Source organism: Microvirga splendida, assembly GCF_016427565.1.
GTDB classification, from domain to species: domain Bacteria; phylum Pseudomonadota; class Alphaproteobacteria; order Rhizobiales; family Beijerinckiaceae; genus Microvirga; species Microvirga splendida.
Window position 1 is genome coordinate 1 of the sequence record NZ_JAELXT010000021.1, and the last position, 57,671, is coordinate 57,671.

49 protein-coding genes (1 of these 49 running past the window's edge) are annotated in these 57,671 nt (G+C 63.1%); 31 read left to right on the forward strand and 18 right to left on the reverse strand.

Going from position 1 to position 57,671, the window contains the following annotated elements; translation table 11 throughout:
* Positions 1–213 precede the first annotated feature (213 nt).
* From JAO75_RS17255 to JAO75_RS17270, 4 genes are all read left to right on the forward strand, one after another.
* The gene (locus tag JAO75_RS17255) at positions 214–1,368 is read left to right on the forward strand and encodes an aminotransferase (RefSeq protein ID WP_199050381.1); all 1,155 of its coding nucleotides are present in this window, start codon (positions 214–216) and stop codon (positions 1,366–1,368) included.
* A 5-nt stretch (positions 1,369–1,373) separates the two neighbouring features.
* Positions 1,374–1,937 (forward strand): hypothetical protein, encoded by a 564-nt coding sequence (locus tag JAO75_RS17260; protein ID WP_199050382.1) that lies wholly within the window; start codon positions 1,374–1,376, stop codon positions 1,935–1,937.
* Between the two features lie 78 nt (positions 1,938–2,015).
* Complete coding sequence (locus tag JAO75_RS17265) at positions 2,016–3,104, forward strand: polyamine ABC transporter substrate-binding protein (protein WP_199050383.1); 1,089 nt, start codon at positions 2,016–2,018, stop codon at positions 3,102–3,104.
* Positions 3,105–3,307: 203 nt separating this feature from the next.
* The gene (locus tag JAO75_RS17270; protein ID WP_199050384.1) at positions 3,308–4,027 is read left to right on the forward strand and encodes an SIMPL domain-containing protein; all 720 of its coding nucleotides are present in this window, start codon (positions 3,308–3,310) and stop codon (positions 4,025–4,027) included.
* A gap of 20 nt (positions 4,028–4,047) precedes the next feature.
* On the opposite strand, the gene JAO75_RS17275 is transcribed toward JAO75_RS17270, so the two are convergent.
* The 12 genes from JAO75_RS17275 to JAO75_RS17330 all read right to left on the reverse strand — a co-directional run bounded on the left by JAO75_RS17275 (position 4,048) and on the right by JAO75_RS17330 (position 17,000).
* Positions 4,048–6,039, reverse strand: coding sequence for a methyl-accepting chemotaxis protein (locus JAO75_RS17275; protein WP_199050385.1), 1,992 nt, complete (start codon positions 6,037–6,039; stop codon positions 4,048–4,050).
* A 93-nt stretch (positions 6,040–6,132) separates the two neighbouring features.
* On the reverse strand, positions 6,133–6,591 hold the full coding sequence (ptsN, locus tag JAO75_RS17280) for a PTS IIA-like nitrogen regulatory protein PtsN (protein WP_199050386.1): 459 nt from the start codon (positions 6,589–6,591) through the stop codon (positions 6,133–6,135).
* Positions 6,592–6,674: 83 nt separating this feature from the next.
* On the reverse strand, positions 6,675–7,247 hold the full coding sequence (hpf, locus tag JAO75_RS17285; RefSeq protein ID WP_199050387.1) for a ribosome hibernation-promoting factor, HPF/YfiA family: 573 nt from the start codon (positions 7,245–7,247) through the stop codon (positions 6,675–6,677).
* Between the two features lie 128 nt (positions 7,248–7,375).
* Entirely contained in the window at positions 7,376–8,788 is a 1,413-nt protein-coding gene (gene rpoN, locus JAO75_RS17290) for an RNA polymerase factor sigma-54 (protein ID WP_199050388.1), read from the reverse strand.
* Positions 8,789–8,870: 82 nt separating this feature from the next.
* A complete protein-coding gene (lptB, locus tag JAO75_RS17295; RefSeq protein ID WP_199050446.1) occupies positions 8,871–9,734 on the reverse strand; it encodes an LPS export ABC transporter ATP-binding protein in 864 nt (287 codons plus the stop codon).
* Between the two features lie 31 nt (positions 9,735–9,765).
* Entirely contained in the window at positions 9,766–10,410 is a 645-nt protein-coding gene (locus JAO75_RS17300; protein ID WP_199050389.1) for an LptA/OstA family protein, read from the reverse strand.
* The gene (gene lptC, locus JAO75_RS17305) at positions 10,407–11,159 is read right to left on the reverse strand and encodes an LPS export ABC transporter periplasmic protein LptC (protein ID WP_199050390.1); all 753 of its coding nucleotides are present in this window, start codon (positions 11,157–11,159) and stop codon (positions 10,407–10,409) included. The genes JAO75_RS17300 and lptC overlap by 4 nt, the downstream gene beginning before the upstream one ends.
* A gap of 102 nt (positions 11,160–11,261) precedes the next feature.
* Positions 11,262–11,876, reverse strand: coding sequence for a ribonuclease D (locus JAO75_RS17310; RefSeq protein WP_199050391.1), 615 nt, complete (start codon positions 11,874–11,876; stop codon positions 11,262–11,264).
* A 152-nt stretch (positions 11,877–12,028) separates the two neighbouring features.
* Positions 12,029–12,934: a YihY/virulence factor BrkB family protein gene (locus JAO75_RS17315; RefSeq protein WP_199050392.1), complete on the reverse strand. Its 906-nt coding sequence runs from the start codon at positions 12,932–12,934 to the stop codon at positions 12,029–12,031.
* 124 nt (positions 12,935–13,058) lie between these two features.
* On the reverse strand, positions 13,059–13,814 hold the full coding sequence (locus JAO75_RS17320) for a HugZ family pyridoxamine 5'-phosphate oxidase (protein ID WP_199050393.1): 756 nt from the start codon (positions 13,812–13,814) through the stop codon (positions 13,059–13,061).
* 553 nt (positions 13,815–14,367) lie between these two features.
* Positions 14,368–15,924, reverse strand: a complete 1,557-nt coding sequence (locus tag JAO75_RS17325) for a hydantoinase/oxoprolinase N-terminal domain-containing protein (RefSeq protein ID WP_199050394.1) — start codon at positions 15,922–15,924, stop codon at positions 14,368–14,370.
* On the reverse strand, positions 15,921–17,000 hold the full coding sequence (locus JAO75_RS17330; RefSeq protein WP_199050395.1) for an S-methyl thiohydantoin desulfurase family protein: 1,080 nt from the start codon (positions 16,998–17,000) through the stop codon (positions 15,921–15,923). The genes JAO75_RS17325 and JAO75_RS17330 overlap by 4 nt, the downstream gene beginning before the upstream one ends.
* A 165-nt stretch (positions 17,001–17,165) precedes the next feature.
* Here JAO75_RS17330 and JAO75_RS17335 point away from each other — a divergent pair, with 165 nt between their 5' ends.
* The 7 genes from JAO75_RS17335 (at position 17,166) to JAO75_RS17365 (ending at position 24,275) form a co-directional block, all read left to right on the forward strand.
* The gene (locus JAO75_RS17335; protein ID WP_199050396.1) at positions 17,166–18,125 is read left to right on the forward strand and encodes an AroM family protein; all 960 of its coding nucleotides are present in this window, start codon (positions 17,166–17,168) and stop codon (positions 18,123–18,125) included.
* A gap of 107 nt (positions 18,126–18,232) precedes the next feature.
* Positions 18,233–18,898, forward strand: a complete 666-nt coding sequence (locus tag JAO75_RS17340; RefSeq protein ID WP_199050397.1) for an AroM family protein — start codon at positions 18,233–18,235, stop codon at positions 18,896–18,898.
* Positions 18,899–18,936: 38 nt separating this feature from the next.
* Positions 18,937–20,526 (forward strand): ABC transporter substrate-binding protein, encoded by a 1,590-nt coding sequence (locus tag JAO75_RS17345; protein ID WP_199050398.1) that lies wholly within the window; start codon positions 18,937–18,939, stop codon positions 20,524–20,526.
* 48 nt (positions 20,527–20,574) lie between these two features.
* The gene (locus JAO75_RS17350) at positions 20,575–21,585 is read left to right on the forward strand and encodes an ABC transporter permease (protein WP_199050399.1); all 1,011 of its coding nucleotides are present in this window, start codon (positions 20,575–20,577) and stop codon (positions 21,583–21,585) included.
* Positions 21,582–22,502, forward strand: a complete 921-nt coding sequence (locus JAO75_RS17355) for an ABC transporter permease (RefSeq protein WP_199050400.1) — start codon at positions 21,582–21,584, stop codon at positions 22,500–22,502. The genes JAO75_RS17350 and JAO75_RS17355 overlap by 4 nt, the downstream gene beginning before the upstream one ends.
* Positions 22,499–23,482, forward strand: a complete 984-nt coding sequence (locus tag JAO75_RS17360) for an ABC transporter ATP-binding protein (RefSeq protein ID WP_199050401.1) — start codon at positions 22,499–22,501, stop codon at positions 23,480–23,482. Before JAO75_RS17355 ends, JAO75_RS17360 begins: the two co-directional genes overlap by 4 nt.
* Positions 23,451–24,275 carry an ATP-binding cassette domain-containing protein gene (locus JAO75_RS17365; RefSeq protein WP_199050402.1) on the forward strand — a complete coding sequence of 275 codons (825 nt, stop codon included), beginning with the start codon at positions 23,451–23,453 and terminating at the stop codon, positions 24,273–24,275. Before JAO75_RS17360 ends, JAO75_RS17365 begins: the two co-directional genes overlap by 32 nt.
* A gap of 145 nt (positions 24,276–24,420) precedes the next feature.
* Here JAO75_RS17365 and JAO75_RS17370 read toward each other — a convergent pair whose 3' ends face one another.
* The 5 genes from JAO75_RS17370 to JAO75_RS17390 form a co-directional block, all read right to left on the reverse strand.
* A complete protein-coding gene (locus JAO75_RS17370) occupies positions 24,421–25,845 on the reverse strand; it encodes a M20 family metallopeptidase (RefSeq protein WP_199050403.1) in 1,425 nt (474 codons plus the stop codon).
* 64 nt (positions 25,846–25,909) lie between these two features.
* Positions 25,910–26,587: an AroM family protein gene (locus tag JAO75_RS17375; protein WP_199050404.1), complete on the reverse strand. Its 678-nt coding sequence runs from the start codon at positions 26,585–26,587 to the stop codon at positions 25,910–25,912.
* Positions 26,588–26,648: 61 nt separating this feature from the next.
* The gene (locus JAO75_RS17380; RefSeq protein WP_199050405.1) at positions 26,649–28,280 is read right to left on the reverse strand and encodes an OPT/YSL family transporter; all 1,632 of its coding nucleotides are present in this window, start codon (positions 28,278–28,280) and stop codon (positions 26,649–26,651) included.
* 78 nt (positions 28,281–28,358) lie between these two features.
* A complete protein-coding gene (locus JAO75_RS17385; RefSeq protein WP_199050406.1) occupies positions 28,359–32,186 on the reverse strand; it encodes a hydantoinase B/oxoprolinase family protein in 3,828 nt (1,275 codons plus the stop codon).
* A gap of 114 nt (positions 32,187–32,300) precedes the next feature.
* Positions 32,301–33,311 carry an AroM family protein gene (locus JAO75_RS17390; protein WP_199050407.1) on the reverse strand — a complete coding sequence of 337 codons (1,011 nt, stop codon included), beginning with the start codon at positions 33,309–33,311 and terminating at the stop codon, positions 32,301–32,303.
* A gap of 149 nt (positions 33,312–33,460) precedes the next feature.
* Here JAO75_RS17390 and JAO75_RS17395 point away from each other — a divergent pair, with 149 nt between their 5' ends.
* Positions 33,461–34,492 carry an NAD(P)H-quinone oxidoreductase gene (locus JAO75_RS17395; protein WP_199050408.1) on the forward strand — a complete coding sequence of 344 codons (1,032 nt, stop codon included), beginning with the start codon at positions 33,461–33,463 and terminating at the stop codon, positions 34,490–34,492.
* 462 nt (positions 34,493–34,954) lie between these two features.
* Here JAO75_RS17395 and JAO75_RS25490 read toward each other — a convergent pair whose 3' ends face one another.
* Positions 34,955–35,266, reverse strand: a complete 312-nt coding sequence (locus JAO75_RS25490) for a helix-turn-helix domain-containing protein (RefSeq protein WP_199050409.1) — start codon at positions 35,264–35,266, stop codon at positions 34,955–34,957.
* 215 nt (positions 35,267–35,481) lie between these two features.
* Here JAO75_RS25490 and JAO75_RS17405 point away from each other — a divergent pair, with 215 nt between their 5' ends.
* The 19 genes from JAO75_RS17405 to JAO75_RS17495 form a co-directional block, all read left to right on the forward strand.
* Positions 35,482–38,001: an ATP-binding protein gene (locus tag JAO75_RS17405; RefSeq protein WP_199050410.1), complete on the forward strand. Its 2,520-nt coding sequence runs from the start codon at positions 35,482–35,484 to the stop codon at positions 37,999–38,001.
* 7 nt (positions 38,002–38,008) lie between these two features.
* Complete coding sequence (locus tag JAO75_RS17410; protein WP_199050411.1) at positions 38,009–38,605, forward strand: Pvc16 family protein; 597 nt, start codon at positions 38,009–38,011, stop codon at positions 38,603–38,605.
* Entirely contained in the window at positions 38,595–39,281 is a 687-nt protein-coding gene (locus JAO75_RS17415; RefSeq protein WP_199050412.1) for a hypothetical protein, read from the forward strand. Before JAO75_RS17410 ends, JAO75_RS17415 begins: the two co-directional genes overlap by 11 nt.
* Positions 39,282–39,295: 14 nt before the next feature.
* On the forward strand, positions 39,296–40,369 hold the full coding sequence (locus JAO75_RS17420) for a hypothetical protein (protein ID WP_199050413.1): 1,074 nt from the start codon (positions 39,296–39,298) through the stop codon (positions 40,367–40,369).
* Between the two features lie 29 nt (positions 40,370–40,398).
* Positions 40,399–41,961 carry a phage tail sheath family protein gene (locus tag JAO75_RS17425; protein ID WP_199050414.1) on the forward strand — a complete coding sequence of 521 codons (1,563 nt, stop codon included), beginning with the start codon at positions 40,399–40,401 and terminating at the stop codon, positions 41,959–41,961.
* Positions 41,962–41,972: 11 nt separating this feature from the next.
* Positions 41,973–42,407, forward strand: a complete 435-nt coding sequence (locus JAO75_RS17430; protein ID WP_199050415.1) for a phage tail protein — start codon at positions 41,973–41,975, stop codon at positions 42,405–42,407.
* Between the two features lie 33 nt (positions 42,408–42,440).
* Positions 42,441–42,824, forward strand: coding sequence for a hypothetical protein (locus JAO75_RS17435; protein ID WP_199050416.1), 384 nt, complete (start codon positions 42,441–42,443; stop codon positions 42,822–42,824).
* A gap of 17 nt (positions 42,825–42,841) precedes the next feature.
* The gene (locus JAO75_RS17440) at positions 42,842–43,000 is read left to right on the forward strand and encodes a DUF6760 family protein (RefSeq protein ID WP_343234647.1); all 159 of its coding nucleotides are present in this window, start codon (positions 42,842–42,844) and stop codon (positions 42,998–43,000) included.
* A 3-nt stretch (positions 43,001–43,003) separates the two neighbouring features.
* Positions 43,004–43,429, forward strand: coding sequence for a phage tail protein (locus JAO75_RS17445; protein ID WP_199050417.1), 426 nt, complete (start codon positions 43,004–43,006; stop codon positions 43,427–43,429).
* A gap of 580 nt (positions 43,430–44,009) precedes the next feature.
* The gene (locus JAO75_RS17450; RefSeq protein WP_199050418.1) at positions 44,010–44,798 is read left to right on the forward strand and encodes a hypothetical protein; all 789 of its coding nucleotides are present in this window, start codon (positions 44,010–44,012) and stop codon (positions 44,796–44,798) included.
* Between the two features lie 7 nt (positions 44,799–44,805).
* Entirely contained in the window at positions 44,806–45,477 is a 672-nt protein-coding gene (locus tag JAO75_RS17455; RefSeq protein WP_199050419.1) for a CIS tube protein, read from the forward strand.
* Complete coding sequence (locus tag JAO75_RS17460; protein WP_199050420.1) at positions 45,455–46,558, forward strand: phage late control D family protein; 1,104 nt, start codon at positions 45,455–45,457, stop codon at positions 46,556–46,558. The genes JAO75_RS17455 and JAO75_RS17460 overlap by 23 nt, the downstream gene beginning before the upstream one ends.
* Positions 46,555–47,193, forward strand: coding sequence for a phage baseplate assembly protein V (locus JAO75_RS17465; protein WP_199050421.1), 639 nt, complete (start codon positions 46,555–46,557; stop codon positions 47,191–47,193). Before JAO75_RS17460 ends, JAO75_RS17465 begins: the two co-directional genes overlap by 4 nt.
* A 10-nt stretch (positions 47,194–47,203) precedes the next feature.
* A complete protein-coding gene (locus tag JAO75_RS17470) occupies positions 47,204–47,500 on the forward strand; it encodes a PAAR domain-containing protein (protein WP_199050422.1) in 297 nt (98 codons plus the stop codon).
* A 4-nt stretch (positions 47,501–47,504) separates the two neighbouring features.
* Positions 47,505–47,933 carry a GPW/gp25 family protein gene (locus tag JAO75_RS17475; protein ID WP_199050423.1) on the forward strand — a complete coding sequence of 143 codons (429 nt, stop codon included), beginning with the start codon at positions 47,505–47,507 and terminating at the stop codon, positions 47,931–47,933.
* Positions 47,930–52,900: a baseplate J/gp47 family protein gene (locus tag JAO75_RS17480; protein ID WP_199050424.1), complete on the forward strand. Its 4,971-nt coding sequence runs from the start codon at positions 47,930–47,932 to the stop codon at positions 52,898–52,900. The genes JAO75_RS17475 and JAO75_RS17480 overlap by 4 nt, the downstream gene beginning before the upstream one ends.
* Entirely contained in the window at positions 52,900–54,783 is a 1,884-nt protein-coding gene (locus JAO75_RS17485; protein ID WP_199050425.1) for a baseplate J/gp47 family protein, read from the forward strand. Before JAO75_RS17480 ends, JAO75_RS17485 begins: the two co-directional genes overlap by 1 nt.
* Entirely contained in the window at positions 54,780–56,957 is a 2,178-nt protein-coding gene (locus JAO75_RS17490) for a phage tail protein (RefSeq protein ID WP_199050426.1), read from the forward strand. Before JAO75_RS17485 ends, JAO75_RS17490 begins: the two co-directional genes overlap by 4 nt.
* A gap of 23 nt (positions 56,958–56,980) precedes the next feature.
* Positions 56,981–57,671, forward strand: the start of a protein-coding gene (locus JAO75_RS17495) for a hypothetical protein (protein ID WP_199050427.1). The gene runs 797 nt beyond the window's last position; the window shows 691 of its 1,488 coding nt (coding positions 1–691); its start codon is at positions 56,981–56,983; its stop codon lies off the right edge, out of view.

Below are 57,671 nucleotides of genomic sequence, written 5' to 3' on the forward strand. Positions count from 1 at the left end.
AACCGCGCGTGACGAGCAGTCTGGCTCTCACTTACCAACACCACATCGAGCCGGGCTGCCCGACGCGCCACCCTCGACTGACCTTCAGGCTCGCAGCACCCGCTGCGGGCCACAGGGCGCTGGTCTTTTTGAGAGGAATCCCGGTTCGATCTGCCGCGGCTCCATGATACGAAGCAGATCGGCACACCAGAAACCCCCGATTGAGAGAGCGGCATGAACAATCTGTTCGCCAACTTGCCCACCACCGTTTTTGAGGTCATGTCGAGCCTTGCCCGGGAGACCGGCGCGATCAATCTCGGCCAGGGCTTTCCGGACGATCCCGGACCGGAGGACGTCAGGCGGGCGGCGGCGGACGCGGTGCTCAACGGCTACAACCAGTACCCGTCGATGATGGGCATCCCGGAGCTGCGCTCGGCCATCGCCACGCACTACAAGCACTGGCAGGGCGTCGATCTCGATCCGAACACGGAAGTGATGGTCACGTCGGGAGCCACGGAGGCGCTCGCGGGCGCGATCCTCGGCATCGTGGAGCCGGGCGACGAGGTCGTTTTGTTCGAGCCCATGTACGACGCCTATCTGCCCCTCGTGCGGCTCGCCGGCGGCGTGCCGAAATTCGTCACCCTGCAGCCGCCGCATTTCCGCCTGACGGAAGAAGCGCTGGCGCAGGCCTTCTCGCCGAAGACCAAGGCGGTTCTGTTCAACAACCCGCTCAATCCGACCGCCACGACCTTCTCGGACGAGGACCTCAACCTGCTGGCGGATTTCTGCCGCCGCTTCGACGCCATCGCGATCTCGGACGAGGTCTGGGAGCACGTGGTGTTCGACGGCCGGCAGCACCGGCCGATCCTGGCGCTCGACGGCCTGCGCGAGCGCTCGGTGAAGATCGGCTCGGCAGGCAAGATCTTCAGCCTCACGGGCTGGAAGGTCGGCTTCGTGTGCGCCGCGCCGCACATCATGAAGGTGCTGGCGAAATCCCACCAGTTCCTCACCTTCACCACGGCGCCGAACCTTCAAGCCGCGGTGGCCTACGGGCTTGCCAAGGACGATGCCTACTTCGAGGATATGCGCAAGAATTTCGCCCGCAGCCGCGACCGCTTCACGGATGGCTTGAGGACGCTGGGCTTCGACGTGATCCCGAGCCAGGGCACCTATTTCGTCAACATCGACATCGCGCCCCTGGATGAGACCGACGACGTCGCCTTCTGCCGCCGGCTCGTCATGGAGCACGGGGTCGCGGCGATCCCGGTCTCGGCCTTCTACGCGCAGGGCGCGGTGAAGAACGTGGTGCGCTTCTGCTTCGCCAAGAAGGATGCGACGCTCGATGCCGGCCTGGAGCGGCTGGCCGATGCGGTCAGGAAAGCGCGCTGAGAACCATGACCGGACGCGGATGCGCGATGCAGCTCATCAGGCTCCTGTCGGTTTTTCTATCGCTCGGCCCGGCAGCGGCTCGGGCCGAGCCCCTGACGACCAATGACCTGACGGGCATCTATCGCGTTCCCGTCACGGTCGATTTCCCCAACCCCAGCCGCCCGTTCAGGACCGAGCATGTCCTCGAGATCGTTCCCCATGGGCAGGGACGCTTCTACATCAACGCGCAGATCAACGGCCACCACGCCTGCACGCTCTCCGGCATCGCGGAAGCCGAAGGTTCCCGGCTGGTCTACCGCAGCGTTCCGGGCGAGGACGACCCCTGGCCGGCCTGTACGTTCTCCGTGCGGCTCCAGGGCGGCAGCATCGTTTTCGACGATGCCGAGGGAGCCTGCCGGAGATTGTATTGCGGGGCGAATGCGGGCTTCGATGGCGTGAGCTTCAACGCGAAGCTGCGCCGCCCCGTCGGCGACCTGAGCAGGATCCGCGGCTCGGCAGGCTACGAGGAAGCCGTTTCGGCTTACGAGCGCCTCCTGCAATGGCGCGCGGCCCAGCCCAAACAGCCTTGACGCGCGGGGCAATAGGATTTCAATTGAGCGCGTGGCCGCTCATGGCTTTTCTCTCATCTCGAGGAGTTCCACCCCCTGATGTTCCGTTTTCTCGCTTCGGTTGCTCTGGGCCTCGGCCTTGTCACCGCCGCCGCCGCCCAGGAGCGTGTGGTCAACGTCTACAACTGGTCGGACTACGTGGACCCGAAGGCGCTGGATGAGTTCACGAAACAGACCGGCATCAAGGTGGTCTACGACACCTACGACAACAACGAGATCGTCGAGACCAAGCTGCTCGCCGGCAAGTCGGGCTACGACATCGTCGTGCCGTCGGGGCCCTTCGTGCAGCGCCTGATCGGCGCCAAGGTGTTCCAGAAGCTCGACAAGTCCAAGCTGCCGAACCTCGCCAACCAATGGCCGGAGGTGACGCAGCGTCTGGCCGTGTTCGATCCCGGCAATCAATATGCCGTCAACTACATGTGGGGCACCACCGGCATCGGCGTGAACGTCAAGAAGGTCAGGGAAATCCTTGGGCCCGACATGCCGCTCAACACCTGGGACCTGGTGATGAAGCCGGAGATTTCCGCCAAGCTCAAGAGCTGCGGCATCTACATGCTGGACTCACCCGAGGATCTCTTTCCCGGCGTGCTCGCCTATCTCGGCCTCAATCCGGATTCCAAGCGCATCGAGGATCTGAACAGGGCGGGCGACGCCCTGTTCCGCATCCGCGGCAACGTGCAGAAGTTCCACTCCTCCGAGTACATCAACGCGCTCGCCAACGGCGACATCTGCGTGGCGGTGGGCTATTCGGGCGACATGATCCAGGCCAAGAGCCGGGCCGAGGAGGCCAAGAACGGCGTCGAGGTCGGCTACGTCATTCCGCGCGAGGGCGCGCTGATGTGGTTCGACAGCTTCGTGATTCCGGCGGACGCCAAGAACGTGGCCGAGGCGCACGAGTTCATCAACTTCATGCTCCGTCCCGAGATCGCCGCCATGAACACGAACTTCGTGTCCTACGCGTCCGGCAACCTCGCCGCGAAGCAGCACATCGACAAGGAGATCCTCGACAATCCCGGCATCTATCCGGACGAGGCCACCATGAAGCGGCTCTTCACCAACACGGCCTATGACGAGCGCGCCCAGCGCACCGTCACACGGCTCTGGACCAAGGTGAAGACCGGCCGTTAATCCGGCGCTCAGCTTCGGTTGCGCACAGTCTGCGCGCCCGCCAAGCCTCGCCCAAGCGCATCGTGCGGAAAAGTGGACTCGGTTTTCCGCGCGAGCGATGCGCTCTTTGAGAATGAAGCATCGGAGTAGGCCCAAAAGTGGAAGCCACTTTTGGGTCCGATGCTTTAGGCGAGGCTTTTCTTTTCGGAAAAGGACATTTCGTCATGCGTTCCGTAGCCGTCGTATTCCTCGCCATGAGCCTCGCCTTTCCGGCCATGGCTCAAGCCCCCGCGCCGCGCCAGCCCACGATCAGCGTGATGGGCACCGGCGAGGCGGAGCTGAAGCCCGATTTCGCGCGCATCCATGTGACGGTGGAAACACAGGCCGACACGGTGGCGCAGGCGAGCGCCGCCAACAGCACCGCGACGGAGCGGGTGCTCGCCCGCATCCAGGGTCTCGGCATCAAGCGGGAGGACATCCGGACCGCCAATTTCCAGGTCTTCCAGACGCCCCAGCAGGTCGGCCCCGACGGCAAGGAGATCAAGACGCCGAAGTTTTCCGCCCATCATCAGCTGCGGATCACCACCCGCGATCTCGACGGCGTCGGGCGTCTCGCGGGCGAGATCCTGGCGAGCGGCGACATGACGTTCCAGTCGGTCTCCTTCGGCCTCGACCGGCAGGAGGAGGGCGCGGACAAGGCGCGCGAAGCCGCCGTGCGGGACGCCCGGCGACAGGCCGAAGTCTACGCCACTGCGGCGGGCGTCTCGCTCGGCCGCCTGCTGGAAATCCGGGACGGCTCCGCCCAGCCCTTCGAGCCGCAGCCCGACATGCGCATGTCCATGGCGATGTCCAAGGGGTCTGAGTCGGTGCCGATCGTGCCGCCGGCGACGATCCGCTACACGGCCAATGTCCAGCTCGTCTGGGAGATGGCCGGGCAGCCTTGAAGCCCGGCCGATAGAGTTCACTAAGCGGCCTTCACGCTGTTGAGGAACTGGTGGATCTCGGCGCCAAGGCGTTGCGCCTGATGCTCCAGAGCCACCGAGAGATCCGCGACGGTCCGGGCAGCGTCGAGAGACTGCAGGGCCACGCCCTGGGTGGTCTCGATCGCGGAGGTGCCGGCCTGCGCCTCCGTGGACACCTGGGCCACCGAATGGGCGATCTCCGACACGGCCGCCGTCTGCTGGCTCACGGTGCCGGCCACGGTGGACACGACCCCCGCCAGATCCTCGACGGAAGCCTGCACGGTGCCCAGCGCCACCAGGGTCTCCCGCGAGGCGGCCTGCACCGCCTCGATCTGCCGGGCGATTTCCTCTGTGGCCTTGGCGGTCTGGCCCGCCAGATCCTTCACCTCGTTGGCCACGACGGCAAAGCCCTTGCCGGCCTCGCCGGCGCGGGCGGCCTCGATGGTCGCATTCAGCGCGAGCAGGTTGGTCTGCGCCGCGATGGAGCGGATGAGGCCTGCCACTTCGCCGATCTGCGAGGTGGCCGACGAGAGAACCGACATGCTGCCCGAAGCGCCGCGAGCCTCCGCCACGGCGCGCTCGGAGGCCTTAGCCGAAGCGTTCGTCTGGGCCGCGACCTCGGAGAGGGACGCATCAAGCTCCTCGGCGGCGCTCGCCACCGCCGACATGTTCTGGGCGGTGCGCTGGGAGGCGGAGCCGGCGATCTGCGCCTGCTGCGTCACGTGGTTCGCCGAGCCCTCCAGCTGGCCGGAGGCCTTGGCGAGGTCGCCCGTGACGTCCCGGACCTCGGCCAGGATCTGCTCGACCGTGGCGTCGAACGCCATGATGGCGTTGGAGATCGCATGGGCGCGCTCCGCATCGACAGCCGCCATGCCCTCGCGTTCCCGGGTGAGCCGCTCGCGCTCGCGGGCATTGTCGCGGAAGACCAGCACGGTGCGGGCCATGGCACCGATCTCGTCGGTCCCCTTGGTGGAGGGAATCTCGACCGAGGCGTCGCCGTCGGCGAGCCGCCGCATCGCCTGCTGGAGGCGGGTGAGCGGCAGGGAGATCGAGCGTCCTACGATGAAGTTCAGGATCAGGCCGAAGAGAAGCGTCGCGCCCATGGCCCAGAGGATCAGGGCGAAGGTGCGCTGCTGCGAGGCGGTGAGCTGCGCCTCGGTCTTGTGCGCCTCGGTGCGCACTTTGGCGAGCAGCTGATCGAGCACCGGCACCAGCAGGTCGAATTGCCCCATCAACTTCTCGCTCTGGCCGGCCACCTCCCGCTCCAGCTCGCCCCAGGCATGGAAAGCCTCCTGGTACGAAACGCTGGCGCTCTCGACGGCAGCCTTCTCCTTGGCCAGCTCACCGGAAAGCTGGGCGAGGGCACGGGTGAAGCGCCCCTGCTCGACCTCGAAGGCGCCAAGAATGCTCTCCTCGAGCAGGATCCGAGCACGGGCCTCCTGGTTGAACATGCCGAGCATAGCCGCCCACAGGCGCCAGGCGATGGTCTCGCCGCTGCCCGTCAGGGGCCGCACCAGCTTCTCGAGGTTGGCTTCGGCCTTGAGAAGGCGGCCCTGGGCTCCCTCGTCGGGCTTGGTGCCGATGCCGGTATAGAGCTTGTCGAGGGCCTTGCCCTGGCTGAGCAGGGCGGAGGCATGCTGCTTCAGGGCGTCAATCTCGGGCGCGATCAGGATGGCGCCCGGTGCCGCGCTCATCTCGTCGAGCTGGGCAGTCAGAGCCTTGTGCTGATCCAGGAAGGCCTGGCCATGGTGGCTGAGCCGGCTCGTGGTCCATTCGCCGGCCGCCACCTTCAGGCCGTCGGCCCGGCCGCGGAACCCGTTGGCCTTCTCGGCGAGCGCCGAATAGGTCTGCTGCGCCAGAAGGGCCTGCTCCACCTCGGAGCGACCCGTCTGGAACACCGCACCGATGACCGCAAAGCCAAGCACCATCACGCCACTCAACGTCGCGACGCGCATCCGCACCGACGGTTGCTTCAACCGAGCCAAGAACGCCATTGCCCCCGAATCCCCTCTTAACGTTGCGGCAAGATTGCGGGGGACGTCTTAAAGATATCTTTACGTTAGGTTAGAAGCGGAAACCTGCCGGTTTCAGGCGGCCTTCGGCATTTCGGTCATGATGGCGTAGAGGGCTTCGGCGTCCCGGGTGGCACGCACCCGCTCGATCAGGCCGGGCTCGCGCAGGACACGGGCGACCCGCGCCAGGGCCTTCAGGTGATCCGCGCCGGCGCCCTCCGGGGCCAGGAGCAGGAAGAGCACGTCCACCGGCTGGCTGTCGAGAGCCTCGAAATTCACCGGCTTGTCGAGCCGCGCCACGAGGCCGAAAATCCGGGCCAAGTTCGGCAGCTTGCCATGGGGAATGGCGATCCCCTCGCCGATTCCGGTGGAGCCGAGGCGCTCCCGCTGCAGGAGGGCCTCGTAGATGGCACCTTCGGAAACGCCCGTAAGCCGGGCCGCATGGGAGGCCAGTTCCTGAAGAGCCTGCTTCTTGCCGCTGACGCGCAAGGCGGGCAGGACGGCCTGAGGGTCTAGAAAATCCAGCAAGGGCATCGATCACGCTGCATTTGGATGTGAAGCCTGGAAGGCCTCTCACCGTTCCACGCAAGAACTGGGCCAAAAAGGGGTAGTGTCCTTCAAGCCTGTGCAAGCGGCGGATCGACCCAACCGATCGCCCCGTCGCCGCGGCGATATACGACGTTCACGCGCCCGGTGCTAGCGTGGATGAACACAAGAGCGGCCGCTCCCGTGAGATCGAGCTGCATCACAGCGTCGCTGACGGAGAAGGCGTGAAGGGGCTTCGTGGTCTCGGCTACGACGATAGGATGATAGCTCTCTTCCTCGAGCGTCTCGTCGCTCGGCGCCTCGAAAACCGCATAGGGCACCTCCATGCCGCCGGTGCGCTGGCCTATCCCGGACTTGTCCTTGAGTCGCTGCTTGTAGCGGCGCAGGCGGTTCTCGATTCGGGCGGCGGTCTGATCGAAGCTGGCATAGGCGTCGCTGGAGGCGCCGGAGGCTTCGAGCGTCATGCCGGAGGTGAGGTGAAGCACGCAATCGGTGCGGAATCCGCTGCCGTCGCGGGTCACGGTCACATGGCCGGAATAGCCGCCGTCGAAATACTTCGCCAGGGCGCCGGCCATCCGGGCCTGGACCTGGGACCTGAGAGCTTCGCCGATATCGAGATTCTTCCCCGACACTCTCAATGTCATCGTATTCTCCTCATCTTGGCGCTCTCACGTGGGCACCTTTGCTTGGCTGCAACCCTTCAGGGATGACGCTTGGAGATGATGATCCGAATGGGGGGCAATGCAAGTCTTGAAATCTCAGGCCTGACCGGTCAAGCTTCGCGACCGTGCCGCCTGCGACGCTGGGACGAGGACGGGATCCTCAGAGCTTCCCGGTATTTCGCCACCGTGCGGCGGGCGACCTGAATCCCCTCCCGTTTCAATTTCTGGGCAATTGCCTCATCGGAGAGCACAGCCTCGGGCTTCTCGGCCCCGATCAGCTGACCGATGCGGTGACGGACGGCCTTGGCGGCATGCTCGCCCTCTCCCGTGGCGGCGCTGAAGAAGAACTTCATGGGATAGGTGCCGCGCTCGGTCCCAATGGCCTTGTTCGCCGCCGCCCGGGAGATGGTGGATTCGTGCATGCCGATGGCCTCCGCCACGCTTTTCAGCGTCATCGGGCGCAACCCGGCAATGCCCTCGCGGAAGAATTCCTCCTGCTGGCGGGCGAGCTCGGCGGCGACCTTCAGGATGGTCCTGGCGCGCTGCTCAAGGCTGCGGGTGAGCCAGTTCGCCGTCTGGAGGCAATCGGACAGGAAGGACTTGTCTTCGTCCTTGTGCAGAACCTTGGCGACCTGTGCGTAGTAGGTGCGGTTGAGCAGGATGCGGGGCATGGTCTCGGGATTGAGCTCGACCGCCAAGCCGCCGTCGGGCGTAGGCCGGACCAGCACGTCCGGCACGAGCAGGTCGATTCTGGCGGGCGTGAAGGCGAGACCGGGCTTGGGCTCCAGGCGGCGGATCTCGGCCAGCATGCCGGCGAGATCCTGCCCGTCGACGCCGCACGCCTTCCGCAGGGCGGCAAAATCCTGCCGGGCGACAAGATGGAGATTCTCCAGCAGGGTCTGCATGGCCGGATCGAGCCGATCACGCTCCTTGAGCTGAATCGCGAGGCACTCGGCGAGGTGGCGTGCGCCGACGCCGGAGGGCTCGAAGGTCTGGATCAGCCGCAGCGCCGCCTCTACACCGGCGGGCGTCACCTCCAGGCGAAAGGCGATCTCCGCGAGATCCTCCCTGAGGTAGCCGGCCTCGTCGAGGCTGTGGATCAGGTGCTCGCCGATCCTGCGCAGGCGGGGATCGGACGTGGCGAGATCGAGCTGCGCCTCCAGGTGCTCGGTCAGGCTGCCCGTGCGGGCCAGCGTCTCCTCCAGCTCGGGACCGATCTCGCCATGGGCCGGGCCAGATGTGCCCGAAGCGGCCTTGTCCCGCGACGGTGATGGACCGGGAACGATCCGGTAGCCTTGAGCTTGCGCCTTCTCCTTGGCGCGCAGGAAGTCCGCGAGGCCCAGGCTCGGCGCGTCGGTGCGGGTCTCGCCCTCCTGCAGGAGGGGATTGCGCTCGAGCTCGGCCGCCACATAGGCGGCGAGCTCCGCGTGGGAGAGCTGAAGCAGCTTGATGGATTGAACGAGCTGGGGCGTCATGGTCAGGGACTGGCCCTGGCGCAGCTCCAGCCGTTGCATCGCACTCATGAGCGCACCCGAAAAGGCATGCTTCCTGCATGCCCCATAGGTTTACGTCGGTCACTCGCCCAACGTCAAAAGCGGAATGGTCCTAGAGACGGAAATCCTCGCCCAGATACAGGCGGCGCACGTCCTCGTTCGCCACGATAGCGTCGGGCGTGCCCTCGGTGAGCACGCGGCCGGAATGGATGATGTAGGCGCGGTCGATGAGGCCCAGGGTCTCGCGCACGTTGTGGTCGGTGATGAGCACGCCGATGCCGCGGCGGGTCAGGTGCCGCACGAGGTTCTGGATGTCGCCGACGGCGATCGGGTCGATGCCCGCGAAGGGCTCGTCGAGGAGCATGAAGGTCGGCTCGCCCGCAAGCGCGCGGGCAATTTCGCAGCGCCGCCGCTCGCCACCCGAAAGGGCGATGGAGGGTGACTTGCGCAGGCGCGTGATGTTGAACTCGTCGAGGAGCGCATCGAGCTTGCGCTCGCGCTCCTTGCGGCTGGGCTCCACGATCTCAAGCACGGCGCGGATGTTGTCCTCCACGTTGAGGCCGCGGAAGATCGAGGCCTCCTGGGGAAGATAGCCGATGCCGAGGCGCGCGCGGCGGTACATGGGCAGGCCGGTCACATCGTGGCCGTCGAGGCTGATGACGCCGCGGTCCGCCGCGACGAGGCCCGTGATCATGTAGAAGATCGTAGTCTTGCCGGCGCCGTTGGGGCCCAGCAGGCCGACGGCCTCGCCGGCGCGCACCTGCAGTCCCGCGTCCTGCACCACGGTGCGGCCGCGATAGCTCTTCTGCAGCCCCTTCACGGCCAGGATGCCGGCGCCGCCGAAGACGCCCTCGTCCTCGCTCCGGGAGAAGCCATGGGAAACCGTCCCGGCCGCATGGGGCTCGAGGAGGCTCACGTCCGAGGGACCGGGTTGGGAACGGTTGAAAAGCGGTTTCACAGGATCGTCGCTGATGATGAAAGGAAGAAGCGGGAGGAACCCTCCCGCCTTAGTTGGTGGCCGGCTTCTGCGCGGGCTTCGGCTTGGCGTTGCCCTGGGCGGCTCCGCCGGCTCCCGTGGGGGCCGGGCCGCCGTTGCCGGGCACGAACAACGCCCTCACCCGGCCGCCGGGGGTGGTCTCGATATTGGCCACGCCGGTGTTGATATCGTAGAGCACCCGCTCGCCCTTGGTGACGTTCGGCCCGTCGCTCAGGGTGGCGTTGCCGGTGAGCAGGATCTTGTTGGAGCCGCGGTCGAAGGTGGCGTTCTCGCCCGTGGCGACCTGGGTCCGGGACACGATGGTGACCGGGCCCTTGCAGTCGATCTTCTTGATCGCGCTGTCGTCGGCGCCCTGCGCGGCAGGAGCAGGCACCGCCTGCCCGCCGTTCTGGTCCCGCTGCTCGTAGAACACGGTCATGACGGTGCATTTCATAGTGCTCTCGCCCTGGACCGCCACCACGTCGCCGGTGAAGACGGCGCGGCCCTCCTTGTCGAAGACGTCGAGCTTGTTGGCGTCGATCTTGATCGGCTCCTTGCTGGAGCCAAAATTGCCGAAGCCGACGGCGCGCTCCTTGCCGGCCTGGGCCCAGGCGGCCTGCATCGGAACGGAGGCGAGAAGCGCGACGGCGAGGGCTGCGCGTGAAAAACTCATCATGGACGGGTACTTGTCTGTTGGGGCGCGGTGACTGATGCGGGCGTCGTGGAGCCTGTGCCGGCGGCGTCCTTGGACGATGGAGCGGAGCGGGACGGCTCGATGACGGTGCGCACGCGGCCCTCGAAGCTCATGACCTTGCCGTTGTCCTTCACCCTGAGCTTGTCGGCTTCAATAGAGCCGTTGCCGAAGGAAACGGTGACGGGTTCGTTGGACGTCACGTTGCCGGACTTGAACTGGACGAAGGCCGACTGGAGCTTGACCTCGTGGCCCGCATCCGTGGTCACCACGATGTTGTCGCGCAGCCGCATCTGCTCCTTCTTGGTGTCCAGGACACCTCTTGCAGCCTGGAGCAATGCGACGCTGCCGCGATCATCGGTGACGACGCGAGCCTTGAGATCCTTGAGCTGCACCAGGTCGGGCTTGCGCACGTCCTGCGTGGCCTCGCTGGCGGTCACCTCATAGGGGCGGTTGTCGTTCTTGAAGCCGGTCAGCTTCGGGCTCGCCATGGTGACGTTGGTGCCGCTCACCCCGATGGAGCCGAAGCTCAGGTTCTCGATGTTCCGGAACGGATCGTAATAGGCCACGAAGAGGACCGCGCCCATGCCGATCAGGGACCCGAGGGGAATAGCGACCTTGGCGAAGCTCACCCAGCGGGAATGGCGGCGGGCCTTGGCATAGGCGCGCGTCGACCGGGCGGCCGGCCTCAAGGCCGGGCCGTCACGCATCGTGGTGCCCTGGATTACCGCCACTGCCAAACCCCTTCCGCCTCACAATCGGACCCGCGCCATGCCGGACGGACGTGGCGATGTTATGACGGACAGGGGTTTTATGGGGTAAAGTTTAAGTGCGCGTCAAGAATGGGCGAAAATATCCGTCTCCGGCCAGCCGAGGAGGTCGAGCTGCGCCCGGGTCGGCAGGAAGCTGAAGCATTGATGGGCAATGCCGAGACGGTTCTCCCGCTCCAGCAGGCGGTCGAGCTTCTCCTTGAGGGCATGCAGGTGCAGCACGTCGGAGGCCGCATAATCGAGCTGGGCGGGGGTGAGCGTGTCGGCGCCCCAATCGGAGGATTGCTGCTGCTTCGACAGCTCCACGCCGAGCTGCTCGCGCGCCAGATCCTTCAGGCCGTGGCGGTCGGTGTAGGTGCGCACGAGCCGCGAGGCGACCTTGGTGCAGTAGACCGGGCGCGGCATGATTCCGAAGGTGTGGAAGAGCACCGCGAGATCGAAGCGCGCATAATGGAAGATCTTGAGCACGCTCTCGTCGGACAGCACGCGGATCAGGTTCTCCGGCAGAGGGCCGTCCTTGAGGATCTGCACCACGTCCGCCGTGCCGTCCCCGGTGGAGATCTGCACCACGCAGAGCCTATCCCGATGCGGGTTGAGGCCCAGGGTCTCGGTGTCGATGGCGATGGCGGAGCCCGGGTCGTATTGCGCAGGCAGATCGCCGCGATGGAAGCGTACGGTCATGGAACATCCAGAAAGTGATGAGACAGGCTGTACCGCGTCTGGGCAGCGGCTTCAACGGATCCCTGACCGGGGCGGCTTGGGTGCAAGGCCAAGGGGCCTCCGCAGCAGAGTCCGAAACGGGATTGCGAGAGGAAGCAGGACGAGGGCGTGAGCTAGACTTGCGGGACGGAAACGGGCGCCGCTTCCACGATTGCTGAAGCCCGATCGTCGGCCGGATCCCGCCGCCGGCGCAGGGCAGCGTTGAGCTCGGCGCCGAAGATGAAGATCGCCGCCGAGATCTGCAGGAAGATGAGCGCCGTCAGGATTCCCGCAAGGCCCGCATAGGTGGCCTTCAGATGGGTCATGTTCGCCAGGAACTCGCCGTAGAGGCTGGCGCCGAGAAGCCACAGGATCAAGGTCGCGGCGATGCCGGGCAGCACGTTCCACGCATGGGGCCGGGTATCCGGCAGCCAGAGATGGGTGGCCACGAGGCCGGCCACCAGGACTGTCGAGGCCAGCCCGTAGCGCACCACGTTGTAGGTCAGTCCCAGGGTCTTCAGGTCCGGCATGGAGAGTACGGCGGCGCGCCAGAAGGACGGCCACAGCACCACGAGGACCGCGCAGGCCACCAGGGCTCCCGCGCCGATCAGCACGAAGCCCACGCCGATGAGCCGGGCCTGCCACCAGGGCCGGAAGCGCTCGACGCCATAAGCCCGGCACAGGGCGATGCGCAGGCTCTCGACACCGTTCGTGGCCACGAGCAGGGTCAGCACGATGCTGATCGTCAGCACGTTCCTGCGGGGGATGAGAACCTTGTCGGCCTCCCGCGCCAGCGGGCCTGCGACTCCCTCGGGCCAGAAATCGAACAGCAGGTGAATGATATGAGTCGAGATCCGCCCGGCGCCGAGGAGCGCCGCCAGGGCCGCAACGCAGATCAGGAAGGGAAACAGCGCGATCACCAGGGAGAGCGCCACGTGGCTTGCCATGGCAAGGCCGTCGTTGCGCGAAAACCGCGTGCCCGCATCGGCAATGGCCGCGAGGATCGAGCGGATGGATGGAGGAAGAAGGGTGGGGCGCATCGTGGACTTATGGGATTCCTGGAGCGGCAGACCGGGCGGATTCTGTTGCGCGATCCGATCCCTTGATGCGGCTCCCACACGCTCAAGGCAAGGCCCATTCTGCCACAGGGCTGCGGCGCTTTCCTTAAGAAGCCCGGCTTCGCGCCTCGTTCGCCAGCCGGATGAGCATCGGCCGCACCTCGTGCGGGCCGGCGAGCGCCCTGGGGAAGGTCAGCCGCAGGATCTCGTCCCCGAGCGCCATCTGCACGCCCTCCGGGTCGATGCCGATCAGGCGCCAGGCGCCCTCGCGGGCGCTGCAGAGCCGGGTCGCATAGAGCGCCACAGCCTCAGCATGATCCTCGTTCATGTGCGCGACCGCATCGGCTTCGAAATCGTAGAAGTCGAAGAACCCGGAGAGATCCGCCAGCAGGTCTTCTTGGCCCATGCGATAGGCGCGGCCGAAGCCGCCATTGAGGCTGCCCGACATGACTTCCAGGCGCCAGAAGGCAAAGTCGGGAAAGTCCACGTAGAGTTCGGCCTTCGGATGCTGCCGGAGGTAGCGCCGGCGGATGTGCCGCGCCGCGTCGGTCTCCCGCTCAAGCCTGTGCGCCTGCGCCAGCAGGGTCAGGCGCGGATGGGCCAGCGGGTCGCCCTTGCCGAGGGAGGACAGGAGCAGCGAGCAGCGCGGATCGGCCTCGAGCAGCCGGGTATGAACCGACAGCTGTGAGGTGAGAATGACCGGCGAGCCGTCGAGATCCGTGCCCACCTGCACGAGGCTCGCAAACGGCACGCCTGTTTCAGCGTCGTTGGTGGCGAGAGCCCCGGAGCGCACAGTGCGCAACAGCGCCTTCGCCAGCCCGCGGGCCTCGCCGTCGACAGGAAGGAACGGATCTTTCGCCATCTGTCTTTATGCTCCCCAGGCCGGATCGCTGCCTCCGCCCGAGATCCACACCGGGCGGGCGCGCGAACCAAATGCGGCGCCTCCAGGGACTAGATGGCTCGAAACCGATCCCTCTCAAGGCCCTCTTGGGCGATAGCCAGAGCGTGAGCACGCGGCGAGAGCACAATGCATTCGCATTGGCTCGGATCGAATGAGTTGGGGATTTTACATCAACCCCTTAGAAAAGGGTTGGTGCCCAGGAGAGGATTGTACCTTTGCACCTGGTACCTCAGCAAAATCAAAGACTTAGCATGCCCTTGAATTACTCGTGTGTACCACCGCTGTGTACTCATGTCCAGCCATCGTGAGGCATGGTGCGACCTCTCCCATATATCCCATTTCCGCCGAGCTGCCCTACAAAGAAGGCCTCGGAGAATTCCGAGGCCTTGTCATCTTCACAGTAAATAGGCTTGGAAGACCTATGCGCTGGCTGGAGCAGCGTCATGCCCCGGCGTCTCAACGGCTATAGTCTCGTTGTCTCAGACGGATCTAGTACGTCGTCTGATCGCAGAAACTAAGCGACGAGCCGCACCCGTGGCGTGCTGATGGTTCCGACAACACGGGCTCGAACGCGGCGTGCGTCTCCCGGAAGATACGCAATTGGGATGTCTTCCGCGTCAACCAAGCTGATCGACTTCGGATCAGCGCCGGCCTCCACTGCTCGGCTAGTTGCGATCTCTTGAGCTGCGGCGATAGCAGCATCCCGCGTCAGTCCGGAGAAGACTTGATCAACCTCGCCAGAGACTTGAGCCATGGCAGCCCCAAGGGCATTTGCAACGCCTGCATGCGGCACGCGAATGACCTCACTGACACCTTCAAGCTGATCCGGAACAAGGAAGGCGCCCCCGCCGACCACGATAACCGGAGTGTCGCCAGCCGATGTCTTCATCCGATCGACGCCATCCTCGATCATGGCATGGATGCCGGCGAGGTGCTTGGCGACGAGCGCACGGTCCAGGTGGCGGACTCTGTCCTTATCGCCGATCTCGACCAAACCGGCCGCAACCGCGATATCGGTCGTCGTGAGCGTGCTGCCCCCGAAGACGAGCGCCTCTTCGGTAATACGGTAGCCGACACTCCGGGGGCCGATCTTGCCGGTATCCGGATCAATGATGGTGCCACCTCCGAGGCCCATCGGCAGCAAATCGGGCATGCGGAACAGCGTACGCACACCGCCAACTTCGACGATGTTATTGGCCTCACGCGGGAATCCGTTGACCAGATAGCCGATGTCACTGGTCGTTCCACCGACATCGATCACCATTCCCTCGTCCCGGCCGGAAAGGAAGGCCGCGCCGCGCATGGAATTGGTTGGGCCCGAGGCGAAGCTGTAGACCGGGTTTGCGGCCGCGACCTCAGCCAGAACCACCGTCCCATCATTCTGGGTCAGATAGAACGGAGCTCGGATGCCGACGCTCGCGAGCGCACTACGAAAGGCGTCGACGGTTTTCGTCCCGAGGCTCTGGAGTGAAGCGTTGAGCAGCGTAACGTTCTCGCGTTCCAGCAGGCCTATGCGACCGAGCCGATGCGAGAGTGTAATGCGAGCCTCCGGCAGAACCGAAGTGACGATCTCCGCCGCCTCAATCTCGCACTCCGCGGTAAGTGGCGAGAAGAGAGCTGTGATACCGACCGCTGTAATTCCGGCATCCCGGATCCGCATGGCAGCGTCCCGAATGGCATCCTTGTCCAGTGGCACGAGTGGGCGCCCATCATACTCATGTCCGCCTTCGACCATGAACTTGAGCGGGTTCACGGCCTCACGTAGGTCGGCTGGCCAATCGACCATAGGAGGCAGCGAGGCCGATGCCGGCATGGCGATCCGGATCGCGGCCACTCGGTCAAGGCGGGCACGCTCGACTACCGCATTGGTGAAATGCGTCGTACCGATCATGACGGCGTCGAGGTCATGGACCGCATCAGCATGGCTCTGAACCAATTGCTCAATGCTTTTCACCACGCCGGACAACACGTCCGCCGTAGTGGGTGATTTCACAGCTCCGAGAACTGTCGTGGAGTCGATCAGGACGGCATCCGTATTGGTGCCGCCGACATCAATGCCGATGCGTTTCATGCTGCGAATACCGATTTGAACTCAAGGTCATAGCCGAAGGCCCGGGGACCGACATGGTCGAGGCCCTTGGGTGTGAGCAGGATCTCTGGAGCCGGGAGGGCAATAACCGTCACTCGCTGGCCGTAGCGCAGCGTCTCTGTGCCGATCGCCTCCCCAGAGACCGTGTCGAGCACGCAGATGAGATCAGGCGTCATCACCACCGGCTCACCGTCCCGGAACCCGACCGCCCACTCATTCTGGAACGCAAGCTCCATTTTGCTACCGCGATCGGTATCAAGCCCTTCAAGCTTGGCTGCGCCACGCAAGAAGCCGCCGGTCGTGCGACGGTCAACATCGGCCACCTTGCCCTTGAACACGATTTTTCCGCCCTCGTGCGCGAGCACGGCGGCAATCGGATCCTCGTGGGCTGCACGGGCCTTCAGGACGGCCTGCCCAAGGCGGGTTGCCTTGGTGACAGTGTGGAGAACCCCCCACTCCTTGACCTCCTTGCCGGTACGGGGAGCCTTGCAGGTGGCTGAGGTCGAGCCGACCTCGGTGCAGACCTTGCGCGAGATCCGCTCCATCCACTTCCACGACGCGGCGCGGGTGACCACCACCTCGTTATCCCGGCAATCGACCAGGCTCAAAGGATACATCTGCAGATCGCCGATGGCGAAACTGGTCATCTGGGCCTCGGGATAGGCCCGGCCCATCGCATCCGCATCCACCACAGGACGATCAAGGACTGCCCCGGCAAGGAATGGCGAGATCGCGTTGCCGCCGCCAATTTCCACGCTCATGATCGCGCGGAACTGCTTGCCGATGTAATCTTCCATCACCAGCACAGAGCGGGCGAGATGGGCGGGATCGACTAGGCGTTCTTGGCCGACGAGCGGCGCACCCATCTTGGAGACGACGGCGACGTAATCGTCATCCTCGAGTGCGAGCGGATCAATCAGGCGGCAAGTCTTTCCGTCAGCATAAAGTTGCTTCAGGTTGAGCTGGGCAAGATAAGGACTCCCACCACCTCCGGTGCCTAAAATCCAGGCGCCGATAGCGAGCGGATCAATCTCTTCCGCTGCGAATTCGCGGATCATTCTGTCACCTCCGGTTAGGCTGGTGACGATACCGGGCTGGTGAAGGCCCCGAAATAAGGGTGTGCACCTAATCCGTTTGGCCTTAGATTGGCATCCTCCGCCCCGAAGTGGCTTGTTTCGGCGCGCCGCTATGGGATAAATTCTGTAAGATCAGGAATAGGTTAGGTGCTCGACCACGGCGCAATGATAGTGAGTTCAGCCGAGAAGTCGCATTTGTTGCGTGTAGCCTTCTTGAGTGTCGGGCAAACGCCGCGCATGGATGTTGTCCCCGAAATCCTAGCGCAGCTCGACCTGCCCATCGCTGCCACGGAATTCGGAGCCTTGAATGGCCTCTCTGACCGTGAGATCGTCGAGCTGGCGCCGTCTCCGTCGGAGCATTCCCTAGCCACCCGCCTTTCGGATGGGAGCAACGTGGTTGTTTCCAAGCCCCGCGTTGCAGAACGCCTGGCGGGTATTCTCGCCCAATTTGGGCCGAGCGATTTTGATCTTGTGGTGATTCTGTCCACCGGATTGTTTCGAGATTTCGAAAGCCGGTGTCCAACGGTCAATGCACAGCGCGCCATCGAGGCCGGTATTCTTGCCCTCGCGGCCCATGGGGACGCGATCGGGATCGTACAGCCTCTGGCCCAGCAGGTGCAGGAGGTTAGCATTCCTGCCTTGGCATCCTACCGTGTCCTTGTAAGCCACGCGTCACCAGGCGATCGGGATGCTCTGGCGCGGGCACTGGTTGATCTGGCAGAAAGCGAAATCATCGTGCTGAATTCTGTCGGTTTCAGCGAGGCTGATCGGACCATGGTGGCGCGGGCGAGTGGGAAGCCGGTAGTTCTCGCCCGCCGATTGGTGGCCGGTGCCATGCGCCTGCTTCTCGACGGCCGTAAGGACGTAGCACGAACCTACGATACAGCGCCGATCTTGGCCGAAAGATTGCAGCGGCTGACCCCTCGCGAGCGGCAAGTGCTCTCGCTCGCGGCCGAAGGGCTGTCCAACAAGGCGATCGGTCGCCAACTCGGCATTAGCCCCAAGACTGTTGAAATCCACCGCTCTAAGGTCATGAGCAAGATGGAGGTTGCCTCCACGAGCGCCCTCATTAGGCTCATCGTTTCGGCAGAACACCCAGGATTGTGAGGCAGATTGCCTAGTTCTTTAGCATGCTACAAATAGGGGCAATCCCCTATAGCTGACTACCGAATTCAGAAGCTAGCCTCTGTTGTCTCGAAATACAGAGCTGGATCATGACGAAGAAGCTGCGACTAGCATTCGTAACCATCGGCCAGAGTCCTCGAAGTGACATCGTCCCCGAGATGCTGGCGGACATCGGAGGAGACGTCGAGGCTCACGAGTTCGGTGCACTCGACGACGTTCCCGAAAACGAGATCCGGGCCCTCGTGCCTGCACCTGGCGAAACCTCCTTCGCAACCCGCCTTCGGAACGGGCATGAGGTCACCATTTCCAAAGAACGGGTTGAGATCCGCCTTGAGGAACTCCTAGAGCGCATAGACCAGCAAGGCTTCGACGCAATTGTGTTGCTCTGCACAGGCACGCATGTAAAGCCCCTACGCCAGACATTCATGATCGAGTCGCAGCGTGTCGTTGACTCCATGGTGGAGGCTTTGGCCGCTTCGTCCCAGCGTTTGGGCGTGATCCTGCCGCTTGCACGTCAGGTTGAGGAGTTTCCCGAGCGACACGTGTTCTCTCGCACTCCCAAGCTGGTCGCCGCCTCTCCCTACGCGGGCGACGACATCGCCGAGAGAGCTGCGGCTCTGGCCGATTGCGACCTCGTGGTCATGCACTGCATGGGATACTCGGAGGCGATGCGCGCCGCTGCGCGGCAATCGATTTCGGCTCCTGTGCTTCTCTCACGCCGCATTGTGTCCGGAGCAGTCCGGCAGATCATCTGAAGCTAGTCCATAACCAAAAGGGAACAGGAGTGAAGAGGATGCGCAACTGGATTTACGGAGTCGCAGCAGCAAGCCTGATGGTAGGCATGCTTCAGGCTGGTCCGGCCGAGGCCTTTGAACGGGTCGAGGGCCGAAAGGTCGTGGTATTCGGCGGGCGCCAGGCGATCCCCGTCCTTGATCCCCATGTGCGCTACGACTGGTCGACGCGCATGATGCAGCAGGCGGTCTATGACGCCCTAGTGAAATACGAGGGCAATCCGGCGGAGATTAAGCCGTGGTTGGCCGAGCGGTGGGAGACAAGCGAGGACGGTAAGACCTGGACTTTCCATCTCACCGGCAACGCCAAGTTCCACAACGGCGACCCGGTTGATGCAGAGGCCATCCGTTACTCATTCGAGCGCGGGCTCAAGCTCAACAAGGGCGTGGCCTGGATGCTCAAGGATTTTCTGACCCCTGAGAACATCGAGGTGGTGGATGCGCGTACGATCCGCTTCAAGCTGAACTCGCCCTACTCTGCGTTCCTGTCGTTCCTGCCATGGTGGTATGTCGTCAATCCCAAGGAAGTGAAGGCGAACGAGGTCGACGGTGATTACGGCCAGAAGTGGCTGACTGACCATGCCGCAGGCTCCGGCCCGTTCAAGCTCAAGCGGTGGGAACCAAACGTTCTCTATGAGGTCGAGGCGGTCGCTGACTACTGGAAGGGATGGCCGCAGGGCGAAGCCAACCGGCCGGGTGGCGTGATCTACCGCATCATCCGCGAGCCGGCCGCCCAGAAGGCGTCGCTCCAGCGTGGCGAGGCGGACATCGTCGAAGGACTCACGCCAGACGACTACGTGCAGATGGCCCGCCAGCGCGGCGTCACGATCCAGGACTATCCTGGCATGACGACCTTCAGCATCAAATTTAACACCCAGCAGGGTCCCACTGCTGACAAGAACCTGCGCAAGGCCATTGCCCATGCGCTCGACTACGATGGCCTTGTTCAGATTTACAACGGAGCGGCCAAGCTCCAAACGAGCCCGTTCCCGGATGCAATCCGCGGCCACATCAGCGTTCCGTCTGTTCCCCGCAAGGACCTCGCTAAGGCCAAGGAGTTTCTTGCCAAGTCACAGCACCCCCAAGGTGGTGTGACACTGGAATACTATCATGTCGCGGGCCTTGAGGAGGCTCGCCGCATTGGCCTGCTTCTGCTCGACAACCTGGCCCCCCTCAATATTAAGGTGGACCTGCGGCCGGAACAGTGGCCAAACATGGTGGCTAAGGGAGCAAAGGTGGAAACATCACCGGCGATGACCTCGGTCTTTGTGACGCCGATCTCCACTGACCCAGATGCAGTGGCATATCAGTACCACCCGAATTCGCACGGCCAGTATTTCGCTATGTCGTTCTACAATAACCCGGACGTTACAGCGAAGATCGACACTGCCCGGCGCACGAGCGACTGGAATGAGCGCGCGAAGCTCTATGCGGAGATCCAGACCCAGATCGTCGAGGATCAGCCCGAGGTCTTCGGGATGCTGCAGAACCGGCGCTGGGCTCACCGGGACTATCTGAAGGGCTTCGTCTTCAGCCCAGTTCGCTTTACCGGCGAGGTCGATCTCTACCCGCTTTGGATTGACGCAAAGTAATGAGGGCTTGGCCGGTCATGGCAATCCCTATGGAATGCGAGTAACGCGATGGTTCTGTTTACCTTGCGCAAGGTCGCGGTTCTGATTGGGACCATGCTGGGCCTGGCTGCACTGACCTTCATCATCACCAATGTCGCGCCGGGAGACCCGGCGCGCCTCGTCGCCGGCCCTGACGCCACCAACGATATGGTGGAGACCATCCGGCGCGAATACGGCCTCGATCGTCCACTGGTCGAGCAATTCGTCATCTATATGGGCGACTTGCTGACTGGCGACTTGGGCCGCTCGATCGTGTCCACCCGCTCTGTTATGGAAGAGCTCGCGCGCTATGTGCCCGCAACACTGGAGCTTGTACTCGTCGCGATGACGCTCGGCATTCTTATCGGTGTACCGTTTGGAATGCTGTCTGCGGTCTATAAGGATCGCTTTATCGACCAGGTGACACGCATTCTCTCGATTTCAGGTGTCGCGCTGCCCGCCTTTTGGTTCGGCATCCTGCTGCAACTGTTCTTCGCGGTGCGTCTTGAACTCCTGCCCGTTTCTGGGCGACTGCCGCTGACTGCGCTCGCTCCGGAGCCGATTACTCACTTGCTGCTCGTCGACACTCTTCTCAGAGGCGACTTCGAGACGTTCCGGGAGGCGCTCTCGCATATCATTCTGCCTGCCATTGTTCTCTCCTTCCCGTGCCTGGCTTCGATTCTGCGGGTCAACCGGGCCGAGATGATCGAGGTGCTACAGTCCGATTACATCGTCGCTGCTCGGGCGCACGGCATCGACTCTCGCCGGATCGTCATGCTTTACGCCCTGAAAAACGCACTTCTCCCGACCATCGCCATGATCGGACTGCGCTTCGGCTGGATGCTTGGGTCGACCGTGCTTGTAGAGACTGTGTTCGATTGGCCTGGGATCGGGCTCTATGCTGTCTCGTCCGCCTTGGCATCAGACTTCAAGCCGGTGGTGGGTGTAACCCTCGTGATTGGCTTCTTGTTCATGATCACCAATATGCTTGTCGATCTGGCCTATGCCTGGATCGATCCTCGCCTGAGGAGCGCACGATGACGTCAGCCGATCTCCCGGTCACGGCGCCGGAAATTCCGTCCTTCCGTGAGCGTCACGCAAGCACGATCCGGCAATGGCGTCTCTATGCCCATCTCTTTGCCGGCAGCTTCTCGTCGATGCTCGGCCTTGCGCTCGTGGTGCTGTTTTTGATCCTCGCCATCTTCGGACCGGTGCTTGCACCCTACCCGGAGGACACCACAGGCGCCGTCAATCTCAGTCAGCGCCTGCTCTCGCCAAGTCTTGCCCATCCATTCGGCACAGACGAGATGGGTGCAGATATCCTCTCCCGCATCATCGTGGGTGCCCGTACCTCTCTCTGGATTGGGCTCATCATCACCGGAGTCGGTGCTGGTATCGGCGTGCCGCTTGGCATCATCGCGGGCTATCATGGTGGCGTTACCCGCGCGGTGATTATGAGGGTGACGGACCTGTTCCTCTCCGTTCCTGGCCTTGCGCTCGCGCTCACGATTGTGGCGGCGCTCGGCCCAGGCATCACCAATTGCGTGATTGCTCTCTCTCTCGTTTGGTGGCCGGGTTACGTGCGTCTCGTGGAATCCAAAACACTTTCCGTCAAAGAGGAGCTCTACGTTGAGTCTGCACGGGCCCTCGGCGCGAGCACCCCATGGATTTTGCGGCGACACATTCTGCCGAACTGCCTGACGCCAATCATCGTCAAGGCCAGCATGGACATGGGCATGGCGATCCTCTCGGCTGCCAGTCTTGGCTTCATCGGCCTTGGTGCCAAACCGCCCCTTCCCGAGTGGGGCTCGATGATCTCCGTGGCCCGCACCTACATGCCTGATTGGTGGTGGTATTCCCTCTTTCCGGGCCTTGCCATCTTCCTGACGGTTCTAGGCTTCAACCTTCTCGGCGACGGGCTGCGTGATATTCTCGACCCAAGGAGCCGCAGCCGATGACTGCTTTGCTCAGCATCGAGAACTATCACCTCGATATTCCCACCTTTGACGGCACCTTGAAGGTGCTGGATGGCATCAACCTGTCCCTTGCCCAGGGCGAGACGCTCGGCATCGTCGGCGAGAGCGGCTGCGGTAAGACTGTTCTGGCTCGTTCTATTCTCGGTATCGGTCCACAGCGAGCCCGGCGAACCAATGGTCGGATGACTTTCGACTCTATGCCCCTCGACGAGCTCGATGAGGCGGAGTGGCGCCGGATCCGTGGCGTGAAGATCTCAATGATCTTCCAGGATCCGATGACCTACCTCAACCCACTTCTCACGGTCGGGCGCCAGTTATCCGATGTCCTGGTGGCGCACGCTCGTGCCTTGGGCAGGCCTGCCCTCTCGCGCCAAGAGCGCCGCCGCCGTTGCAACGAGCTTCTGGAGCAGGTGCAAATCCGCGATCCGGAACGGGTGGAGGCCAGCTACCCGCATCAGCTCTCGGGCGGCATGCGCCAGCGCATCCTCATCGCCATGGCACTCGCTGGTGAGCCCAAGCTTCTGATTGCTGACGAGCCCACGACGGCCCTGGACGTGACGATCCAGGCCCAGATTCTCGATCTCCTGCGCGATCTCGTCGACCGCCTCGGCCTCACGGTTGTGATGATCAGCCACGATGTGGGCGCGATCGCTGCCATCGCTCAGCGAGTCGCCGTGATGTATGCGGGTGTCGTGGTCGAGCAGGGAGCAACGAATGACATTCTGACGCGCCCGCGCCATCCCTACACCCAAGGGCTATTGGCTGCTCTTCCTGACATTGAGGGCGATCACCAGAGTCTCGAAGCAATTCCGGGTACGATCCCAAACCTGATCCACCCCCCTTCGGGCTGTCGCTTTCATCCGCGCTGTCCCCGCGCGACGACGATCTGTACGAGCGAGAAGCCCGCAATGACAAGCATCGGAGCCGACCATGTCGTCGCCTGTCACCACGCCCTCGACTAAGCCCAATACCATCGGCGACCCGATTCTCTCGGCCACCGGACTCACGAAGGTTTTCGTCTCGGGCGGCAAAGAGTTCCGCGCTGTCGATGACGTTTCGCTCAGCGTCAACGCCGGTGATGTCCTCGGCATCGTAGGCGAGTCAGGGTCAGGCAAGTCGACTGTCGCACGCCTCGTCATGAGACTAATCGAGCCAACAGCCGGGCGCATCATGTTTGAGGGCGGGGACTTGACGGCCAAGTCCGGCGAGGAGCTTCGTCGTATGCGCCGTCACATGCAGATCGTGTTCCAAAACCCGCATTCAGCCCTTGATCCGCGTCATACTATCCACAGTGCCCTTGCTGAGCCTTTTTTGATCCAGTCGAAGCTGCGGGGCATCGAACTCGAACGGGGGATCGACGCTCTTCTCGATATCGTGAGCTTGCCGAAAGCCTTCAAATACCGCTATCCGCACGAACTTTCCGGCGGTCAGAAGCAGCGTATCTGCATCGCCCGTGCCGTAGCACTTGAGCCCCGTCTGCTTGTGCTCGACGAGCCAACCTCAGCGCTCGACGTCTCCGTGCAGGCTCAGATCATCACCTTCTTGCAGGAGCTTAGGCAGAGACTGAATCTCACCTACCTGTTCATTTCCCACAATCTTGCCGTCGTTCGCCATATCTGTGACCACGTAATTGTTATGAACCAAGGCAAAGTGCTCGAACACGGGACAACCGAAGCGGTATTCGCTCATCCGCAGAATGATTACACGCGTCAGCTCATCGACAGCGTGCCACGCCTGCCGCGACTTGCGGGTTAGTCGAGCTCGGTCAGCCCAGCGGCTCATCGTATGCTCGGATCGACTTCCGGCGATAGCCAGGTTATTGGAGTGGCATCGACGGAAACTTGGGTGTTTGACGGATACTGCATTCCGGCCACGGCTGCCGTCGCATAATAGCAAGCTACTAGACTTTGCCCGTGCTCATCCACAGCGGCGGCTCGATGCCGGCTGGAATCGGACACGTGTAGGGCTGCTCCTGCAACCGCATGGCATGTTCTTGCTTTGCCTCTTCTAATAGGGTCTCGTCCGTAATCAGGGCCGCCGCGGTCGCCGCCATAGTTTTAGCGGCGTGCACCATGCCCTTATGAGCGGCCGGCGCCTTACCTTGCGCCACAAGTTGCCAAGAATGGAACGGCGTTCCAACCGCAGAGACGGCGCAGTGAGCCTGAACTGTAGGAGTCACCCAGCTCACGTCACCCACATCAGTTGAGCCGGGTGATAGCTCGTGAGGTGAGTCAAGCGGTACAATACGATCGCTGAGAGAGGTGTTCGTGCGAGGCAGACCAACGACGCGATAGGCCGAGAGGATATCTTCCTCCGACAGGGTCGCTTGGATCTCATCTGCGAAGTTCAAATCCGCCGTATCGAAGTCGGGCACCCCAAGCGTCTGCATGACCTTGAACATCGCCCGCTCAAGGGGTCGATTGGGCAGGAGATTAGAGACCGCACTGATGATGGTCATCTCCATTCGAGTTTCGGTCATCAAGGCCGCGCCCTCGGCAATCTTGCGCACGCGCTCAAGCAACTCCCGCATCCCACGAAGATCGCGTGCCCGCACCGAATAGCGCACTCGTGCATGGGCCTGCACGACGTTGGGGGCAATGCCTCCGGTATCGAGGACGGCATAATGGACCCGCGCGTCGCTCGGCATATGCTCGCGCATGTAGTTCACACCAACGTTCATCAACTCGACAGCATCAAGCGCGCTGCGCCCGAGATGTGGCGCCGCGGCCGCGTGAGAGGCTCGGCCAATGAAGGTGAAATCCACCCGCGTATTCGCCAAGGCCACCGGGGGCATGACCTCGGTAAAGGCGTAAGGATGCCACGAGATCGCCGCGTCGACATCCGCGAAGACGCCGGCGCGAACCATGAATGTCTTGGCTGCCCCGCCTTCTTCAGCCGGGCAGCCATAGTAGCGCACGCGACCGGGAATGCCGTTTTCGGTGAGCCAATCCCTCAGAGCCACCGCGGCGAGCATCGCGGCCGAGCCGAGGAGGTTGTGACCGCACCCATGCCCATTGCCGCCGGGCACGATCGGTTGCTGCTCCGCCACACCTGCCTCTTGGCTCAACCCGGGAAGCGCATCGTACTCGCCCAATATCGCGATTATAGGCCCGCCCTCGCCAGCCTCGCCCGTAAGAGCCGTCGGGATTCCGGCGACATTGCGACTGACGCGGAACCCATGCCGTTCGAGTTGCGTGGCATGCTCCGCTGAGGATCTGACTTCGGTGTAGCACACCTCCGGCATGCTCCAGATCCGGTCACTGAGTGCGATGAAGTCTTGCCGCTTCTCATCGACTAACCGCCAAACGTCCGAGCTGTGTTTCATGCAAGCTGCCTTCCGCGGCGTCCGCCGGCGCTCATTGGTTCAAGGGAAGATCGCATCAGTCCCCTCACAGGAGCTCCGATACGAGCTTGGCGACCAGAGCATTTGATAAGATCACGGGAAGCTGGCTTGCTTCCACTGCCATGTCCTTGTGAGCATGTGTAAAGCCCATGCAGTCCATCAGCAGGACCTCCGCTCCCTGCGCGCGCAGGGCCTGGGCTGCCCTGGGTACGGCGGTGCGGTCATCGCTATAGGGGGAGCCCGCTGCATAGATCGGTGAGCGCTCCAGATGAGCCCACTTTCCGCTCTCGCTTTCTATCTGCTCGGGCAACGGCACAATAATTCCAAGCTGACGATCACCAACCAGGGCTGCCACTGATCGTGGGAGCAGCCGCTCCGGCTCAAGAAGCCAAGCGCTTTTAGTCTTCAGCTTGTGGAACGTGCCGGTGCACAGCATCAGGATAGCGGTACAACCCTGCGCCTCCAGAGAAGCAACCTTCTCCTCTGCCCCTGCCTCAGTCGCATCATGATCGATTACAACGGACGTGCCGTCGAGGAGGCGAGTGATCAGGAGCTGTGACTTGTCCCCTGGCCCAAAGCGAGCCGCAATCTCATCCCTAGTCAGCCCGTCAAGCACGCCAGCGTGAATACGCGGAACGTCGGGGCGAAGGACCGCATCGAGAATCGGCGTCATGTCTGCCCGCGGCGCTTGGCCGATAGTGAGGGTACCCAGCTTTGCAGTCATAACTCTGTTCCCGTGACATTAATCCTGATAGACGCGCCAGCTGATAGGGCCGGCGTGGCGATTAGCGGAAGTAGCGCTTTCCGACGGAATCGAAGAAGCTGTAGATGGCGTCACCCGCGATTAGACCCGCCGCAAAGACTTGCATGTCGCCCTCAGCCGTCTCGCCGGCTGCCCGTTTCCAGATGAGACGCGCCACAATACCGGCAAGAACTGCCCATCCGGCCATCGGGAAGTTGATCAGCAGGCCTGTCGCAAAGAGCACACCGATCTGTCGCTGAGGACCACCGATATATTGCAGAATCGCACCTGGGATTGCCCAGATGAAGAGTGACCAGGCCACTCCGGGTGCAACGCCGGCATTGATCGTGGCGGCATAAACTCGGTCGACCGGCGGGAACAAATTCTGCGCGAAGTAGGAGGGATACGCCCAAAGGACCACTATGGCCGCGATGAAGAACGCCAACATGGCGGCCATGAGCTGCTGCCGGCGGCCCTCCCGCTCAAACTCAGGATCGGCGCCATTGCCGCGCAGGATGTAGCCTGCCTTGAGGTCGTAGCCCATATCTGCAAAGGCAGGGCCAGTTGCCGCCGAGAAGCCTGTCAGCAAGGCGAGAGCCGGCATCGGGAAACCGATGAGGAGGCCGATGATGAGCGTGATAAGCGCTACTGCAAAGGCTGGAAACCAGCCGGAGTGCATGGCAGAAATGCCGACGATCAATTCGTGAGCATAGGCTGCGAAGGCAGCGTAAATCACGAACAGGATGAGCATGCCAATGGACATCTCGGAGAAGAGGCCGCCGATCACCGCCAATAGCACTGCAATGGCAATGTATCCCAATGAGCCGAAGCCGAGGGTGCGCCGGACCTCCTCGTCGGTGCGACCGGCGGCCAGTGTCGGCTTCTTGTCGCTCCGCTGCAGGATCAGCATACCGACCTGCACGAGGGCAACCAGACCCGCACCGATCATGAAGCCATGTGGGACATAACCCTTCATCAGATCTCCGCCAGGGGCAATGGACGCGAAGGCCGGACTGGCAAACAGCGAGGTCGAGTAGCCGCGCACCAGGAGCGCGATACCGAACATAGACAAGGCCCAGATGTTCCCGATGAAGGCCACGCCCAGAGCCGACATCGGAATCTTAAAGAATGAACCTACAATCCCGACTGCAAAACCAATCCCCATCAGGGCCGCCTTGCGGCCACCCTCGTCGCCCGCCTTGATCGCTTCGGCAGCTGCCACACCCGGCGGCCAAGCGCCGCTTGCTGGGAACACGCGAGAGTCAAACATCCGGTAGAGCAGGTAGGCGTCCAGGAGGAGGGCGAAGAACACGCCGACAAACATCGGCAGAACAAGATCCTGCCGGCCGAGGAGAAACGGAATACCGATCGGCAGGAGGAGGCTATTGGCAGCCCCGAAGGTGGCGGAGGAGATGGCACTCTGCGCGAGGTTTTGCACGTGCACAGAACGGTAACGCATGAAGGCCATCACCGGCACGCGGGCCAGTGCTATAGCGGCAAGTGCCCCGATGAGGGAGGTATTGGGCGTCACGCCGAGAGAGACGAGGAGCTGCAGGCCGATGATTGCTCCAAAGACGCAGAGTACTGATAGCAATAGGAACGTTGCCGGTTCAAAGATCGTCGGATGCGCTTTCGCAGGTTCAGCCTGCGTCACAGTCGCTTGCACTACCGTCATGGCTCACCCCCAAAGGTCCTGGTTGAGATCAACACTGCACGCACTTCACCACTCGCATTTGGTCTGCGACTACAGCCGTCAGGCCACCTTACTTGCCGCGTCGGCCGCCAGCCGACCCGTCCGTCCGTACTCGGACGCAGCCGCGGCGGGGGTCACGAAACCGAAGGCAACGTCCTGCTCAACCAAGGCCCGATCGCGTTCGTGCGGATCGCCGTAACCGGCCCCGCCTGCCAGAACGACTTCGACGATCTCATCCGGGTGCGTTACCTTCACGAGCTCGCCCGCGCCGCAATCACGAACGAGATTCCCGCTGGGATCGCGCAAACCGCCCCGTGCGGCGCCTCCGGGTTTACCGCCGAACAGGCCAGGATTGAGCACATCGAAGCCCTCCGGATAGACAGAGATGAGCGTCGGCCGTTCATCCGCGCTGAGCTTGCGCAGGCGTACGCGCTGTCCAAGCCCTCCACGGTACCGGCCAGGTCCACCCGAATCCGCGACGTATCCCTTCTCGAGGATGAGCACCGGCACGCGCGCCTCAAGCAGCTCAATCGAGGTATTAGCGGCCGACGTTGGATAGAGAATTCCTGACTTGCCATCCCTGTGCGCAGAGGCTCCCTGGCCACCTCCCATGAAGAGCATGTCGGCATAGGTGCGGCCCGAAGCATCGCGCCCATAAATGTTCGCCGCTGTCGGCAGGCCAGTGAAGGCTTGCACCTGCTGCGGCGCAGCACTGCTCAGGACGCGGAAGATGTTCGGCGCGAGATACCAGCCTGTACGCGTGCGCATGGCGACCGAGGCGGGACGAGTGCAGTTGAGCACTGAGCCCTCCGGAGCCTTGACCGTGAAGGCACGATAGCAGCCCGCGTTGCCGCGCACGTTGGGCGTCAGCATACATTTCAATGGATAGGTGGCGTGCGCCATGGTGTAATTGAGGGTGCAGTTCAATCCACCTTGATCGAGCTGTGGCGGGGCACCCTCGAAATCAAGCTCGATTCGGTCTCCTGCCACGGTTAGCTTCAGCGGATACGTCATCCGCTCGCCCAAGGGATTGTTGCTGATCGACCCCTGATAGATTCCGTCAGGAAGGGCCGAGATGGCGTCTCGCATCGCCTTTTCGGAGCGGTTCTGCACGACCGCGGCTAGGGCGCGCAGATCATGCATGCCATACTCGTCCATGAAGGATTTCAGACGCTCGGCGCCGATAGCGTTAGCGGCTACGAGCGAATGAATGTCGCCCAGAACTTGGTCAGAGCCGCGGATATTCTCGCCCATGAGGCGCACGAGCGTCTCATTAACGCGCCCCGCCTCATACAATTTCATGGGTGGGATCTGCAGGCCTTCCTCGTAGATCTCGCGCGCTTTGAGCGAATCGCGCGTGCCTCCGATATCGCCGACGTGACCAACTGTTCCCATCATGGCGACAACGCGCCCATCGCGGAAGACGGGTGTGACCACTGCGACGTCGAACAGGTGGCCCGCGCAAAGCCAGGGATCGTTGGTGATGAGGACGTCACCCGGCCGCAAGGTCTCGGCCGGATAGCGCTCAAGCAAGGCCTTCACTGCGCGCGGCAGCGTGAGGTTGAAAACGGGCATCGCCCGTGGGCTGTGCGCAAGGGTTTCCCCGTCAGGATCGAGAAGTTCCGTCGCAAAATCCTGCGCCTCCGAGATCACGAGCGAAAACGCCGTGCGACAGACGGTGAGCCACATTTCCTCAACGACGTTGATGAGGCGGCTCCACATGATCTCAAGTGAAATGGGGTCCGCTTCGATGCGTCGGATTGCTTCCTCGACCGGCATCTCTGGGGTAATGGCGACCTCGGCCTCATCGGCCAGCCCAACGAGGATGCGTAGATTGAGATTCTCGTCGACGCTGAGCCGGTCGCCGAGGGCGATGACCGTTGTCGCCTCGCGCTCCTCAATAATGGCTGGGCCGACTATCTTGTCCCCGGGGCGCAGAGCGTAACGGTCGTAAACGACAGCCTCGCTCCAATCCTTGTCGAACCAGGCGCGGCGGGTCCCCTTGATCTTCTGGCCGGCGATCCCGCTCGCAGCACCTGTCACCGAGAGAGTCGGGGTCGGACCAAAGCAGCGGACGCGGAAATTGATAGCTTCGATGCGCGCACCTTCGTAGACGGAAGTATAGCGCTGTGCATAGGCCTTTGTGAAGGCCTCGCGGATCGTGCTGAGGCTGTCGCTCCCGACGGGGCCATTGGGCAACGGCACAGCAAGGTCGTGCATCTGGCCGACGAGGCGCATGTCGGCGCTGCGCTCGACGCCGATCCCGGCCAGATCGACGCCTGCCTCTATGAGGTGCCGGCGGCCTTCCGTTTCCATTTCGTCAAGCAGAGCGTTCACGCTCTTGGCATCGAAATCATCCGAGAATTCGATCGGCAGGGAACGCACGAGATCAAAGGAAAGCGGAGCCGCGAGGAAGCCGAGGGCGGAGGCGGCACCGGAGGCGGGCGGAACAATCACCTCGCCAATACCGAGGACCCGAGCGATAGCCGCTGCGTGGGCTGGGCCGGCGCCGCCGAAGCCCACCATGGCGTAGCGGCGGGGGTCCTTGCCACGCTCCACAAGATGCACCCGTGTGGCCGCCGCCATGCTCTCGACGACCACTTTGTGGATGCCCCAGGCAGCCTCTTCGACGGTAAGGCCGAGCGGAGCGGCGACGCTCTCGACCGCACTTGCCGCCGCCCGCGCGTCGAGCGTCATCCGCCCACCAAGAAAGAAGCTTGGATCGTAATAACCCAACACGAGATTGGCATCAGTTACCGTTGGCTTTGTACCACCCCTGCTGTAGCAGGCTGGACCTGGGTCGGATCCTGCCGAATGCGGGCCGACTTTGAGCAGGCCAACCTCGTCGATCTCCGCGATGGAGCCGCCACCTGCGCCGATCTCGATCATCTCAATGACCGGTGCCTTGATCGGGAGACCTGAGCCTCGTGCAAAGCGCCGCACGCGCGCCGCTTCAAGCATGGGCGCCACCTCGACCCGCCCGTCCTCGACAAGGCAGGCCTTGGCTGTCGTGCCGCCCATGTCGAAGGAAATCACGTCCTTCTTGCCGGCGAGCGCCCCGAACAGGACCGTCGCCAGCCCTCCCCCGGCCGGGCCACTCTCGAGCAAGCGGATCGGGTAAGCGCGTGCCGTCTCGGGCGACACCATGCCCCCAGCTGAGTGCATCAGCCGCAGCGTTCCGCGAAAGGAGCGCCTCCGAAGATCGGACTCCAGGCGCGCCAGGTAGCGGTCCATGAGGGGCTGGACGAAGGCGTTTGCGCAGGTGGTGACGAAGCGCTGGTATTCCCACATTTCGGCAACAACTTCGCTCGAGAGCGAGATCGACAGATCCGGGAAGGCCTCTTTGAGAATGGCCCCGGCGGCGCGCTCGTGCGCCGGGTTGCGGTAACTGTTGAGGAAGCAGATGGCGGCCGCCTCGCAACCGGCCTCGACGAGTTCGCGGCCGGCGGACAAAACCGCTGCCTCATCGAGGGGCTCGACAATTCTGCCGTCGCGATCAATGCGCTCGCCAACTTCGAGTCGCAGGTCGCGCCCGACGAGTGGCTCTGGGAAAGTGAGAAAGAGATCGTAGATGTCGTAGCGCTGTTCCGTTCCCATCTCGATGATGTCACGGAAGCCCCGCGTGGTCAGGAGACCGAGCTTGGCCCCTTTGCGCTCGATAATGGCGTTCGTGACAAGGGTCGTGCCATGCACGATTTCGTCTACCGCATCTAGTCCGATCCCGGCGCCTTGGACGAGTTCCTCAAGCCCAGTAAGTGCCGCGATGGAGGGGTCCTGCGGCGTTGTCAGATTCTTGTGCAGCCGCACAGTATGGCCATCAGCATCGTACAACACAAAGTCCGTGAAGGTGCCACCAATATCGACACCAATGCGAAAACGTGACGGCATTCAGCCTGCCTCCCATGACACTCAGCGTGTGGGCGCACCGCGAAATCGCCGCGGCATCGCTATTCACGTGGAGGGTAAGCGAGGAGGCCTCGCCAGAACTATAGGCGTTTGCACCTAGTGCGTTGGGTTCTCACTTGGATTGCCAAGCTTGTTGAAATGGCTGAGCGCCAAGTGGATCAAGGCGCTCGTCGAGGTCACCCCTGTCTTCGACAGGACCTTTGTGCGATGGATCCCGATCGTGCGCGGGCTCACGCCGAGCCGACGGGCAATGGCTTTCGTAGACAAGCCCTCAACCATCTGCCACATGACCTCCCGCTCACGGGGAGTTAGGCTCATAAGGCGCGTCTCCAGAGCCGGATCGACTATCGTGACGGAGTGGGGCCCCGCCACGGTGCCGGCCACATCGAGGAGCATGCGCGCGGCACCGGCGATCACCCGGCGCGGCAGAATCACGGGCTTGCTGGTTAGTTCGCCTAGTCGGCGGGCCGTTGGCTCGTCGAAGGCGATCGAATTGAGAACGAGCACCTCGCACCCGGCGCATTCTCGGGCCACGCGCTCGCAGTCGATGGGGTAGGACGGGTCAAGCCAAGTGCGGACATGGTCGAAGCTTGAGAGACCAAGTTCGTTTTCCACGATCTGGCGCTGAATGGGCTGGATGAGGCCGACCCGGCGGCCAGAGGTAACCAGTGCGTCAACGGCGGTGTCGACGGCCCTTTGCATGTTGATGACCGGGCATTTGCCCGGGAAATCGCGAACGAAGCCGGTTGACAACAGCGCAACGAGTGCGAACTCCGCCGGCGCCATACGGGACACGAGCGCCTGCATGCGTTCCTCGATCGCGCGCCGGGCGATCACCACGCGCTCGCCGGTGGCAAGAACTGTCGCAATGCTGAGTTCGCCCGGGGCGGGCGCCAACCGCCGGATCTCTTCACGACTCAAGCCGTCAAGTGCTCCGAATTCAGAGATGCTGACGGACAGGGGAAGCAGGTCCGTAATATAACGGACGACATCGCCCCGAGGCGTTTGGCCGGCCGTGACCAGCGCTATGCGCTGGACGCTACCGGAGCTTTCACGGGACCTAACCGGTTCAGAAGTTGAAGTCACGTGAGTGAGATCAAGGGGCATGCGTGGTCACCCTCCACAATCGATGCAATCGTAGAACGCGCAGGCCCGACCGGACAAGGGTCCCCATCTGATCTAGGCGAAATTCCCTATTTCCTGGTGACCCTCATCCTTTCTAAGGTGGAGTTCCAAGCTCCCGGAGGAAGCAGGCGATGACGCATTCATCAGCGATAGCACCCATAGGTATCGTGCCTGAGTCCCAGCGCGTCATCGACATTCCCGCAATTGGTGGTCCTGAGGCCCTCGTCCTCACACATCAGCCAGTGCCGTCGCCGGGGCCGAACGACGTCTTGATCGAGGTCCACGGCGCGGGCGTGAACCGCGCGGATGTGATGCAGCGTATCGGGACCTATCCTATGCCGGATGATGCGCCGAGCGTGCCGGGACTGGAGGTTGCTGGGGTAGTGGTCGCGTGCGGCTCGGCAGTCCACCGGTGGAAGATAGGCGATCGCGTCTGCGCCCTCGTCGTCGGAGGCGGTTATGCCGAGTATTGTATTGCACCTGAGGTGCAGTGCCTACCTGTGCCAGAGCACCTGACGCTCGTCGAAGCAGCCGGGCTGCCAGAGGTTATCTTCACCGTTTGGATGACCGTCTTCGAGCAGGCACATCTCGTCTCTGGCGAAGCGCTTCTCGTACACGGTGGCGCGAGCGGCGTCGGTAGCATGGCCATCCAGATCGCGAGGCAATGCGGGGCTTCTGTTATTGCGACAGCGGGATCTGATGAGCGCTGCGCTTTTGCGAGGGGACTCGGTGCCGATCTCGCCATCAACTACAAGAACGAGGATTTCGTTGAGGCCGTGCACCGATACACCGGAGGAGCGGGCGTGGATGTCATCCTCGACATGGTCGGTGGGCCTTACGCACAGCGCAACATCGCCTCGCTCAATATGGGCGGGCGTCTCTGCTATGTGTCGCTCCAAGAGGGAATGGAAGCGACATTCGATCTTCTTCATATCCTCCTCAACCGCTTGACGATCACGGGGGCCAATCTCAGGCGACGCTCGGTCGAAGAGAAAGGACGGCTTGCGCGGGAGATCGAGAAGAGAATCTGGCCGCTCGTTTCCTCAGGCAGAGTGAAGCCGGTAATCGACCGCACCGTTGCACTGGACCAAGCTGCCGAGGCTCATCGGTTACTCGAGGCAGGTCAGATCGCTGGGAAGGTAATACTGACCCCGGGTACGTAGAAAGGGAGTGAAGTTTATGGCGCAGTAAACGGCCAAGCAATTGAGAGATGTATCAAGTCTGCTGGCGTAGCCTCGAACGTGTGTACTATTGCGCCTGGCTGACTGGACACCTTGCTGAATAGCAGAACAACTTCAATATTTTGATAAGTCGATGGTTGCCTGGAGAGGATTGTACGTCTCAACCTGGTACGACAGCAGAATCAAATACTTAGCACACCCTTGAATTGCTCGTGTGTATCACCGGTGTGTAGTCCTGTCGAGCCATGCTATGCCGGCATTTGGTGCCGTCGCAGCCTGCCCCGTAGAAAGCTTCCTCGACAAGGTGTCTTACCTCTCTCCACGCTTCGACCAAGCCGTTCGGGAGAGATGATCCAGACCTCCTCGGGGTTCTGGCTTTCAAGGTTCCCAGGCGATGTTTCAGACCTGTCTGATCGATGTCGGGATAGTGTTGGACGGGGGCGCTCAAGGCCTCTTCTGTTGCTCGACGTCAAATCGTGATCTCGTCGAACATCCACTTGAGAGTGTCCTTGAGCCGCCTCTGCTTTGCAACAGCCTCCACCACTCTTTGCGCCTGGCATAGATCGGCGTCAGGTCAAATCCGAATGCGTCTACGACCACTCCAGCTTTGTCACGAACCGCATAGCGCTTGCCGTTCGGCGAGTCCTTTGAGACCACAAGCCGCAGGTTGATCAAAGCACGGATGGTGCCTTCAGAATGTGCATAGGCCGGTTTTCCTAGCGACCAACATAGGTCAATCGACCGCTTCTGCCGCACGTACAAATGCGGGCGCTACTATCGCTCCTAAGATGGAGCTCACATCGGCCATGCGGGCTATTGACCTGATCGACCGAAGTGTCTGGTAAACGTTCGTCGCCGGGGGAGGGATGATCTATTGCTCGTATGTCCATGATTGATCCTTCAAGGCGAATTTGAGGAGTGAACGAACGGACCCATAATTCGGCTACCAAGTGCCGCATTGGGCGCCCTACATGTCCGGTATTCGCATCGCCATCGTTAAACTGCGCAACGACGTGCTCGCGGACACGATTGCGTACGATCTCCGCGAGGCTCCGGAATTTGAATTGGTTTCGGATGAGCTGATCGATGCCGACGAAACCCGCGACAAGCTTTTCTCAGTCGCCCGCGATGTTGAGGTGCTGATCGCCTTTGGCGACTTCGATCCCGATCTGCTGGAGGAAATCGTCCGCAACGAGCCGCATGCCGTCATTGCCAGCATCGTGATTGGCGAGGATCTAGTGAACTTCCGCCTGAGCGAGGTCGGCTCGGTGCAGTTGATCGAGACGCTCCAGGTGCTCGCTCGCGATAGGGGCCCCGATCGTTCGCGGCTTATGGAGTACCGGCTGTCCAAAGAGGGACACCCAGCCGAGCTTGTCGAGATCGGCCGCTCGGTCGACCGCCTCATTCACGAAGCCGACAAATGGGTGCGCGCCACGATCAGCGCCTACGCCAAATCGCTGCCACGCACGGACGGCGAATACCTAACTTATGCAACTGGCCCCCGCATCGTGGAGGATTTGGTCCGCACCGCGCCGCCGCGCCGGCTTGCCGAAGATGATGATTCCGCGCACGACCGCGAATTGGTGGAAGCGCTCATGACCGAGAGCGCCGCTCACCCCGAACCGCTGGCGCGGCTGTTCCAGCGGCTGGGGCTTACGGTGACGGAATTCAAGGTGCTGCTTCTGGCGCTCGGACCCGATCTCGGCGTCAAAATACAGACAGCCTTCGGTCATTTGAACGACGACCTCGGCCGCAAGCAGCCGACGCTTGGCCTCGCATGTTCCATGCTGGGCAACCCGATCGATATTCGCACCGAACTGGAGCATGAGAAGGGCCTTGTTCGCTGGCGCCTGCTCGACAGCGGTGATGTGCTGCCGCGCGCCGACGAGCCCGCCCGCCTTGCCCAGCCGCTGCCGGGCTGGCTGCTCGGCGATGAAGATGCCCTGTTTGGGGATGCGTCGCTGCGCCCTTTCATCCGAGCCGGGGCCTATCCGGGCGCGGACTACATCTCCGACGCGGAAGGCGTCGGTCCGGGCGCGGGTTTGCACCAGTCCCTGGCTGGCCGAAGCCGGTGGATCGTGCTGCCGCCCCGGCATCTCGACCGCTGGCGCGCGCGCTGCGACGCGGCCGCGGCTGCGACTAAACGCACGACGCTCCGTTGCCAAGCCGAGAAACTGCTCGTGCTTGCGCCAACGGACCAGCGGGAGGCCACGATCCGACTTGCCCGCGCCGCGCAGCTCTTCGACATGGTCCCCATGGTGGACTTCGGAATTGAGCCGGCCGATGACAGCCGCCTGGCGCTGCTCGGCCATTTCGTCGACGCGCTGGGGATGGTGTCGCATCCAGCCGTGCTGATCGCCGCTGACCGGCGGTACGCCGCGAACTTGCCTGGCGACGATGTTACCGCCTATGCAGCTGACTATGCCGAAACGGAAGCATCGGAATTCTACAGGGCGGCCGCTGCGAGCCGGGGCCTGAAGCTCACCACTTCGGATTGCCGTCGGCTCGGAACGGAGTTCGAGCTGACGCTCGACCTGATCGGGCAGGCCGTCGAACTGGCTGCGTTTGACCGCCAGAGCGGCCGCGTGGGCGAGGAACTCTACGGGCCAATGGCGCGGGCATGCCGCACCGTTGCGAGCGCCAACCTGTCCAGGCTGGTGCAAGTCTCGGCGCCGACCTTCGCACTTTCCGACGTCATCCTGCCGGCTGAGCAGCATGCGCAGCTCGGCGAGATCGTCAGCCAGGTCGAGCAGGCCCCAATCGTGCTGAACCAATGGGGGTTTGGCTCGCAATTACCCTATGGGCGGGGCGTCTCCGCACTCTTTGCTGGCCCGAGCGGGACCGGCAAGACGATGGCTGCGCAGGGCATCGCCAAAGCCCTCAAGACTGACCTCTTCACGGTCGACCTGTCCCGCGTCGTCAGCAAATATATCGGCGAGTCCGAAAAGAATTTGGATGCAGTGTTCAGCGATGCCGAAAAGGCCAATGCGGTGCTGGCCTTCCATGAGGCCGACTCGCTTTTCAACCAACGCAGCGAGACCAAGGACGCCCACGACCGCTACGCCAATCTGGAAGTCGCCTACCTGCTCCAGCGCATGGAGAGTTTCACCGGGCTGGCGATTTTGACTACCAATTTGAAGCAGAACATCGACAGCGCCTTCCTGCGCCGACTGCGCTTCGTGATCGAGTTCCCGAAGCCGGACGCGGCGGCTCGCGAAGCAATATGGCGTCAATGCCTTCCCGATGCGGCGCCCCTGGCCAAGGATGTGGAGCTGCACCTGCTCGCCAGGGAAATAGAACTGTCGGGCGGCAACATAAGGCAGGTCACGCTGAGGGCGGCCTTCGCGGCAGCCAGTGACGGATCCGGGCAGATCGGCATGCGGCACTTGTTCGCCGCGACCCGGGCCGAACTGATCAAGCTCGGGCGCACGGGCGGTTTGCGCCAGCTCGATGAACTCCAAGCCTATCATAACCGCACGATGGCGGCGTGAGGCGGCCATGAGCGCAGACAAGATCAGGAAAGTCACCGAGGCGATCAAGACGAGGATCGAAAGCGCGCTGCCCGATCTCGTTGTGCCGGCCCTCACCAAGGTGCATGTTGGGCCGCTCGACGACCAAGAGGCTAAGAACGCCCGGCTCGCCTTGTTCCTCTACCGAGCTTCGGTCAACAGCGACCTGCGCAATGCCGGCCATCGCGTCCTCCCGGCCGACCCGAACGATCCGATCATCGTCCATGACCGGGCGATCCCGTTCGACCTGCATTTCCTGCTGACCACCAGCCCGTCCGACAAGGATACCGACCTCAACGCGCTCGACGATCTCGGCTTGGCAATCCAGTCGATCAACGACACGCCGGACCTAGTTGGCGGGGCGCTGGGTAGCGATGTCGTGCGCCTTTCCTTCGAAGCAATGCCGACGGAGGAGATGGGGCGTATCTGGGCGCTGTTCCCGGCGGTCAACTACCGCACTTCCGTAGTGGTCTTGGCGACGCCGGTCTGGATTGATCCTGCGCTACCTGCAAGGCCCACCGCGCCGGTCGTCAGCGAGGAATATCGCGCCACCCCCAACTTCCAGGAGCCGCCCAATGGCTTCTGAGCCTAAACGGCTGTCGCGCGCCGTGCAGTTCGCGGCTGAATTCATCGATCCAATCTCGGGGGAGCGCGTCAGCTGTGGGCTTGGCGTCCGCGCGCTGGATGCTCAGGGACGGCCGACCGGCCGAGTGCCAATCCTGAATCGGTCGGGCCGCTTCATCTGGAGGGTCTATTTTGTTGCCGACGGATCGGAAGCCCCGCCGCCGGCGGAGATCGAAATAGAGCCCGGCAAGCTGCCTTATTACGCCGACGCTTTCCCCTTGCCGCAGATCCCGGGCGACCGGCTGGTCCGCTTCCATCTGCGGCCGTCGCCGGCCTATGCGGTGCCCGACGGGATAACCGCGCTGCGTGGCCGTTTGGTCGAGACCTTGCCAGATGCGGAGCCCGTCCCGGATGCCCTCCTGCGCTTGGCGTGGACAGGTCCGGAGGGCCAACAGCCGCAAGTGCTGCCGCAAGATGCGCGCAGCGACGAGCATGGCGAGTTTGTCGTCTCGCTCCGCGCTAGGCCCGGCTTCGACGCCAACGTCGCGGCCGGCCGGCCGACGGCTGAACTGCACGTCTTCCGCTTCGAGGACGATGAGACGAAGCACCGCGTCGCCGGCCCACTCGTATTGATGGAAGGGCGGCTGCAGCCGCGTGACGATGTTTTCGACTGGTCTGACCTGACAGCGGTCATCTGAGAAAGGCGAGTGTCATGGGAGTGGCAGCACTTAATGCAGAAGCGTCTGCGTCCGCCAACGATGCGTACGACCTCGGGGAACTGGTGGCGAACATCAGCGAGCAGATCGCCGATTATGAAGCAAAGAAGCTCGCGCAACTGAAGAGTGAGATCGAGGGCTTCATTAAGAAGAAGGACGCCCTCATCGAAGACTACAAGAAGAAGCACCCGGAGCTATTGCGCCTCTGGTCCGGGCAGAATGTCGCCATCGACATTCTGCACAAGACGTTGGTATGCCGATACCCGGATTGGGCCGAGATTTTCCAGAGCTGCGTCTGCAAGCACATCGAGGCCATACAGACAAGCCAAGTGAACCTCGACGTCCGCCTGTGTTGCGGCCAAGGCGCAAACGAGAAGGCGCGCGACAAGGCCAAGCAGAAATCAGAAGCAGCAAACCTTTTCCTCAAAGGGCTGGGTGACATGGAGAAGGGGATAACCGCCCAGCTCCAGCAGAACCAGAAATGGATCGACGAGATCGGCAAACTGCTCAATGGCCCGGACAGCATCCAAGCAATCCATGTGTTCTGGGGCAAGCTCCTGCCGGCCCACGCGCAACTCGCCCCAGACGGGCTTTCGACGGTTCTCAAGGAAAGTCTCGCCAAAGCGGCATGCAATGCTGCCCAGGTGGTCGACGATTCGTGCAAACCCGTCGCCGCTGAGCCTTCTAACACGCGTTCGCCGCCCTGGCTCATCCATTTCGACGTATATGGGAGCGCGCTCGAAAAGGCATGGTGCGTCTACCGGAAAGCAAAGGAGGACTATGGCGCGGCGGAAGGTGCATTTGCCCGCAACCCCGACGATGTCGATGCGACAGCCAAGGAGATTGAGGCTGCCCGCAAGGCGCTCGACGTCACGATCCGCGACTGCTTGAAGAAGCGCGTCACCTCGCAAGCCGGCTGCGAACTGGATCAAACGACGGCCCATACCCCGTCCGAAAAATTGGCCGGGGAGAACGGCGAGCCAGACGGCAATCCGCCGGACAAGCTCAATCAAGGCCCGCTCGACCAAAGCACGGGCGCCATAGCGACAACTGAACAAACCGACCGCTGAGGCGGTCATTACCAACGGGAGAGCCGACAATGCCCGAATATCTGGCTCCTGGCGTCACTATCGAAGAGATCGAACGCGGCCCGCGGCCGATCGACGGGGTACCGACCAGCACCGCAGCCTTTCTCGGCGAGACCGAACGCGGACCGATCAAGCCTCGCCTCATCACAAGCTATATTGAATACAAGCGCTGGTTCGGCGATGTGTTCGGCAATCGCGACAAATACATGCCCTATGCCGCCAACGGCTTCTTCGAGAATGGCGGCCGCAGGCTCTATGTCTGCCGCATCGTCAGCAACGACGCGACGAGCGCCGAGTTCGAGTTCGGAAACTTTGTCGCAAGGGCGGTCGGCGCCGGAGAATGGGGAAATCGCATTTTCGTCAAGGTGAGAGAGAGTTCCACAGCGACGAAGGCCCCTGGCACCAGCGATCCGATCCCGGTCGGTTTCCGGCTCCAGATCGCATATTGGGCAAACGAACCCGATGGCGGGCTTTTCGATCCGTTCGATCCGGACAATCGCACGTTACGCCCCCGGCCCACGCTGGTTGAGGACTTTGACGATCTCGTACTGGACGCGAAGTCTTCGGACTATTTCGAGAAGAGGCTGGTGGGCAACTCGTCGCTGATCGCATTTACCCAGATCGATCCGGCCGATGCCACGCTTCCGGCCCCGGGGTTGGGAACGCTCGCGGGAGGCGATAACGGCACCGAAGTCGGCGCGGACGATTTTACGGGATTGCCCGCCGACGAACGAACCGAACCGCAGGGCCTGACCGCGCTTGAGCTTGACCCCTATCGGGAAGTGGCGCTTGTCTACGCGCCGTTCCCCAGCACCGCACGCGAAACCATACATCTTGCTGTCATCAGCCATTGCGAGAATATGCGTTTCCGCTTCGGCGTGATCGACTCCGAACGGGACGAATCAAATCTAGACAATCTGGACCCACGCTCAACGCTCCAGGACACTCAATACGCCGCCTTCTACTATCCTTGGATACAGGTCGCGGACCCGCAGAGCGGCGCGCTGAAACATGTACCGCCGGGCGGCAATGTGCTCGGCATCTATGCCCGCACCGACACCGAACGCGGTGTGTTCAAGGCCCCGGCCAACGAGACGGTGCGTGGCGCGGTCGAACTGCGCTTCGATATCAACGACCGGGCGCAGGAGGTGCTCAACCCGCGTGGCGTCAACGCGATCCGAAGCTTCCCAGGCCGCGGCATCCGTGTGTGGGGGGCGCGTACCTTGTCATCCAACGGGCTCTGGAAATATGTCTCGGTGCGCCGCTTGTTCATCTTCCTGGAAAGGTCGATCTACGAAGGCACCCAGTGGGTGGTATTCGAGCCGAATGACGACCGGCTGTGGGCGCGCGTCACCGACACGGTCCGCCTGTTCCTTCGCACCCAGTGGCGCAACGGAGCGCTGTTCGGACGCACGGAGAAGGAGGCCTTCTTCATCACTTGCGACCGCACGACGATGACGCAGGACGACATCCTAAACGGGCGCCTAATCTGCGAGATCGGCATCGCCCCGGTGCGACCGGCTGAGTTCGTCATCTTCCGCATCTTCCAGCATACCGCTGAAGCCCAGCGCTGAGGAGAACAGCCATGGCCCGCAAAGACCCGCTCCGCAATTTCCGCTTCCGCCTGGAGATCGACGGCATAACTCAGGCGAACTTCTCCGAAGTGGCCATCGGCGAAACGGCGACCGATGTCGTCGAGTATCGCGACGGCAACGAGCCCGGCCCACTGCGCAAGCTCAGCGGCCTGACCAAATATGGCAACGTGACGCTCAAATGGGGGGTCACCGACTCAATGGAGCTGGAGGAGTGGCATGACGCCATCGCTGCCGGCCAGATCCAGAGTAACCGCAAGAACGTGGCGATCATCGTCATGGACGAGGCCGGGCAGGACAAAGCCCGCTTCGTCGTCAGTGAGGCGTGGCCGTCAAAGTACACCGTCACCGGCCTCAACGGCAAAGGCAACGAGGTCTGGGTCGAGTCGATCGAGCTCGTAAACGAAGGCGTCGAGCGCGAAATGTAAGCCGTAGGCCACGATTCCCGGAGGGAGAATACCATGCAGTCGAGACATACAGATTTCGTCACCGAGGTCGAGTTCACGCTACCCAAAGGCTATCTCGACCAGACTGGTATACTCCACAAACACGGCGTCATGCGGCTGGCCACCGCAGCTGACGAGATCCTGCCGCTGCGTGACCCGCGCGTGCAACAGAACGAGGCCTATCTAGCAGTGATCGTGCTGGCCCGCGTCATCATCAGCCTGGGCGACCTGCCCGCCGTGGACACGCGGGTCGTCGAGGGGCTGTTCGCCTCCGACCTCAATTTCCTCCAGCGCCTCTATGAGCGGATTAACAGCGCTGACGAGGTCGATGCGCCCATAGCCGTCACTCCGCTCGCCAACGGCGGCGGGAAAGGGTTCCACACCGTGGGGGAAGCCTGAAGGCCTATCCGGCGCACATGCTGCGGGAGGAGATGGCCTTCATCGCCTATCATTTTCACTGGAGTCCTGCTGAATTGCTCTCGCTCGAACATGCCGAAAGGCGCCACTGGTGCCGCTCGATCTCGGCGATCAACCGCAAGCTCGACGGCACGCCGGCGAATCCGTTTGAGGTTTAGGCCATGAACACGCGCGTCGACCCCTTCATGAATTTCCGCTTCGTGGTTGAGTTCGACCACATCCAGCACGGCGGCTTCAACAAAGTCAAAGGTGTAGCGCGCGAGGTAAAGGTCGAGACTTATCACGAAGGCGGCGAGAATGCCTATGAGCACAAGCTCGCCTCGAACACGACCTACGGCAACCTGACTCTAGAACGCGGTCTCGCGGACGACTTCCTGTCGAACTGGAACCAGGATGCGTCGGATGGGCAGGTCAGACGGCGGGACATCACGGTGATCCTCAGGGACGGCAGCGCCAATGAAGTGTGGCGCTGGCTGGTGGCCAGCGCTTTCCCCGTCAAGTGGACGGGAGCGGACCTCGACGGGTCCGGAGCGCAGGTGCTGGTCGAAAGCGTCGAGTTCGCTCATCACGGGATCCGGAAGGGCTGAGATGGGCAAGCTATTCCAGATCCGAACCATTTGGAAAAGGCCACGCCCCTTCGGCCTCCGGCCGCAGCAGGACGGCTCGCGGGAAGGGTCGTCGGATATGGGATTATCCTCTCCGATCTCGCTTTGCCGGATCGCTTCGGCGGCACTTACAATCGACCGCCAACATAACTGCTGCGCCTTCTCTCCCCTAAGAATTGGGGGAGAGGTGGCCCAAAGGACCAGCGAGAGACCGAATGCAATTGCCCCATACAACGGAGGGGAGAGTTCGGCAACGCATCCGCTCGACGCAAATCTCACCGGCTTTGCGCGACATGTCGGCAATAGAGCCCCCCTCCACTTTGAGGGGAGGAGCAAGAGATTGGGGTATCGTGTAGCGCAGACACGCTCAAGTTTGTCACATGCGATCGCCCTATCCAGAGGAGCTGTTTCCCGCAATTGGACCCCCCTGGCCCTGATCTGGCGACGTGCGAGAAAGGACATGCGGCAAGGTGGTAGGCAGCCGGAGCCGCCCGCAGCGATTACGACCCTTACGACTAACCTTACCTCGGTAAGCATTTCGCTGCCCGGCGAACGTGAAACTATGCGCTTCGTCTGGCTGCGCAAGGAAAAGGAACGGGTCTTCGGCCCATCGATCGTAGTGCGCGAGGCGGCGCATCGCGAGGTGCATGTGCGCGGAGAGCTCAACCTGGTTCTGAGATCGCGCGCGGTCCGGGCCCCTCAGGTCGGCAAGTTGTCCGCCGGGCGGCAGCGAAGCCCGGCGCCGACTACGGCGGCGTCGGATCGCTGGCCCTCTTTCGCGCCAGTTTCCATAGTTCCGGCGCGGCGCCAGGGCAATGCCGGGGCCTCGCAGAGCGCCAACGCTTCGGCGGGTCCTAAGTGGCGCTTCGCGCTTGCGACGGCGAGCGACAGACTGGAGGCGGCTGTCACCGGCGAGCGCCGCACCGACAGGGCCTTCGGTACGATGCTCGACCATGTGTCGCGGGGGGCGCTGCCTACTGCGTTGGCCTTGCCCGAGCCGCGCGGTATCACCCGCACCTCCACGGAAGCCGTCCTGGCCAAACCTCGGTCCCGCACGGATGCCCGGGAGTCGCACTTGCAGGCCACCGTACAGCAGATATCGCTCGATTGGCGCGGGCCGCCGGCGAAGGCGGCGCCGGAGCCGGAGCGGGCGCAACCCTCCGCCGCCGCGCGGACAGCCCCGGCAGAGCAAGGCGGGCAGCGTACTAGCGAGGCCGGGCCATCGCGCGCCTTGCCACGCATCGAGGCGGTCTCGCAGATTGAAGCCTCGGTCGTCGACCGTCTCGCCAACGACATCATGCATCGCATCGAGCGGCGTGCCCGCATCGAGCGCGAGCGGCACGGATTGTGAGGCTGTCATGGCGTTGGAAAAAGCCACCATCGACATCGTCAGCGGCTCCAAGGCCGGCAACCGGATCGCCGTGCTGTTCAACCCAACCGATTACACGATCGAGCGGTCGAATTCCTACAAGACGACTTCCATTCCGGGGCTCAGCGGACCGCTCATCCATTTCATCAATGGCGAGGCGGACGTGCTGTCGATGGAACTGTTCCTCGATGACTATACCGACGCGCCAAAGGCTGGGCGGAAGAGCGTGCGCGAGCGCGTCGATGAACTGGCGGGGTTGTTGGAGATCGACAACGACCAGCATGCGCCGCCGATCGTGCGCTTCGTCTGGGGCAAGCTCAGCTTCACGGCGATCATCGAGAAGATGACGCGCAAGTTCCTCCTGTTCCAGCCGGACGGCGTACCGTCGCGCGCCTCGCTCAGCATTAACTTCAAGGAGTACCGGACGCTTCCGGCTTTGCTGACCAATCCCCGCCTGCAATCGGGCGACAAAAGCAAGCGGCGCGTCATCGTGGCGGGCGACAGCCTCTGGCTCTTGGCATCGCGCGAATATCACGACGCGGCGCTATGGCGCGAGATCGCCGAGGCGAACGATCTCGACGATCCCCGCGACGTCGTAGCAGGCGACTGGGTTTTGGTTCCACCTCTGGAGAATGCTGATGGACCTCTCGGACGCCTCTAGCCGCTACGACGCGTTCTATGTTCCGGCCTTCACGGTGAAGGTAGATGGCCGCGCACTGACCTACGAGGTTCCGCTCGCCGTCAACCAAGTGGAGATCGACAAGACGCTGGGGGGTGCTGCGCATTTCGGTTTCACGATCGTCAATGCGTTCGATCAGGAGAAAGGCGAGTTCGTTACAGCGACAGGCCAGCCAGCCTTCGACCTGCTGAGATTCGGCGCCAAGGTGGAGATCGCGGTTGGCTACGGCGACCACCGCAAGCTCACGCCGGTCCTGTTCGGGACAATCACTAATCTCTCGACCGGCTTTTCGGAAGGTGGCACGCCGGAACTCAGCGTGTCCGGCTACGACAACATGTTCCCGCTGACGCTGGGCAAGCGCTCGAAGAGCTGGAAAGAGGTCAAGGATAGCGATGTAGTGCACTTGATCGCACAAGGTTATGGGCTCTCGACTGATATCGTCTCGACCGACGAGACGCATGAGCAGATCGAGCAGAACCAGGAAGGCGATCTCGACTTCATCACCAAGCTGGCCAAGCGCAACCATTACGAATTCTACATGACGGAGAAGGACGTGCTGCGCTTCGGCCCGCCGCGCGACACCAGCAACGGGCTGATGGCGCTGGCTTGGTCCAAGGGGCTCCTTAGCTTCAAGCCGGAAGCCAACCTGGCCTCGCAGATCTCCAGGGTGCGCGTGCTCGGTTGGGACCCAGAGGCCAAAAAGGCGATTGTGGGCGAGGCAGTGGCGGGCGAAGAGTCTGGCAAGGAGCCATCGCGCAGCAGCGCCGGCGAATACATCAAGAAATTCGCCAAGAAAGATGTAGTGCTCGAGGTGCGGCAGCCGGTCTTCACCCAGGCCGAAGCCAAGGAGCGGGCTACGGCCATATTGAGCGACCACGCCAAGGCGTTCCTGACCGGCGAGGCGGAATGCGTCGGGCTTCCAGAGCTGATGCCCGACACCAATGTGTCGCTCACCGGACTGGGGAAGACATTCTCGAAGATCTATTACATCCACGCCGCCAATCACAAGGTCGACGGCAACGGCTACCGCACGCGCTTCAAGGTCAAGGAGACGTCGCTATGAACTTTTTATCCCCGCATGCGCCCGAGACGATGCTGGAAGCCGGCGGGGCCGCCAAGGGCGTCGCGGTCGCGCTGGTGTGCGACAACAAGGATCCCGAGGGGCTCGGCCGGGTCAAGGTCTCCTATCCCTGGCACACGCAAGAGAACCAGAGCTACTGGGCGCGCATCGCGGCACCGATGGCGGGCAAGGACCGCGGCGTCTATTTCCTGCCCGAGATCGACGACGAGGTGCTCGTCGTCTTCGACCGAGGCGACGTGCGCTTTCCCTATGTGATTGGCGCGCTGTGGAACGGCAAGGACACGCCGCCGGAAACCAATGGCGACGGCAAGAACAATCTGAGGGTGATTCACTCCCGCAAGGGCCATCGCCTGACCTTCGATGACGGCGCGAGGGGAATGGTCCGCCTTGAGCTCGATGACGGCAAGAAGCTCGAGATCGACGACGACGGCATCAAGCTTGAGGACGGCGGTGGCAACAGCCTGACCATCGAAAGTGATGGTGGCACACTCTCCATCAAGGCGGCCGCCAAGCTGACCATCTCGGCTCCGAACGTGGAGATCTCCGCGACGGCGCAAATGAAGATCGATGGCGGCGGTTTCCTGGTGCTCAGAGCCGGCATGATCAACATCAATTGAGGTGACGGACATGGGACTGTCTGCTGCACGATTTGGAGATTTGACCTCGCATGGCGGCCTGCTGGCACCGGGGCCGGGCTGTCCGACCGTGCTGATCGAGGGCAAGCCGGCCTGGCGGGTGGGGCTCGACGCGCATCTATGCCCGGTCGCCAGTCCGCAGCCGCATGGCGGCGGCGCAGTGATGGTTGGCAGTGCGACCGTGCTGATCGGCGGGGCGCCCGCCACCCGCGTCGGCGACATGGTGGTCGAGGCGGCAGGCGGCCCGAACCCCATCGTGATGGGCGCGGCCACGGTTCTGATCGGGTGATGCGATGAACGAGCGCAAGGATTGGCAGGGCATAGGCTGGGCGTTCCCAATCCGAGCGGACGCGGCCACCGGCACGCCGGTCCTGTCGCGCTACGAGAACGACATTCGCGAGGCGATCCGTATCATCCTCGGGACGGCACGCGGCGAGCGCGTCATGCGGCCGGATTTCGGCTGCGGCATCCATACGCTGGTGTTCGACGTGGTCGACGTGGCGATGCTGACCCGTGTCGAGGCGGAAGTGCGGGAATCCATCGTGAAATACGAACCACGTGTCGAGCTGATCGGCGTGCGCGCCGATCCGTTCGAAGCGGCGAACGGCATGCTGCTGGTCGAAGTCGAATACAGAGTGCGCCAGACCAACCAAACGGGCAATCTGGTCTATCCGTTCTATTTCCGCGAGGGCGGCAACACACGTGAACGGGGGCGCGGATGAACAGCGACACTCCCAGCTTCGACAGGAGAGGCCGCCGCAACCTGCGCACAGAACTGCTGGAGCGTGCGCGCGCTTGGTTCCCCAACTGGCGGCCTGACCCGGATGGTCACGATACGCTGATGGCCATCCTAGACATAACGGCAAGCCTGAGTGCCGAGGTGACGCAGAGACTGAACCGTGTGCCGGAAAAGAGCTTCCGGGGCATGCTCCATTGGCTTGGGCAACGTGGGCGGCCGGGAACCTCCGCGCGCCTGCCGGTGGTGTTCAGTATGTCCGAGCGCGCTGCCCCGGTGATCTCAACCAGTCCCATCCTCCTCCAAGCCGATGCCGCAGGCATACCGGTCGTTCTTGAAACCGATGCGCCTGTGCGCATCTTCGCGAGCCGGCTCCAGGCAGTGCTCGCGGCGGAGCCGGAGCATGACAGGTTCTACGGTCCGTTTCCGGGATTGGCCATGCTTGAAAAACCAGAGCCGGGACCAAGGGAATGGCGGCTGCTGGCAGCGGTTGCCCAGGGCGAGCGTTACGTCCAGCTCGATCCGCCGGAGGGTCTGGTTGGTGGCATGGTGCTGATGGATCCGCAGCACAACAAGTACAACGTGGCCGAAGCGAATGGTGGGCTGGTCAAGCTATCGAGCGAGCTTAAGGTTGCGTTGGCTGCCGGACAGATATTCGAGCGCGTCACCGGTTTCTCGCCTTTTGACGGCAAGCAGGAGAATCGGCAGGAGCATAAATTCTATATCGGTGCGGACGCGCTGCTTGATGTCGAGACTGCAGCGAAGATCAAGCTGACGGGCGACCTGCCGGCCGAGGCGATCTGGTTCTACGCCGCCAAGACGGCGGAAGGTCAGGAGCCGAATTGGAAAAGGTTTCCCTTGCAGGCCAGCAGCTCGGAAGGGATCGTGCTGGGCAAGGGCGAGGGCGAGATCGAGAAGCGTGAGATCAACGGCGTAAAAATGCGCTGGCTGCTCGCCGTGCCCCCAGAGGGCAAGCCGCCGGAGTCGCAGAAAGCAGCGGGCTTGAAGCTGTCGATCAACTGCACCGAGGACGGGCCTGCGGTCGCGATCAATGACGGGCTCAAAGCGGTGGCGAACACCGCGCCAATCACGCTGCCGCGCGCCTTCTATCCACTCGGCCGGGAGCCTCGGCTGTTCGACGCCTTCTATCTGAACTGGCCCGAAGCCTTCTCGAAGCCGAACGCCTACGTGCAGCTCAATTTTGCGATCGGCAACGGATTTGGCGGTCCGCTGACCGCGCTAGTCGATGGTGAGGGCGACACCGCTATAGTGGGCAGCATCACCTATGATGGTCGGCTGAGCTTCATGTGGGCCGCAAATTTGAGCGGCGCAATTCAGATACCCTTCTACGGACTGCATCAGCCACCGAAGCTGGGTGCAGCCATCAGCAAATTGCGGACGGACCAGAGGGTCGGCTTAGGTGTTGAAAGTGATGGACTTTTATACTTGAGCGCGACCGATGGGACGGGCGTCTGGGTTTGGCCTGTCGAACTGGTTGGGGCAAAACCTGCTGTGCATGAGACGCGAAGCCTCGGCACGCCCGTCCCGGGACCGGTTATCTCCGAAACGTTGATCGTTACCGGGGCGGAGGAGGATCTCATCCTCTACGCGCTTTGCGGCGGCCGGATATTCTTCAGAAGGATCGGAAGGAAAGAGGGGGCATGGTCGCCGCATTCAATGCCCGACGGCAGAAATGTCGTTCGGCTGACGGCTTTCCAAAGGGCAGGCGCGGAATTGGGGCAATGGCGCGAGAATGACGGTCTTGTCGCCTTATGCGAGGACGGTTCCGTTGTCTGGCAGGCATCGCCCACTGAAGACTGGAAAACCATCGAGGGGCTGGAGATTTCCTCGGAGTCCCCGCCATATCTCTCGGCGCTGCTGGATGAGCAGGAGGACAGGCTGGTCTGTTATCCGATCCAGGAGAAGGCAGGTGAAGTGATCGAATATAGGCTGGTGGCGGTCAGGATCGGTGACGAGCCTGTGAAAAGCGAGGCGTTGCCCAAGCCGGTGATCGGTCAGTCATTTGCGTTCGGACAGGGAAATGCGGGAGCGCTTGAAATTCTCTTCGCGATCGGAACAGGCGGTGGGAAACCCCAGCGGGGCACCTGGGAACCATTCTCCGGTGGCTCGCTCCACCTGCGCGATCCCGAGCCGGATATCTCCATTGAACAGGCGCCTTTGCGTCTCAGGGATTGGCTCCTGCTACCAGGTTTGAGCGGAACGGTGACTTTTACCCGACTGCCGACAGTGCTGGCGAAGGTAACGATATGGAACGTCGCCAATTTCGCGCTTGCGCAGGGGGCATTGCCGGAAGGTAAGGACATCGTCCTGCGATATGACGAGACACTCTATCTCGGTGTATCGGCAAGGCTCCCAGGCAAAGGGTATGAATTCGCGCTGAAGTCCGGATTCACCCTGCCAAAGGACGTGAAGACACTGGATATCCTGGTCTTCACCGATCCGCCGACGGGCAAATATAAAGGCAAGGGCGAGCGGCTCAACCGCAAGGAATTCGAACTGGATGCGGAAGACACATCGACTCGGGCCGGCAGCATTCTGCGGCTCGGGCAAGGGATCGCGGTGCGATACGCGACAGTCGCTGGCGTAGAGGGCGGAATTGCCACGCTCGACATCGAGGTCAACCAGGCCACAGTCCGCTATTCGACCGCGTGGGTTGATCGGGCAGAGTTTCTCCTGCGGCCGACGGTAATGGTGAGCGACAGTGGCGTATTCGAGACAACGCCGTACCAGCAGTTCATCGTGCAGTTCACCGTGGGCGGCCAACCAGTGCGGCAGACCCTGATAATGCCGCAGTCGAAGGAAAGCGGAGGCTGGCGGCTCATCCTGAATGAGGTCTGGGACCAGCCCCCATTGGGAGAGTCAGAGGCCTCGGTGATTTCGCTCCAAGGGCCGTTCAGCACCTTCATTCCTACGCAGGCAATGCGCAATCCGGAACTCTCATGGGAGTATTGGAACGGCCGCGGCTGGTGGCAAATTCCAGGCGTCGAGGATGGGACGGCCTATCTGGTCAGAGAAGGACACGTGAAGTTCTGCATCCCCGAAGATATGGCTCCAACCGATGTCGTTGGCCAAAACGGCCACTGGATACGCGCGCGCCTCGTAGGCGGCGACTATGGCCAGGCGATAATTGAGACGCGGCCGGCTCCGGCAGCCGAACAGCCTCCCGCCCTGAGACCCCTGCTGGGGGCGTTCGCCCCAGCGGGCGAACCGACCATCCTGCGCGACACCTCGGCGATCCAGGCTCCCTTTGTCAGCGAGCTGACGGTCGGTTATCAGCTCTGCTGCCCCAAGGCGCCAGACGTGGTGATGACGCTGGACAATGGCGCATTCGTCGACCAGACGGCCGCCAACCTTACACCCAACGCGCGGCTTGCCGTGTTCACGCCGATTAAGGATGCGTTGCGCCGCGACAGGCAAGCCTCGCCCGAAACGGCGCTGCAGGATTGCGGCTGCGGGTGCAAGGACGAGGCTGCCATTGCTGAGTCAAAGCGGAAGCCGGGCGACGAGGCCGGCGGCATGGATGCGCTGGCGATCTATTTGGGTTTCGACCAGCCACTGCACGGCGCGCTATCGCTGCTCTTTATCGTCGATGAGACAGAGAAGGCCGGCCAACAGCCCATGCGGGTGGAGGCGCTGGTTGGCCAGGTGTTCAAGACGCTGCCGATCAAGGACGAGACCCAGTCTCTCAGCGAAACGGGAATCGTGTCGTTCGTCTGCGAGGAAGAAACGCCGCAGGCGGGACTGTTCGGCAAGGCCCTGCACTGGCTGCGGCTGCGCCCGCCCGTCGATGCCCAAGCCGGCAAATGGCAGCCGGTCATCCGAGGCGTCTATCTCAACGGCGCGTGGGCGTATGACCGCGTGACCCGCAGCAACGAGATCGTGGGTTTCTCCGACGGCTCGCAGGGGCAGGTCCATCGGCTAGCGCACGGGCCGGTGCTGAAGGACACACTCATGCTCTTCGTGCGCGAACCGATTGGAGATGACGACCGCAATGACCTGCGCGATCAGGGCGTCGAGGTCGAGGATAGTATCGGCGGCGTTAAGGGGGCCTGGGTGCGCTGGAACTCCGGCGACCTCGCCGTCGCCGGCAACTCCTCGCGCATCTTCGATTTCGACCGGACAACTGGTACGCTGACCTTCGGCGACGGGCGGCAGGGCGCGATCCCGCCGATCGGCACTGACAATATCGTGGCCGCCAGCTATCTTAGCGGCGGCGGCGAGGCGGCCAACGCGATAGGCGAGTGGAGCCCGCTCAACCTGATCAGCCCTTTGCGGGGCGTCGAGGCCGTGGTGACGCCGCAAGCGGCTGCCGGTGGCAGCGACGCGCAGGACCAGGCAACGACGCTGCGCTTTGCTTCGGCGAATATCGCGTTGCGCGAACGCGCCGTGACGCTCGGCGATTTCGTCCAGCATGCGAGGCAATTCTCGGCCGACATCGCCCAGGCTAAAGCGATGCAGACCAGCAAGGGCATCGAGGTGGCCGTCGCCATGCGCGGCACGGAACCATTGCCGTCCCATGCCGTGCGACGCGAATTGGAGAATCGGCTCCGCTCCATCTCTTCCCCCACATTTGCAGGTGCGCAGGCGATTGCCGTGGTGAAGCCGCAGCCCGTCCTGCTCGACGTCAGTATCGCGGTGACGGTCGAGGAACTGGGGCAGGCGAGCGCAGCCATCGATGCGGTGAAGGACGCCGTCCGCAAGCTGCTGGACCCCGCAACGGGCGGCGTTGACGGGCTCGGCTGGCCGCTTGGCGTAATGCCCCGCGAAGATGATGTCGCGGCAGTCGTCGTCCGAATCGCGCGCGTTCTTGAAATCGACTGCATTTCGGTGCGCAGGCAGGAAGGCGCCACGCCGCGCTGGTTGGATTTGGCGACCGTGATGCCGCAATCGATCTCCGTGCACTGCGCGGCGGCTGAGCCGGGGGCTGAGTGATGGATCTGCGGCTCGACCTCGCCACGATCGACTTCCCGGCGCTGGTGGAAAGGGCGCGGGCGATGATCCCGGCACTCGAGCCGGACTGGACCGACCACAACATCCACGATCCGGGCATCATGCTAGCCGAGCTGATGGCCTGGACCGCCGAGGCGCAGATCTACTCCCTGTCACGGTTGCGGCGGGACGAGCGCATCGCCTATGCCCGCATGCTCGGCATCGAAATGGCCGGCCCGCGACCAGCAGCCGGCCTGGTCTGGCCGCTCTCGGCCTGGGACAAAGGGATCCAGCAGGGCACGATATTCGGCCAGTCGCTGGCCGGCGGCACGCCCGTGATGGCACGCATGACGGAGACGCCGGCCTTCCGGCTAATGCGCGACCAATACCTGACCGGCGCGGCACTCGAAAGCGTGAAGGCGATTTCCGCTGATGGGAGAACCGCCGATTACACGCAGGTCAACCGCGCCGATGGGGCGACGTTCCTGCCCTTTGGAGAACGCCCCAGCACTGGGGACCGGCTGGTCCTTCACTTTACCGGCGTGGCCATCGAGCCGGGCGGAAAAGGCGCGATCACGCTAGGATTCCAGGTCCATCAAGGCGAGGTTGGAGGCGAGGTCGGGCAAGCGCCAAGTCGGTTCGCCATCGCCATGCGGGACGCCAGCGGGGAACGCCCGCTCAGCCTGCTTGCGGATACGACAGTGGGGCTGCGGCAAAGCGGCATCATCGCGATAGACATCTCGCCGGACGAACAGGACCGGAGCGAATCATGGTTCCAGCTGATACTCCGTCCACGCGCGTCGGGCCTGCATTGGCCGCCGCGCCTAGTGCGGCTTGCCGCGAATGTGCTGGCGGTTGAGCAGGCCGAAGCGGTAACGGACCTACAGCAGGGTACGGGCCTGCCCGGACAGAACATGCGGTTCAGCCGGACCGGCCGCATGACGGACCGCCCATTGACGGTGACGAGTGCCGAAGGCGCGGCCAGCGGGATAGGCTGGGAGGCGCGGCCAAAGCTCGACGACAGCGGGCCGGCGGACCGGCATTACGTGCTCGATACGCAGCGCAACCGGATCCTGTTCGGCAATGGCATAAACGGCTTGGCGCCGCCGGCCGACGCTGCTCTGACGGTCGACTACGAAGTGTGCACGGGCGTGGCCGGCAACATCGCTCGGGGCATGGAATGGTCGGTGCGCGGTGTCGCCGGCACGTTCGGCGTCAATGCCGAGCCGTTTTCTGGCGCCAGCGACGGCATCGACATTGACGGATTGCAGGCAGCGGCGCGTTCGAGCCTGAGCCAGCGCAAGGTCCATGTCACATCCGGCGATCTCGAAGCGGCGGCGCTTGCCCTCGATTGGCTGAACGTCGCGCGCGCCCATGAACTGCCGCCACTGCCTTGCACGCCGCGCGGCCTGCGCAGCCTGCTGGTGGTGGCGGAGGCTGCCGAGACCGATACAGTCGCCGAAACTCCGACATGGCTTGCGGCCATTCGTTCGGAACTGGCGCCCGGCCTGCCGCTCGGCGAACACCTCCGCCTCATCGCGCCGCGTTCTATTGGCCTGCGCATCCGGGCCCGGCTCACCGTCGCCGAGACGGCCACGGCAGAGAAGGTAGACGAGGCCGTGGCGAAGCTGCTTCGTTCGAAATTCATGGCGCCCGCGCCGCAGACGCATTCCGTGTGGCCGTTCGGGCGCGATGTCGCGGCCCTGACGGTCAAGGGCTGGTTGCGCGGGATCAAGAATGTCGTTCGGGTGGCGGACCTGCAATTGCTGGGAGACGGCGTTCCGGCCAAAGGCGATCTGGCGCTTGGCGCGATCGAATTGCCGCGCTGGGAGAATGTGCCCGGCGACATCGTCGTCGAGCGGCAGCGCGGTGGAGGCTGGCTATGACCTCCGCCAACGCCTATCGCTTCGCTTCGGCAGCCCATTGGGAACGCTGCCTCGCCACGGGCTTCGATTCGCTCGGCGACGGCAAGCTCGGCGTGGCCGCCCGCCTCAACCCGCAGGCGCAGCTCGTCGCGGATGGCGCCGCCGACGCCGTGGCGGCGGACCGGCTCGGTCAGCCCTTCTGGCGCGGCGGCAATCAGTTGCGGCGACTGGATGATTTCGGCCAGCCCGGCCCATCCGCTGAGGTGGATGGATTGATTGCCGGCACGCCGCGGCTGCAACTGGCCCGCGACTGGCTCTGGGCGTTCGACGCTGGCTCGGTCGCGCGCTTCGACCGACCGACACTTCAGCTGGATCGCTGTGTCACCAGCGCCGCCATCTCGCGCTGGCTCGGTGTGGGCGAGGTGGCGGTTGCGATCCTCGACATCGCTGCCGACGCAAAGGGCGGCGTCTGGCTGCTGGCGCGTACCCGCGGCAAGGCGCTGCTCGTGCATATGGATTGCGACGCCTGCATTAGTCGGACGATCGACCTGCCATGCGAATTCCAGGACGCGGACCAAATCGCCGTGACAGACAGCCTAGTGGCGCTGCTCTCGATCGCGGACCAGCGGCTCACCCTGCTGGCCGCTGCCGACGCCAAGGTGGTGCGCTCGCAATGGCTTGGCAATTGGTGCGGCTGCTGGCGCGCCGAGCGGATTGCGGGTGACGCGCGCCGGCGGTTGGCACTGGCCGGCGCCGGGCTCGACCCCACAAGTGGCTCCGTTCTCTTCCGCCTGGACGGTCTTGCCGAGATCGTCGACGGGCCACTGAAGCCTGAACTCGCCGTCGAGAAAAAGACGAAGCCGCTTCGCGTCGACGATCTTGCCGTGGGTGCGAATTCCCTGTGGCTAGCCACTCCGGACGGCCTTTGCCGCCTCGATGAGGGCGGAGGCGCTTCCGAGGCCATATCGGTTATCCAAACTCCGCTGCTCCAGTCGCCGGTCGGGGAGCAGGGCCGGGGCTGGCTGCACGCCGAGATCGACATGGACTTGCCCAAGAGCGCGTCGATCTCGGCGTCCTTCGCCTCCACCAATGACCCGCGCATCGCAGCCGAGATCAGGGCCATTGAGGGCGACACGTCGCTGTCGCAAAGCGACCGACTGGAGCGCGTATGGTCCCTGCTGGACACGGGCCAAGCCAGTGCGCGCGCGATCGTGCTGCCGGGCCGCACTGTCCCTTCGCCGCTGTCGCCGAACGACCCTATGATGCCGCCCCTGGCCGTGCCGCTGTTCGACACATCGGATGGCTGGCTTGCCCTGCGGCTAAAGGTGACGGTTCCGCCGGAGGTCCAGCCGCCCACCCTGCGGGAATTGCGGGTGCTCTATCCGGAGCGTTCGCTGATGGCCTATCTGCCAGCGATCTACAGCGATCCGGAGAACGATCCCGAGCGGCTCCTGCGCCGGATTGTCGGCGTCATCGAAACCACGACGCAGCAGATCGACCGCTCCATTGCCTCGATCGGCAGCCGGCTTGATGCGCGCACCGCGCCCACCGAAATGCTGGATTACCTTGGAAGCTGGCTAAAGCTGCCTTGGCACAGCGGCTTGGAGGAATGGTCGAAGCGGCAGATCCTCGGCTCAGCTGGCGTGCTTCTGGCCTGGCGCGGGTCGCGGCGCGGCTTGGCCCAATTGCTGGCTTGCCTGGCTGGCGAGGGCGGCCACGTCGAGCTTCTGGACGTTATGGCAGAGCGGAGCGCGATCCGGCTGGGCGGACGCGGGCAGGCCGGCTCGCCGGTCAACGGGCTGTTGGCCGGGCTGCCGCCGGCGACGGCGAGCCTGGGCGGCAAGGCAGTGCTCGGCCGCGCACGCCTCGCATGCCGCAAGGCCCGGCCGGGCCCGACCGACATATTGGTTCCCACCGTGCTGATCAAGGTCGAGGCAAGCGCGGCGACAATCGCGCGGAACCGGCCTTATGCCGACAGCGTGCTGTCGCAATATCTGCCGGCCGGCGTGCGGCATCGCATCGCGTGGACTGCCACACCGCCGCGTACAGCCGAGGATACCGACGCCTTGATGATCCTTGACGGCAACGGCCCGGGCGAGGTCGGCGGAAACGCTCGGCTCGGCAGGATGGTGTTGGGCGGCGGCCCGCACAGTGGGATGGACGATGGATTGGAGATGGGTTTGCGGCTGCGCTAGCGCGGCTCCGAAGGAGGAATGGCATGACGAACAAGACGGACACGATGGCGGATTGTAGCGCTGGCTTGCGCAACCGCTTCTTCCCCCGCAAGCGGATGCTCGCCGGCGATTTCGGACTGGAGCAGCGGTACGGCATCGGCCGGCGACGGCTGGTCAATGCGGCGGTGCTCGGCCATGGTGTCGTCTACGGATTCTCCGTGCCTCATCCGAAGCAGGATGGTTTTGCCACGTCAGACGGACCGACGGACCCACAGCGAGAGAAACCGGAGGAGGTAAATCCGCAGCAGCCGGCCCAACTAGAGAAGCAAGAAGGTGTGCCACACCCGGCGAAGGAGGATGGCGTGCCGCAATCGGAGAAGAAGGACTCCGCGGCGCGAAAGGCCGAACCGCGCGACCTGACGGTTCGGGCCGGCTTTGCGCTGGATATCGTCGGGCGTGAGATCGTCCTGGAGCAGGATACCGTGCTCCACGCCGGCAACACCTTCGCCCTAGTACGGTCCAACGGCGTTCATCGCATCCGCAAGCTCGAAGACCTTGGACAGGGCCACCATGTGCTGGCTGTCCACTATGCCGAACGTCTCGCTGGCACTGCCGTCGCCGACTGGTGTGAATGCGGTGAGCCCGACCGCACGCATCTGTGCGAGACCGTCGTGTTCACGCTGCGGCGGCAAGGCGAAGAATGCCATGGAGAGGGTTGCGCCTGCGGTGAGGACG

Bases quoted from the DNA above. Each gene is read 5' to 3' on its own strand.
- JAO75_RS17300 (WP_199050389.1), bottom strand. From the start codon at position 10,410: ATGATGAGTTTTTCACGCGCAGCCCTCGCCGTCGCGCTTCTCGCCTCC.
- JAO75_RS17310 (WP_199050391.1), bottom strand. From the start codon at position 11,876: ATGACCGTACGCTTCCATCGCGGCGATCTGCCTGCGCAATACGACCCG.
- JAO75_RS17425 (WP_199050414.1), top strand. From the start codon at position 40,399: ATGCCCGAATATCTGGCTCCTGGCGTCACTATCGAAGAGATCGAACGC.
- JAO75_RS17325 (WP_199050394.1), bottom strand. From the start codon at position 15,924: ATGAAACGCATCGGCATTGATGTCGGCGGCACCAATACGGATGCCGTC.
- JAO75_RS17260 (WP_199050382.1), top strand. From the start codon at position 1,374: ATGACCGGACGCGGATGCGCGATGCAGCTCATCAGGCTCCTGTCGGTT.
- rpoN (WP_199050388.1), bottom strand. From the start codon at position 8,788: ATGAGTGCGATGCAACGGCTGGAGCTGCGCCAGGGCCAGTCCCTGACC.
- JAO75_RS17430 (WP_199050415.1), top strand. From the start codon at position 41,973: ATGGCCCGCAAAGACCCGCTCCGCAATTTCCGCTTCCGCCTGGAGATC.
- JAO75_RS17355 (WP_199050400.1), top strand. From the start codon at position 21,582: ATGACGTCAGCCGATCTCCCGGTCACGGCGCCGGAAATTCCGTCCTTC.
- hpf (WP_199050387.1), bottom strand. From the start codon at position 7,247: ATGACATTGAGAGTGTCGGGGAAGAATCTCGATATCGGCGAAGCTCTC.
- JAO75_RS17485 (WP_199050425.1), top strand. From the start codon at position 52,900: ATGGATCTGCGGCTCGACCTCGCCACGATCGACTTCCCGGCGCTGGTG.
- JAO75_RS17365 (WP_199050402.1), top strand. From the start codon at position 23,451: ATGTCGTCGCCTGTCACCACGCCCTCGACTAAGCCCAATACCATCGGC.
- JAO75_RS17380 (WP_199050405.1), bottom strand. From the start codon at position 28,280: ATGACGGTAGTGCAAGCGACTGTGACGCAGGCTGAACCTGCGAAAGCG.
- JAO75_RS17375 (WP_199050404.1), bottom strand. From the start codon at position 26,587: ATGACTGCAAAGCTGGGTACCCTCACTATCGGCCAAGCGCCGCGGGCA.
- JAO75_RS17480 (WP_199050424.1), top strand. From the start codon at position 47,930: ATGAACAGCGACACTCCCAGCTTCGACAGGAGAGGCCGCCGCAACCTG.
- JAO75_RS17465 (WP_199050421.1), top strand. From the start codon at position 46,555: ATGAACTTTTTATCCCCGCATGCGCCCGAGACGATGCTGGAAGCCGGC.
- JAO75_RS17390 (WP_199050407.1), bottom strand. From the start codon at position 33,311: ATGCCCCTTGATCTCACTCACGTGACTTCAACTTCTGAACCGGTTAGG.
- JAO75_RS17445 (WP_199050417.1), top strand. From the start codon at position 43,004: ATGAACACGCGCGTCGACCCCTTCATGAATTTCCGCTTCGTGGTTGAG.
- JAO75_RS17475 (WP_199050423.1), top strand. From the start codon at position 47,505: ATGAACGAGCGCAAGGATTGGCAGGGCATAGGCTGGGCGTTCCCAATC.
- JAO75_RS17255 (WP_199050381.1), top strand. From the start codon at position 214: ATGAACAATCTGTTCGCCAACTTGCCCACCACCGTTTTTGAGGTCATG.
- JAO75_RS17470 (WP_199050422.1), top strand. From the start codon at position 47,204: ATGGGACTGTCTGCTGCACGATTTGGAGATTTGACCTCGCATGGCGGC.
- JAO75_RS17410 (WP_199050411.1), top strand. From the start codon at position 38,009: ATGAGCGCAGACAAGATCAGGAAAGTCACCGAGGCGATCAAGACGAGG.
- JAO75_RS17360 (WP_199050401.1), top strand. From the start codon at position 22,499: ATGACTGCTTTGCTCAGCATCGAGAACTATCACCTCGATATTCCCACC.
- JAO75_RS17350 (WP_199050399.1), top strand. From the start codon at position 20,575: ATGGTTCTGTTTACCTTGCGCAAGGTCGCGGTTCTGATTGGGACCATG.
- JAO75_RS17460 (WP_199050420.1), top strand. From the start codon at position 45,455: ATGGACCTCTCGGACGCCTCTAGCCGCTACGACGCGTTCTATGTTCCG.
- JAO75_RS17340 (WP_199050397.1), top strand. From the start codon at position 18,233: ATGACGAAGAAGCTGCGACTAGCATTCGTAACCATCGGCCAGAGTCCT.
- JAO75_RS17395 (WP_199050408.1), top strand. From the start codon at position 33,461: ATGACGCATTCATCAGCGATAGCACCCATAGGTATCGTGCCTGAGTCC.
- JAO75_RS17420 (WP_199050413.1), top strand. From the start codon at position 39,296: ATGGGAGTGGCAGCACTTAATGCAGAAGCGTCTGCGTCCGCCAACGAT.
- JAO75_RS17440 (WP_343234647.1), top strand. From the start codon at position 42,842: ATGCTGCGGGAGGAGATGGCCTTCATCGCCTATCATTTTCACTGGAGT.
- JAO75_RS17345 (WP_199050398.1), top strand. From the start codon at position 18,937: ATGCGCAACTGGATTTACGGAGTCGCAGCAGCAAGCCTGATGGTAGGC.
- JAO75_RS17450 (WP_199050418.1), top strand. From the start codon at position 44,010: ATGCGCTTCGTCTGGCTGCGCAAGGAAAAGGAACGGGTCTTCGGCCCA.
- JAO75_RS17275 (WP_199050385.1), bottom strand. From the start codon at position 6,039: ATGGCGTTCTTGGCTCGGTTGAAGCAACCGTCGGTGCGGATGCGCGTC.
- ptsN (WP_199050386.1), bottom strand. From the start codon at position 6,591: ATGCCCTTGCTGGATTTTCTAGACCCTCAGGCCGTCCTGCCCGCCTTG.
- JAO75_RS17270 (WP_199050384.1), top strand. From the start codon at position 3,308: ATGCGTTCCGTAGCCGTCGTATTCCTCGCCATGAGCCTCGCCTTTCCG.
- JAO75_RS17415 (WP_199050412.1), top strand. From the start codon at position 38,595: ATGGCTTCTGAGCCTAAACGGCTGTCGCGCGCCGTGCAGTTCGCGGCT.
- JAO75_RS17330 (WP_199050395.1), bottom strand. From the start codon at position 17,000: ATGATCCGCGAATTCGCAGCGGAAGAGATTGATCCGCTCGCTATCGGC.
- JAO75_RS17315 (WP_199050392.1), bottom strand. From the start codon at position 12,934: ATGCGCCCCACCCTTCTTCCTCCATCCATCCGCTCGATCCTCGCGGCC.
- JAO75_RS17320 (WP_199050393.1), bottom strand. From the start codon at position 13,814: ATGGCGAAAGATCCGTTCCTTCCTGTCGACGGCGAGGCCCGCGGGCTG.
- JAO75_RS17385 (WP_199050406.1), bottom strand. From the start codon at position 32,186: ATGCCGTCACGTTTTCGCATTGGTGTCGATATTGGTGGCACCTTCACG.
- JAO75_RS17435 (WP_199050416.1), top strand. From the start codon at position 42,441: ATGCAGTCGAGACATACAGATTTCGTCACCGAGGTCGAGTTCACGCTA.
- JAO75_RS17490 (WP_199050426.1), top strand. From the start codon at position 54,780: ATGACCTCCGCCAACGCCTATCGCTTCGCTTCGGCAGCCCATTGGGAA.
- JAO75_RS17265 (WP_199050383.1), top strand. From the start codon at position 2,016: ATGTTCCGTTTTCTCGCTTCGGTTGCTCTGGGCCTCGGCCTTGTCACC.
- JAO75_RS17455 (WP_199050419.1), top strand. From the start codon at position 44,806: ATGGCGTTGGAAAAAGCCACCATCGACATCGTCAGCGGCTCCAAGGCC.
- JAO75_RS17405 (WP_199050410.1), top strand. From the start codon at position 35,482: ATGTCCGGTATTCGCATCGCCATCGTTAAACTGCGCAACGACGTGCTC.
- JAO75_RS17370 (WP_199050403.1), bottom strand. From the start codon at position 25,845: ATGAAACACAGCTCGGACGTTTGGCGGTTAGTCGATGAGAAGCGGCAA.